This window comes from Flagellimonas pacifica (assembly GCF_900215465.1).
GTDB classification, from domain to species: Bacteria; Bacteroidota; Bacteroidia; order Flavobacteriales; family Flavobacteriaceae; genus Flagellimonas; species Flagellimonas pacifica.
Window position 1 is genome coordinate 1 of sequence record NZ_OBEH01000005.1, and the last position, 57,671, is coordinate 57,671.

48 protein-coding genes, 1 tRNA gene and 1 pseudogene (1 of these 50 running past the window's edge) are annotated in these 57,671 nt (G+C 38.2%); 35 read left to right on the forward strand and 15 right to left on the reverse strand.

Going from position 1 to position 57,671, the window contains the following annotated elements:
• Both CRO15_RS14880 and CRO15_RS14885 read right to left on the reverse strand, forming a co-directional pair.
• On the reverse strand, nt 1-2,126 hold a 2,126-nt coding region (locus CRO15_RS14880; RefSeq protein ID WP_133067255.1), incomplete at its 3' end, for a DUF8202 domain-containing protein.
• A gap of 308 nt (nt 2,127-2,434) precedes the next feature.
• Nucleotides 2,435-4,570, reverse strand: a complete 2,136-nt coding sequence (locus CRO15_RS14885) for a DUF5723 family protein (RefSeq protein ID WP_097046656.1) — start codon at nt 4,568-4,570, stop codon at nt 2,435-2,437.
• A gap of 496 nt (nt 4,571-5,066) precedes the next feature.
• Here CRO15_RS14885 and dinB point away from each other — a divergent pair, with 496 nt between their 5' ends.
• Complete coding sequence (gene dinB / locus CRO15_RS14890; RefSeq protein ID WP_097046657.1) at nt 5,067-6,281, forward strand: DNA polymerase IV; 1,215 nt, start codon at nt 5,067-5,069, stop codon at nt 6,279-6,281.
• A gap of 3 nt (nt 6,282-6,284) precedes the next feature.
• Nucleotides 6,285-9,317, forward strand: a complete 3,033-nt coding sequence (locus CRO15_RS14895; protein ID WP_097046658.1) for a DNA polymerase III subunit alpha — start codon at nt 6,285-6,287, stop codon at nt 9,315-9,317.
• On the opposite strand, the gene CRO15_RS14900 is transcribed toward CRO15_RS14895, so the two are convergent.
• The 4 genes from CRO15_RS14900 to CRO15_RS14915 form a co-directional block, all read right to left on the reverse strand.
• Nucleotides 9,301-10,665 (reverse strand): aldehyde dehydrogenase, encoded by a 1,365-nt coding sequence (locus tag CRO15_RS14900; protein WP_097046659.1) that lies wholly within the window; start codon nt 10,663-10,665, stop codon nt 9,301-9,303. The two genes, CRO15_RS14895 and CRO15_RS14900, sit on opposite strands and share 17 nt — an antisense overlap.
• Before the next feature lie 66 nt (nt 10,666-10,731).
• Nucleotides 10,732-11,910 carry an acyl-CoA dehydrogenase family protein gene (locus CRO15_RS14905; protein ID WP_097046660.1) on the reverse strand — a complete coding sequence of 393 codons (1,179 nt, stop codon included), beginning with the start codon at nt 11,908-11,910 and terminating at the stop codon, nt 10,732-10,734.
• A gap of 145 nt (nt 11,911-12,055) precedes the next feature.
• Complete coding sequence (locus CRO15_RS14910; RefSeq protein ID WP_097046661.1) at nt 12,056-12,769, reverse strand: tRNA1(Val) (adenine(37)-N6)-methyltransferase; 714 nt, start codon at nt 12,767-12,769, stop codon at nt 12,056-12,058.
• Nucleotides 12,753-14,192, reverse strand: coding sequence for a sulfatase family protein (locus CRO15_RS14915; protein WP_097046662.1), 1,440 nt, complete (start codon nt 14,190-14,192; stop codon nt 12,753-12,755). Before CRO15_RS14915 ends, CRO15_RS14910 begins: the two co-directional genes overlap by 17 nt.
• Before the next feature lie 188 nt (nt 14,193-14,380).
• Between CRO15_RS14915 and CRO15_RS14920 the strand changes: the two genes are divergently transcribed.
• Nucleotides 14,381-14,980: a hypothetical protein gene (locus CRO15_RS14920; protein ID WP_097046663.1), complete on the forward strand. Its 600-nt coding sequence runs from the start codon at nt 14,381-14,383 to the stop codon at nt 14,978-14,980.
• Nucleotides 14,981-15,029: 49 nt separating this feature from the next.
• On the opposite strand, the gene rimM is transcribed toward CRO15_RS14920, so the two are convergent.
• Both rimM and CRO15_RS14930 read right to left on the reverse strand, forming a co-directional pair.
• Nucleotides 15,030-15,557, reverse strand: a complete 528-nt coding sequence (gene rimM / locus CRO15_RS14925; protein ID WP_097046664.1) for a ribosome maturation factor RimM — start codon at nt 15,555-15,557, stop codon at nt 15,030-15,032.
• 10 nt (nt 15,558-15,567) lie between these two features.
• Complete coding sequence (locus CRO15_RS14930) at nt 15,568-16,170, reverse strand: 30S ribosomal protein S16 (RefSeq protein WP_097046665.1); 603 nt, start codon at nt 16,168-16,170, stop codon at nt 15,568-15,570.
• 235 nt (nt 16,171-16,405) lie between these two features.
• Between CRO15_RS14930 and dnaE the strand changes: the two genes are divergently transcribed.
• The 11 genes from dnaE (at nt 16,406) to CRO15_RS14985 (ending at nt 27,769) form a co-directional block, all read left to right on the forward strand.
• A complete protein-coding gene (gene dnaE / locus CRO15_RS14935) occupies nt 16,406-20,791 on the forward strand; it encodes a DNA polymerase III subunit alpha (protein WP_097046666.1) in 4,386 nt (1,461 codons plus the stop codon).
• Between the two features lie 106 nt (nt 20,792-20,897).
• The gene (gene trxA / locus CRO15_RS14940) at nt 20,898-21,215 is read left to right on the forward strand and encodes a thioredoxin (RefSeq protein WP_097046667.1); all 318 of its coding nucleotides are present in this window, start codon (nt 20,898-20,900) and stop codon (nt 21,213-21,215) included.
• A gap of 78 nt (nt 21,216-21,293) precedes the next feature.
• A complete protein-coding gene (locus CRO15_RS14945; RefSeq protein WP_097046668.1) occupies nt 21,294-22,223 on the forward strand; it encodes a DUF58 domain-containing protein in 930 nt (309 codons plus the stop codon).
• 127 nt (nt 22,224-22,350) lie between these two features.
• Nucleotides 22,351-22,424 (forward strand) — tRNA-Asp (locus tag CRO15_RS14950).
• 131 nt (nt 22,425-22,555) lie between these two features.
• Nucleotides 22,556-23,227 carry a hypothetical protein gene (locus tag CRO15_RS14955; protein ID WP_097046669.1) on the forward strand — a complete coding sequence of 224 codons (672 nt, stop codon included), beginning with the start codon at nt 22,556-22,558 and terminating at the stop codon, nt 23,225-23,227.
• A 125-nt stretch (nt 23,228-23,352) separates the two neighbouring features.
• Nucleotides 23,353-23,646, forward strand: a complete 294-nt coding sequence (locus tag CRO15_RS14960) for a helix-turn-helix transcriptional regulator (RefSeq protein WP_097046670.1) — start codon at nt 23,353-23,355, stop codon at nt 23,644-23,646.
• Nucleotides 23,647-23,669: 23 nt separating this feature from the next.
• Nucleotides 23,670-24,875 (forward strand): primase-helicase family protein, encoded by a 1,206-nt coding sequence (locus tag CRO15_RS14965; protein ID WP_097046671.1) that lies wholly within the window; start codon nt 23,670-23,672, stop codon nt 24,873-24,875.
• Between the two features lie 121 nt (nt 24,876-24,996).
• Complete coding sequence (locus CRO15_RS14970) at nt 24,997-25,935, forward strand: toprim domain-containing protein (RefSeq protein WP_243396986.1); 939 nt, start codon at nt 24,997-24,999, stop codon at nt 25,933-25,935.
• The gene (mbpA, locus tag CRO15_RS19960; protein ID WP_243396987.1) at nt 25,922-26,458 is read left to right on the forward strand and encodes a mobilization protein MbpA; all 537 of its coding nucleotides are present in this window, start codon (nt 25,922-25,924) and stop codon (nt 26,456-26,458) included. The genes CRO15_RS14970 and mbpA overlap by 14 nt, the downstream gene beginning before the upstream one ends.
• Nucleotides 26,455-27,312 carry a relaxase/mobilization nuclease domain-containing protein gene (locus tag CRO15_RS14980; RefSeq protein WP_097046673.1) on the forward strand — a complete coding sequence of 286 codons (858 nt, stop codon included), beginning with the start codon at nt 26,455-26,457 and terminating at the stop codon, nt 27,310-27,312. Before mbpA ends, CRO15_RS14980 begins: the two co-directional genes overlap by 4 nt.
• A gap of 10 nt (nt 27,313-27,322) precedes the next feature.
• The gene (locus CRO15_RS14985) at nt 27,323-27,769 is read left to right on the forward strand and encodes a DUF6730 family protein (protein WP_097046674.1); all 447 of its coding nucleotides are present in this window, start codon (nt 27,323-27,325) and stop codon (nt 27,767-27,769) included.
• 173 nt (nt 27,770-27,942) lie between these two features.
• On the opposite strand, the gene CRO15_RS14990 is transcribed toward CRO15_RS14985, so the two are convergent.
• The 3 genes from CRO15_RS14990 to xerA all read right to left on the reverse strand — a co-directional run bounded on the left by CRO15_RS14990 (nt 27,943) and on the right by xerA (nt 30,878).
• Nucleotides 27,943-28,782 (reverse strand): hypothetical protein, encoded by an 840-nt coding sequence (locus CRO15_RS14990; RefSeq protein WP_097046675.1) that lies wholly within the window; start codon nt 28,780-28,782, stop codon nt 27,943-27,945.
• Complete coding sequence (locus CRO15_RS14995) at nt 28,757-29,740, reverse strand: type IV toxin-antitoxin system AbiEi family antitoxin (protein ID WP_097046676.1); 984 nt, start codon at nt 29,738-29,740, stop codon at nt 28,757-28,759. Before CRO15_RS14995 ends, CRO15_RS14990 begins: the two co-directional genes overlap by 26 nt.
• 319 nt (nt 29,741-30,059) lie before the next feature.
• Nucleotides 30,060-30,878: a site-specific tyrosine recombinase/integron integrase gene (gene xerA, locus CRO15_RS15005; RefSeq protein ID WP_136567480.1), complete on the reverse strand. Its 819-nt coding sequence runs from the start codon at nt 30,876-30,878 to the stop codon at nt 30,060-30,062.
• Between the two features lie 102 nt (nt 30,879-30,980).
• Here xerA and CRO15_RS15010 point away from each other — a divergent pair, with 102 nt between their 5' ends.
• From CRO15_RS15010 to CRO15_RS15035, 6 genes and pseudogenes are all read left to right on the forward strand, one after another.
• Nucleotides 30,981-31,562, forward strand: coding sequence for a toxin-antitoxin system YwqK family antitoxin (locus CRO15_RS15010; protein ID WP_097046678.1), 582 nt, complete (start codon nt 30,981-30,983; stop codon nt 31,560-31,562).
• Between the two features lie 186 nt (nt 31,563-31,748).
• On the forward strand, nt 31,749-32,486 hold the full coding sequence (locus CRO15_RS15015) for a DUF6090 family protein (RefSeq protein WP_097046679.1): 738 nt from the start codon (nt 31,749-31,751) through the stop codon (nt 32,484-32,486).
• Nucleotides 32,487-32,686: 200 nt separating this feature from the next.
• Nucleotides 32,687-34,075: pseudogene (locus CRO15_RS15020) on the forward strand (IS1182 family transposase); the annotation flags it as partial.
• Between the two features lie 230 nt (nt 34,076-34,305).
• Nucleotides 34,306-34,842 (forward strand): DinB family protein, encoded by a 537-nt coding sequence (locus CRO15_RS15025; protein WP_165769968.1) that lies wholly within the window; start codon nt 34,306-34,308, stop codon nt 34,840-34,842.
• Nucleotides 34,843-34,996: 154 nt separating this feature from the next.
• Nucleotides 34,997-35,578, forward strand: coding sequence for an LOG family protein (locus tag CRO15_RS15030; RefSeq protein ID WP_097046681.1), 582 nt, complete (start codon nt 34,997-34,999; stop codon nt 35,576-35,578).
• Between the two features lie 366 nt (nt 35,579-35,944).
• Nucleotides 35,945-36,994, forward strand: a complete 1,050-nt coding sequence (locus tag CRO15_RS15035) for an IS5 family transposase (RefSeq protein WP_207763917.1) — start codon at nt 35,945-35,947, stop codon at nt 36,992-36,994.
• Nucleotides 36,995-37,141: 147 nt separating this feature from the next.
• Here the strand turns inward: CRO15_RS15035 and CRO15_RS15040 are convergent, their stop codons facing one another.
• Nucleotides 37,142-38,353, reverse strand: coding sequence for a site-specific integrase (locus CRO15_RS15040; protein ID WP_097046683.1), 1,212 nt, complete (start codon nt 38,351-38,353; stop codon nt 37,142-37,144).
• A 434-nt stretch (nt 38,354-38,787) separates the two neighbouring features.
• On the opposite strand from CRO15_RS15040, the gene CRO15_RS15045 reads away from it, so the two are divergent.
• Complete coding sequence (locus CRO15_RS15045) at nt 38,788-40,044, forward strand: site-specific integrase (RefSeq protein WP_097046684.1); 1,257 nt, start codon at nt 38,788-38,790, stop codon at nt 40,042-40,044.
• Between the two features lie 139 nt (nt 40,045-40,183).
• Here CRO15_RS15045 and CRO15_RS15050 read toward each other — a convergent pair whose 3' ends face one another.
• The 3 genes from CRO15_RS15050 to CRO15_RS15060 all read right to left on the reverse strand — a co-directional run bounded on the left by CRO15_RS15050 (nt 40,184) and on the right by CRO15_RS15060 (nt 42,723).
• Entirely contained in the window at nt 40,184-40,846 is a 663-nt protein-coding gene (locus CRO15_RS15050; protein ID WP_097046685.1) for an ATP-binding cassette domain-containing protein, read from the reverse strand.
• Complete coding sequence (locus tag CRO15_RS15055; protein ID WP_097046686.1) at nt 40,846-41,124, reverse strand: hypothetical protein; 279 nt, start codon at nt 41,122-41,124, stop codon at nt 40,846-40,848. Before CRO15_RS15055 ends, CRO15_RS15050 begins: the two co-directional genes overlap by 1 nt.
• Nucleotides 41,125-41,631: 507 nt before the next feature.
• Nucleotides 41,632-42,723, reverse strand: a complete 1,092-nt coding sequence (locus CRO15_RS15060; RefSeq protein WP_097046687.1) for a Fic family protein — start codon at nt 42,721-42,723, stop codon at nt 41,632-41,634.
• A 222-nt stretch (nt 42,724-42,945) separates the two neighbouring features.
• Between CRO15_RS15060 and CRO15_RS15065 the strand changes: the two genes are divergently transcribed.
• The 14 genes from CRO15_RS15065 to CRO15_RS15135 form a co-directional block, all read left to right on the forward strand.
• Complete coding sequence (locus CRO15_RS15065; RefSeq protein ID WP_097046688.1) at nt 42,946-43,632, forward strand: recombinase family protein; 687 nt, start codon at nt 42,946-42,948, stop codon at nt 43,630-43,632.
• A gap of 14 nt (nt 43,633-43,646) precedes the next feature.
• Nucleotides 43,647-45,932 (forward strand): nSTAND3 domain-containing NTPase, encoded by a 2,286-nt coding sequence (locus CRO15_RS15070; RefSeq protein ID WP_097046689.1) that lies wholly within the window; start codon nt 43,647-43,649, stop codon nt 45,930-45,932.
• A 150-nt stretch (nt 45,933-46,082) separates the two neighbouring features.
• A complete protein-coding gene (locus CRO15_RS15075; protein ID WP_097046690.1) occupies nt 46,083-47,081 on the forward strand; it encodes a hypothetical protein in 999 nt (332 codons plus the stop codon).
• A 74-nt stretch (nt 47,082-47,155) separates the two neighbouring features.
• Nucleotides 47,156-47,899, forward strand: a complete 744-nt coding sequence (locus tag CRO15_RS15080; RefSeq protein ID WP_097046691.1) for a Fic family protein — start codon at nt 47,156-47,158, stop codon at nt 47,897-47,899.
• Nucleotides 47,892-48,428: a hypothetical protein gene (locus CRO15_RS15085; protein ID WP_097046692.1), complete on the forward strand. Its 537-nt coding sequence runs from the start codon at nt 47,892-47,894 to the stop codon at nt 48,426-48,428. Before CRO15_RS15080 ends, CRO15_RS15085 begins: the two co-directional genes overlap by 8 nt.
• 258 nt (nt 48,429-48,686) lie before the next feature.
• Nucleotides 48,687-50,027, forward strand: coding sequence for an MFS transporter (locus tag CRO15_RS15090; protein WP_097046693.1), 1,341 nt, complete (start codon nt 48,687-48,689; stop codon nt 50,025-50,027).
• Nucleotides 50,028-50,196: 169 nt separating this feature from the next.
• On the forward strand, nt 50,197-50,694 hold the full coding sequence (locus CRO15_RS15095) for a hypothetical protein (protein WP_097046694.1): 498 nt from the start codon (nt 50,197-50,199) through the stop codon (nt 50,692-50,694).
• A 140-nt stretch (nt 50,695-50,834) separates the two neighbouring features.
• Nucleotides 50,835-51,476: a hypothetical protein gene (locus CRO15_RS15100; RefSeq protein WP_097046695.1), complete on the forward strand. Its 642-nt coding sequence runs from the start codon at nt 50,835-50,837 to the stop codon at nt 51,474-51,476.
• Between the two features lie 43 nt (nt 51,477-51,519).
• Nucleotides 51,520-52,269 (forward strand): hypothetical protein, encoded by a 750-nt coding sequence (locus CRO15_RS15105; RefSeq protein WP_097046696.1) that lies wholly within the window; start codon nt 51,520-51,522, stop codon nt 52,267-52,269.
• A gap of 333 nt (nt 52,270-52,602) precedes the next feature.
• Complete coding sequence (locus tag CRO15_RS15115; RefSeq protein ID WP_097046698.1) at nt 52,603-52,953, forward strand: hypothetical protein; 351 nt, start codon at nt 52,603-52,605, stop codon at nt 52,951-52,953.
• Nucleotides 52,954-53,071: 118 nt separating this feature from the next.
• Nucleotides 53,072-53,281 (forward strand): hypothetical protein, encoded by a 210-nt coding sequence (locus CRO15_RS15120; protein WP_133067256.1) that lies wholly within the window; start codon nt 53,072-53,074, stop codon nt 53,279-53,281.
• A 27-nt stretch (nt 53,282-53,308) separates the two neighbouring features.
• On the forward strand, nt 53,309-53,611 hold the full coding sequence (locus tag CRO15_RS15125) for an antibiotic biosynthesis monooxygenase family protein (RefSeq protein ID WP_097046700.1): 303 nt from the start codon (nt 53,309-53,311) through the stop codon (nt 53,609-53,611).
• A 249-nt stretch (nt 53,612-53,860) separates the two neighbouring features.
• Nucleotides 53,861-55,723 (forward strand): transcriptional regulator, encoded by a 1,863-nt coding sequence (locus tag CRO15_RS15130; protein WP_097046701.1) that lies wholly within the window; start codon nt 53,861-53,863, stop codon nt 55,721-55,723.
• 236 nt (nt 55,724-55,959) lie between these two features.
• Nucleotides 55,960-57,671: the 5' portion of a hypothetical protein gene (locus CRO15_RS15135; protein ID WP_097046702.1), read on the forward strand. Its footprint extends 526 nt past the window's final position; 1,712 of the gene's 2,238 nt are visible here — the first part of the coding sequence; it begins with the start codon at nt 55,960-55,962; its stop codon lies beyond the right edge, outside the window.

A 57,671-nucleotide genomic window follows, 5' to 3' on the forward strand; every position in this document is an offset into this window, starting at 1 on the left:
TCCTGCCCATCCGCCAATGTTGTGGTTGTATATGTGGCTGTTGTTGACTGGGCCTGTACACTTGTCCCGTCCACATAGAACTCATACTCATCTCCTCCCGTTGCCGTAAAGGTGACACTGTCTCCCGCACAAATGGTATCGTTCGCATCGCTACTGCCCAGTGCTGCCGTTGGCAGGGCATTTACCGTTACGATCTCACTGATGGTTAGGGTTCGGTCGCAGATCCCGTCACTGATGTTGGTCAGGTTTATGGTAGTGTTGGATGTTACGGCGTTCACGGTCACATCAACTGTTCCACCGGCGCCTATTGTTGCGGTGGTTGTCGTGGCCCCGTTGATATTGTAGCTGACCTCATTGTCTGCATTACCACTTATGGTGAAGACGGCATTCTCTCCCGAGCAGATTGGGGTATTGAAGCTTACCGTTGGTTCATCTATATTTATAGACCCTATAGTGAACACATCTTGGTGTTCAAAGTCCACACCATCAAAATAAACATTGTTTAGGACATCTATGCTTGTTGCATCTATAATTGTAATAGGACCATCTGAAAAATCCCCGTTTCCATCGGTGTCAATCAATAGTTTTAAACAATTTCCATTATTAAGAATATCAGATCCGGATAGATTAACACGTACACTGACTCCTGTGATTTGGTCAACACCAATAGACCTGATTGCTTGTACCCTCCATTCTCTTTCTAGCCTAGAAGTAATTCCTGTAGGCAATTCTGCCAATATTTCATTTATACTTCCATTATCATTGGCCCAAATCAAATAGTTATGGTCATAGGGTACGCCCGCTGGTTTACTTGTGATTTGTGCATCTATTTCTGGTCTGGTCAAATCTAAATTGTCCTGTACAAAATCTGTATTAGTTGAAATAGTGACAATAGCATCTGAATTGATGCTTTTTGATATTCTTTGATCAATATTGTATCGCAAGCTCGTGGTGCCAAAAACATCTCTATATCTATCTTTGCCTATACCTGCAATATCGAATTGATAGATAGGGTCAAAACTCCATATTATTGTCCCGTCTGCGGCTAGATAATTATATGTTCCATTCCCACCAATACTCCCCAATTGAGCACCATTGCTTAAGGTAATTCCGTATTTAATTGCCAAATAAGATTCTACTCTTTGCCTTTCATTATTGTTCATGGCAAAATCTGCTAGCAAGACTTCTGCTATATCACCAGTAAGGTTTCTATTAGAATCATTACTATTAAAATGTTTGCCTAATCTATTGAAGAAGAATAAGTCATTACCAGCTAAGATGTGATTTCGAATGGTAGATATTTCTGCTATTCCATTAACAAAGGTGGACAGGGTTTCCGAACCTAGCGCGCTTGCTCTGGAAAAAGCTCCAATAGTAGGTTCTCCATTTAGGTCAATACTTCCTTCTTCATAAAAACCACCACCATCGTTATGCCAAGTTCTACCTACTGAAAAATGATTGTCATTGGCAATACCAAGGGATAGGTTAGTTGTCCAATTACTTATATTAAATGATCGATGGTGCACATCTACATCTCCACCAAACAGAAGTCTTTGGGTTTCTGCTGAGTTACCTGCTCCCAAAGCTTTGAAAACTACAAATACAGTTACTTCTCCACGAGAGTTGGACCTAAAATGTAGAGCTTGTCCATCTCCACTTCCGTCAAATTCTATAACTGGATTAAAATTAATATTGCTTGTTGGGTTTCTTCTAAATGTAGGAGTTCCAGGAATAGAGCCTCCAGGTGTTAAAAAAGTTGCAAAACCTCCACTATTTGGAAATGGATAATCGAATCCTGGAGGAACGCCAAAAGGATTTTGTGAATAATCTGCAGGTGCAGGATTAGGGATTGCATTTTGCTCAGAGAAATATACCACATCAAACCAAGTGTTTACTATAGTGCCATCTGCCGGGGGAAGTGGGTTTGGGCTATATAGAGGAATTCCATTGGTTGCCAAATTAATTCCTTTTCCTGCTCTAAACCATGTATCGATTTGTTGTCCGAAAGCTTGAGCACCCATTAGAAAAACAAATAATGGGAGAACGGCAATTTTAACCCAAGCACTGGTTTGGGATATTGATTTGGGAAATGGGTTAAATACGAGTAGGAGTAAAAATCGTACCATAGGCAGTAGGTTTAATTCGCACTTTCTATTGAAAGATTATAGATTTAGGTATTATAAAATAACAAAAGTGTGTTGGGAAATATGACTGGTAATTAACGGATGGGTATTTTCAATTGATGAATAACCTAAACAAATGAATAGGAGGTGTTTGTAAGATTTTTTTAATGTAGATAGTATAATTATTGTATTAAAAGAATAGCCGCCAAGAAAATTCTTGACGGCTTAACTATCCCAATTGGTTTAGAATACACATATTACACCAAACTTTGTATTCTTGAACTGTCAAGGGCAAAGACAGTGGATAGTATTTATTTTATGAGGTTTATTTCAACCCTTCTGTTTTGTTTTCTTCCACTTCTTGTGTTGTTTGATGCAATTGGTTTATCCTCACCGTATCCTACAGAGGTTAATCTATTTTGGGCAATACCTTCATTAACCAGGAATTCCCTGACAGCATTTGCTCTTCTTTCAGATAGGTTTTGATTGGTGGCATTGCTTCCAACACTATCAGTATGCCCTTCAACCATAAATTTGGCGTTTGGATATTCATTCAGAATTTGAATTATGTCTACCATTACGGATAAAGATTCTGGTTTAATGGTTGATTTTCCAGTATCGAACAAAATTGTCTTAGCGTAGTTGTTAAGCTGTTTCTGAACTTCTTCTGTTACCACTGGGCAACCATTATTCTCAACTGGTCCGGCTATTTTAGGGCAAGCGTCATCTATATCAACCAAAGTGTCTCCATCTGTATCAGGACAGCCTTTGTTTTCTTTTGGTCCTGCAATTTTAGGACACCTATCATCCTTATCCAAAATACCATCATTGTCAGTATCTGGGCAACCTTTATTTTCAGGTTTACCAATTTCTTCTGGACATTGGTCGTCTTTGTCAAGTACTCCGTCTCCATCAGAATCCTTCCACGGACATCCATTATTTTCCTTGGGACCAGCTTCATTGGGGCATTGGTCATCTTTGTCATATATGCCATCTTGATCTGTATCATCCCACGGGCAACCACTGTTTTCTACTGGGCCAGGTGTATCTGGGCATCCGTCTTCCTTGTCAGTGATTCCATCTTGATCTTTGTCCCTTAATTTATTTTGATAAACAGGTATTTTTAAGCCTGCATATAAGTCTAGGGATTTAGAGGTTTGTCCCAAAAGGTTTGTCATTACGCTTCCAGAGCCAATATAGATTGGACCAGCTCTAAAACCAAGTCCCCATTGTAAGCCTATGTCTTGAACCAAACTCATAGGGGAATTTATGCTAAACCAAGTTCTTTCATATCTTGGAGAAATTGATAAGGAATTTCTAACACTGTTTGTGTTTAGGTTGTTCCTGTGTACGAGAGAAAAGTCGGTGTTTAGGTTGACGTAAAATTTGGAATTGATGTTCCAATCCATATTGGTGTGCAAAGCAGTGGGCAGTGCCGAGTTTGCGGATTTTGTCAAAGGACTTGTTAATTCAAAATTATCATTTAGGGCATCTTTAAGGTCATCACCTTCAAAATTGTCAATACTTTGGGTAGTATTTAGATTATAGCTTCCTTGCTCTCCATCATTATTTTTTATTTTCCCTATATCGGTTATAGAAACTCCAAATTTTAGTTTGTATTTGTTAACTCCCTTATTTATAATGGTTTTTCCATCTTTATCCAGGGTTTTGTATTCTTCATGGTTTGGCCTCCACTCATATATTAGCCCAATATCTGTACCAATGCCGAAAGCACCATCAAAACTGAAGTCAGCTCTATCGCCAGAAACATCCTGTCCATGGACTAGCGTACCGGTGGTTGTGGCCAATCTACTATCTGCTTCGTAGTTTACTGTTACATCACTTCCTTTTATATAGGCATTATGGAACCCCACTAGAAGCTTGGCGGTTATACCTCCCTTTAAAAAGTGCTGTTCTTGGTCCAATAGGGTTCTTGCGTAGGTCGCGCCAAGTTCTGACCATAAGTTTAGAGCCCCGGAAACATTACTTTCATCTATAAAAAAATCTTCATCTTCATTATATCCACCTTCTCTTTCAAGAGTATTCCCGTTTACATCATTGATGTTAAAAAACATTCTGGCCCTAGTGAATATTGCAATAGAACTTTTGTCATTAAGCCCAAACATTACGGAAGGGCCTAGTACATCTATGTTTGATGATAAGAAATTACTGTCTGAAGGTTCTTTTTTTGCATTGTCGAATGTTTCATCAAAATCCTTGAAAGCATCGGAAAGGTTAATTCCTATGTAGTCATTTCCAAAGAAAAGACTTGTTCCGATCAAATTTATATCCAACTTTAATCTTGAATCGGCAATACTGGCAGGATTGCTCAGTACACCATGTACACCGCTATAGTTATCTGCTAAATATCCAGTGTAGGATTGAGACCTCGTAATTGTTATGGAAAGTAGTAAACCAGTTACGAGCATTAATCTTTTTAAAAACATTTATTTAATCTTTTGAAGGGTTATTATTTCTATGGTTTCAGCACCAAAGAGACTTCAAATAAAATTCTTAGAACCCCATAAATGAGTCAATGACATGTTTCAGTTGATGAATCGATAACATGGATTTATACTTCGCCAAAATGAGATTTTGATATTTGTAGGATTTAACAATGGAAATGAAATCAAAGGCTTAAAAGTGAAGCGGATGTAAAAAATTAGAATAACCCTATAGTGATGTAAAAAAGAAGGTTATTTATGTTTTAAGATTTAGTGGTAACAAAAAAAGCCTTCCATATGGAAAGCCTTTCATTGGTGAACATCATTTTTGATGTTTCAACCTGATTCCAATCGGATAGATTGAAATCCAACACAACGAAACAAAGATATAAAGGATTTTCCGATAAAAACTAGATTCTCATCATTGTATTTCTTTTAATGGATATTTTCCATATTTAAGGAAATATTCCATAAATTAGCTTTCTCTCTCAACTAAACAATGGAAAAGACCATTCTACACCTAGATTTGGACACTTTTTATGTGTCCGTGGAGCGCATTATCAATACTGAGCTTAAGTACAAGCCCTTATTGGTAGGGGGAACCAGTGACCGTGGCGTAGTGGCTGCATGTAGTTATGAGACCCGCGGATTTGGGGTCCACTCGGGAATGCCTATGAAAATGGCGAAAGAGCTTTGTCCTGAAGCGGTTGTTATTCGAGGTAATGCTGGTACGTATAGCAAATATTCGGATGTGGTCACAGATATCATCAAAGAACATGTGCCCCTTTTTGAAAAATCGAGCATTGACGAATTTTACGCAGACCTTTCAGGGATGGATCGGTTTTTCGGATCCTATAAATACGCTTCGGAGATGCGTCAAAAAATCATAAAAGAAACGGGACTTCCTATTTCCTTTGGATTGTCGGTAAATAAAGTCGTTTCCAAAGTGGCCACCAATGAGGCAAAACCCAACAATCAGCTAAAAATAGATTTTGGGCATGAAAAACCTTTTTTGGCTCCACTATCTATCAAAAAAATTCCTATGGTGGGTGACAAAACCTATCAAACCCTTCGGAATTTGGGTATACGAAAAGTGCGGATGGTACAGGAAATGCCCATGGATATTATGCAGCGGGTATTGGGTGCCAATGGAAGGGTAATTTGGAAACGGGCCAACGGCATGGACAATACTCCTGTGATTCCTTTTTGTGACCGAAAATCGATTTCCACCGAGCGCACCTTTGATCGAGACACTATTGATGTAATCAAACTAAAAGGAATTTTACTGGCCATGACCGAAAACTTGGCCTATCAACTACGCAGAGGAGATAAATTAACCGCTTGCATTGCTGTAAAAATCCGGTATTCAGATTTCAATACGTATTCCAAGCAATTACGCATTCCCTATACCAGTGCGGACCACATACTTATTCCAAAAATATTAGAGCTTTTCAAGATTTTGTACAACAAGCGCATGTTGGTTCGATTGATAGGAATTCGATTCAGTCATTTGGTCTCCGGAAACTATCAAATCAACCTTTTTGAAGATACCGAAGAGGCCCTAAATCTGTACCAAGCCATGGATTATGTACGAAACAGGTTTGGTAGCCGGAGTGTGATACGAGCCTCTGCCATGGACGCCAAGACCATTGGCAGTATGCACAATCCCTTTAATGGAGAACCTCCTGTGGTTTTGGCACACAGAAAACAGTAGTCCATGTATCTAAACTGCCACACATATTACAGTCTACGCTTCGGAGCATTTTCCGAATTGGAGCTATTGGAACTTGCCCAGCAAAACCAAGTGACCCAACTGGTGCTCACCGATATTAATAATACTTCTGCTTGTCTCAATTTTGTACGGAAAGCTCCAGAGTATGGTGTTCGACCTATTTTGGGCATCGATTTTAGAAATGGAGTGGAGCCTTGTTTTTTGGGAATTGCGAAGAACAACGAAGGTTATTTGGAACTCAATAACTTTCTGTCCCATCATCTTCATGAAGATTTGGAAATCCCCAAACGAGCGCCGGTTTTCAAAAATGCATTTGTAGTCTATCCTTTTGAACAGGTTTTGTTGAATGACCTACAGGATTTCTCAGATCATGAATTTGTTGGAGTCTCCATACAAGATTTAAGGCGATTGCCTTTTTCCCGATTGGTGAAACTCAAGGATAAATTAGTGGTTCAACAACCGGTCACTTTTCGCAACAAAAATGATTTTAATGCCCATCGATTACTGCGTGCCATTGACAATAATGTTTTGTTGAGCAAACTTCCGAAGGAAGAAGAAGCCAACGAAAATGAAAAAATGTTCCCTATCGAAAATCTGGCAATGGCCTTTTCAGAATTTAGTTTCATTTTGGAGAACACTGAAAAGCTGCTCAATCGCTGTAGCATTCATTTTGATTTTTCAAAAGGTCGAAAACCTCAAAACCTCAATAGTTATTTCGGAAGTGTGGAAGAAGATGAGAAACTCATTGAAAAGTTATGCTATGAAGGCCTTCCGTATCGATACAAAGATATTACCGATTCCATCCAAAATCGATTGGACAAGGAATTGCATCTCATCAAAAAAATGGGATTTGTTTCTTATTTTCTCATCAATTGGGATATTGTTTCCGAAGCGCAACGGAGAGGGTTTTATTATGTGGGACGCGGTAGTGGCGCCAACAGTATTGTGGCCTATTTGCTCCGTATCACCGATGTGGACCCCATGGAACTAGATCTCTATTTTGAGCGTTTCATCAACCTTTACCGTACCAATCCACCCGATTTTGACATCGATTTTTCTTCACGGGACAGGCCTGCTATGACCCAATACATTTTTGAACGCTTTGAAAACGTGGCTCTTTTGGGCACCTATGTCACTTTTAAAGAACGGGGTGTAATCTGTGAATTGGGGAAAGTTTTTGGGCTTCCGGCACAGGAAATTGACTTTTTGACTACGGGAAGATATAATCCATCGCAATTGGATAGTATGTCCAAACTTGTTCTCAAATACGGAAGACTTTTAAAGGACAAACCCAATTACTTAAGTATCCATGCGGGGGGAATATTGATCAGCGAAAAGCCTTTACATTGGTTTTCGGCCACTCACCTCCCACCAAAAGGGTTTCCCACTACCCAATACGATATGGTCATTGCTGAAGATGTAGGTCTTTACAAATTCGACATCTTGGGTCAGCGGGGATTAGGGAAGATCAAAGAAGCTTTGGAGATCGTTGCTTACAATCAACCAGAAAAGCATCTAGAAATCGACATCCATGACATTAAAGGTTTTAAAGCGGACATTACCATAAACAACCTGATCAAAACCGCTCAGTGCATGGGTTGTTTTTATGTGGAATCGCCTGCCATGCGGATGCTACTTAAAAAGTTGGAAGTGGATAATTATTTGGGATTAGTAGCCGCTAGTTCTATTATTCGGCCAGGAGTAGCCAAAAGTGGGATGATGCGAGAGTATATTTTGCGTCATCGCAATCAGGGAAGAGCGGAAGAAAAAGCACATCCGGTGATGTTGGATATTATGCCGGACACCTATGGTGTAATGGTCTATCAAGAAGATGTGATTAAAGTAGCGCACCATTTTGCAGGTTTGGATTTGGGCGAGGCCGATGTGCTTCGTAGGGGAATGAGTGGAAAGTTCCGTTCTCGGGAAGAGTTTCAAAAAGTGAAGGACAAATTCATCTTAAACTGCAGAAAAAAAGGCTATTCTGACACTCTTATTTTTGAAATATGGAACCAAGTGGCCAGCTTTGCAGGTTATGCCTTTGCCAAAGGGCATTCTGCTTCCTATGCCGTGGAAAGCTATCAAAGTCTCTTTTTACGGGCCTACTTCCCATTAGAGTATATGGTGGCCGTTCTCAATAACGGAGGAGGGTTTTATCGTTCCGAATTCTACATTCACGATGCCCGAATGATTGGTGCCACTATTCATCCTCCCTGTGTCAACAACAGTAATATAGACAATCGAATTTGTGGCACACATATTTATTTAGGATTGATGTACCTACGCGATTTGGAAAATAGAGTTATGGAACGCATCATCAAAGAACGAAACCTCAATGGAAGTTTTGCTTCCTTGGAAGATTTTTTGGACCGAACTATCATTTCTGTAGAACAACTCTCTATTCTTATCCGAATCGATGCCTTCCGGTTTACCGAAATCAACAAACACGAATTACTGTGGAAGGCACATTTAATGCTATCCAAAAATGACCGTCTGGAACATCCTAAACTCTTCCCGCCACGGCATCAAAAATTCCAGATTCCAAAACTGCGCACTACTAATTTAGAAACTGCTTTTGATCAGTTGGAGCTTTTGGGATTTTGCCTTTGCAGTCCATTTCAGTTATTGGCTGAGCCGCCGAAAAACTCCAATGGGCAACGAGATTTACATCTTTATTTAAATAAGCATATCGATATTTATGGCTATCTAATCACCGTAAAAAACACCAATACCCATAGTGGCAAACGCATGCACTTTGCTACCCTTGTGGATCAACACGGCGAAGTCTTCGACACTGTCCTTTTTCCTCCTGTGGCCGCCAAATATTATTTTAGAGGAAAAGGCATTTATCGTTTTTATGGAAAAGTGGTAGAGGAATTTGGTTTTTTGAGCATTGAGGTCATAAAAATGCAAAAACAAGATTACATTCCCGATCCTCGCTATGCAGATATGAAAACGAGCAAAAAAGTATTCGATGGCAAAATTTCCAATACGTTAGAAGAACCTAAAACAAATGTTTAATCCATTTGGCAATTCGCTTGGGCCAGGTATACGGAGCATATCGTATGGGTGGGTCTATCCAGCTTCCTCTTTTTACAATCGCTTTTTTGTGCGAAAACAAATCGAAAGAGACTTTACCATGATAGGCACCAATACCACTGTGACCCACTCCCCCGAAAGGCAGGTTTTTATCCGCAATTTGGATAACAGTATCGTTGATTGCACCTCCTCCGAAACCGAACCGAGTAATGAATTCTTTTTGAAATGACTTTCGCCTTGAGAACACATATGCCGCCAAAGGCTTTTCATAACCTTCAATAATCTTGGCGATATCGGATTCATTTGTGTAGGCAAAAATGGGTAAAATAGGACCAAATATTTCTTCCTGCATCAAAGGGCTATCCAAATCCGGTTCATCTACCAGCGTCAAGTCTATAAACCGATCTCTGTCCACCGTTTCACCTCCGAATAGAATCCGTTGATCCTCCAAAAGTGATTTTAAACGATTATGATGCCGATCACTAACAATTCGTGCTAAATCTGTAGACTGGGAGCGAATTTCACCATAGGCTGCAATTATTTTATCCTTTAGCGCTTGTACCAATTTCTCTTTGATCGAATGATGTACCAAAAGATAATCTGGCGCCACACAGGTTTGACCCAAATTCAATGCTTTTCCCCAAACAATGCGCTTTGCCGCAAGTGATATGTTTGCAGTCTCATCCACAATACAGGGGTTTTTTCCGCCCAATTCCAAGGTAACAGGAGTCAAATATTTAGCTGCAGCTTCATAGACAATTTTCCCAATTTGGGTGCCACCCGTAAAAAAGATATAGTCCCATCGCTGGGCCAACAGCTGTTGGGAAACCTCAACTCCGCCTTGCACAACGGCAATATATTCAGGATCAAATAATTTTTCGATGATATTTCCAAGAATCCCTGAAGTATTTGGAGTAAGCTCGGACGGTTTTATGACCACGGTATTTCCAGCTGCAATTGCCCCAATTATTGGAGTCATTGCCAGCATAAAGGGGAAATTCCAGGGTGCAATTACCAATACCTGCCCATAGGGTTCCCGGTAGACATAATTTTTTGAAGGGAAGTTGGCCAAATTTGCAGCAACCCGTTCTGGTCTGGCCCAGAACTCCAAGTTTTTGAGCATTGCATTTAATTCTCCCAGCACAAATTGGGTTTCACCAAGGAAACTTTCATAGCGTGGTTTTTTTAAATCAGCATAAATCGCTTCTGCAATAGCATCTTCTTGTTCGACTATTGCATTGCGCAAACGCTTAAGAGCATCTCTCCTAAAGGAGAGGTTTTTGGTTTTTTGGGTCGAAAAAAAAGCCTGTTGTTGTTTATGTAGTTCCATAGCTAATCATTATTTGGCATTTCTGTCAAATTAGATGTTTTACATTTTCGCCCTAAAGTATACTTCTTATTTAAAAGCTGGGTATCCTGTAATGTCAGCTCCGGTAATCAACAAATGGATGTCATGGGTTCCTTCATAAGTAATCACACTTTCTAAGTTCATCATATGGCGCATAATGCTATACTCACCCGTGATTCCCATGCCACCCAAAACCTGTCTAGCTTCACGAGCAATTTTGATAGCCATATCCACATTATTTCGCTTGGCCATTGAAATTTGTGCCGTTGTTGCACGCCCCTCATTTTTAAGCTGACCTAATCTAAACGCCAATAATTGTGCTTTAGTGATTTCGGTAATCATTTCGGCCAACTTCTTTTGCTGTAATTGGGTAGCTGCAATGGGTTTGCCAAATTGGATTCGTTCTTTTGCATAGCGAAGCGCTGTATCATAACAATCCATGGCAGCTCCAATGGCTCCCCAAGCAATTCCATATCTGGCAGAATCCAGGCATCCCAATGGTGCACCTAAACCAGTTTTGCCTGGCAAAAGATTTTCCTTGGGCACTTTTACATTATCAAAAATCAACTCGCCAGTGGCGGATGCTCGCAAAGACCACTTATTATGAGTTTCCGGGGTTGAAAAACCTTCCATTCCACGCTCGACAATCAATCCGTGGATACGTCCTTCTTCATTTTTGGCCCACACTACGGCGACATCTGCAAATGGTGAATTTGAAATCCAAAGTTTGGCGCCGTTCAACAAAAAATGGTCGCCCATATCTTTGTATTTGGTCTCCATTCCGCTAGGATTGGAACCATGGTTGGGTTCTGTAAGTCCAAAACAACCCATCCATTCTCCTGTAGCTAATTTTGGTAAATATTTTTTGCGCTGTTCTTCTGTTCCATAAGCGAAAATGGGATACATCACCAAAGAAGATTGTACAGACGCGGTTGACCGAACTCCACTATCGCCTCTTTCAATTTCTTGCATGATCAAACCATAACTGATCTGATCTAATCCTGCTCCACCATATTCCTCAGGGATGTACGGGCCAAAGGCACCAATTTCAGCCAAACCTCCAATAATTTCCTTTGGAAACTCGGCTTTCTGCGCATATTCCTCAATGATAGGTGAAATATCACGTTTTACCCATTGGCGGGCGGCGTCACGTACTAATTTATGTTCTTCTGAAAGTAAATCATCTAGATTGTAATAATCCGGGGCTTCAAATAAATCAGGTTTCATCAATACTATGTTTAGCTGTCATTCCTGCGAAGGCAGGAATCCATTTATTTATGATTGATTCCGCATCAAGTGCGGAATGACAATTCATCGGTTAGAATGAATCCTCAAATATAATGACGAAATACAACAATTCAAGAGGTCGCTGTTACATTTTTAGATAGAACTCTTTGGTTAAGTCAACATATTCTTTTGTGTATTGGTGGCGCTCCAATTCAATGATTAATTCGTCCTCAACGATTGTTTCCTTCGTGAAACCAAACTCTAAAAGACTCCTTTTTAACTCCGAGTTTGGATTACCTTTAACTCTGGTTATCCTGCTTGGAAAAAGGCTACCCCCTTCTGCTAAACCGATAAAATCTTTTTCTTCTTTAAACGGGACAATTACCGCAAAGCAGCCCTCGGGAGATAGTAATTTGGATACTCCTTCCAAAAGTTCATCAAACGGAAGAGCATTATTTTGACGTGCATTATCTCGTGCCTTGTCTCCACTGGAAACTTCTTCTGAATAAAAAGGGGGGTTCGATATAATCAAATCGTATGTATCTTCAATCTCATCTACGAATTCATCCAAACCAGCATGGTAACAAAATAATCTGTTGGCCCAAGGTGAAGCTTCAAAATTATCCACACACTGTTCATAGGCATCCTCATTAATCTCGATGGCATCGATAAGTTCTGCATCGCATCGTTGTGCAATTTGCAAAGCAATCAAACCAGTGCCGGAACCAATATCCAAAACGGAATTGGTTTTCTCTTCAATTGAAGTCCAAGCACCCAATAGAACTCCGTCCGTGCCCACTTTCATGGCACAACGGTCTTGGTTAATGGTAAATTGTTTGAATTTAAAGAGCTTGTTCATTCAGTCTCCCAGGTTCCCTAGTTTCTGTTCCCTCAAGTTCAAGTAGTGAATCTCCAAGTCTAGTTCGCATAGTGTTTGCCAGTAGTTTGATTTTTTCAATCACTTCGGGATTTTCAGAGGCTACATTTTTGGTTTCGCTAACATCGTTCTCCACATCATATAATTCAATTTCTTCCATATCAACCATACTATATTCTCCCGGCAGACCATCTAAGCCCGGTTCTTGTCCATCCATGGTGCGATAGCGATGCGGAAAATATAGTTTCCATTTGCCATAGCGCACCCCGAACATTTCATTCACGCGGTAGTAAAAGAAATAAGCTTCTTGAACGGGGTCCTTGCTTTCACCTGTCAATACTTTCCATACACTTTTACCGTCAATGACTTTTTCAGGCAATTTTGAATCGGTAAGCTCGGCGATAGTGGGCAAAATATCAATGGCCATTACAGGAACACTAATTTCTTGGCCTGGTTTAAGTTTGGCCGGATATTTCATAATAAAAGGTTCACGCTGACCTCCTTCCCAGGCGGTACCTTTTCCTTCACGAAGTGGCAATGCACTTCCCGCATGATTTCCATAAGACAGCCATGGGCCATTATCTGAAGTGAAAATCACAATGGTATTTTCTTCCAATCCATTTTCTTTTAAAGCTTGAATGATTTGGCCTACTGACCAGTCAATCTCCATAATTACATCTCCATACAATCCTCTTTCGGATTTTCCTTTGAATTTGTCCGAAACAAATAAAGGAACATGGGGTTGCGGATGTGGAACGTATAAAAAGAAGGGGTTATCCTTATTTCTTTTGATGAAATCTACACTTCTTTCTGTAATTTGAGTAGTCAGTTGTGACTGTTCTGTTAAGGTGTCAATTACCGTTTCATTTTCATAAAGAGGTAAATCAGGGAAATTGAAAATAGGCCCTTGTTGTGGATGAAATGGCCACATATCATTAGAATAGGGGATACCAAACCACTCATCAAATCCATGTCTTGTGGGTAGAAATTTGGCATGGTGTCCCAAATGCCATTTGCCGTAAATGGCTGTTGCATAGCCCTTGTCCTTAAGCATTTCGGCCAGAGTAGTTTCAGAAGAATTGATTCCATGGGTGTTATCTGGCCCCAGAGCGTTGTGAATACCAATACGATTGGGGTAGCATCCCGTCAAGATTCCTGCCCTAGATGCTGAGCAAACTGCCTGAGCAGAATAATAACTAGTCAGTTTCACCCCTTCCGAAGCCATTTGATCCAAATGAGGAGTTTTAATATTTGGAGAGCCAAAAACGCCCACATCTTGATAGCCTTGGTCATCGGTAAAAATCAAAACAACATTAGGAGGAGAGCTGGTTTTTTCTTTTTTGGTGGCTTTTTCTCCACAGGAAAGTATGCAAAATACGAAGGCAATAAAATAATAACGTTTCATGGTTTGGAATAAAATGGTGGATATAAATATAGGTTTAAAAGTTCTATCAGTTCAATTTATGATTTCATAAAGTCAAATGTGCCATTCGTTGATCTTGAACTCTTTTTTGTTACGCACCTATTTAGATTCGCAACTTGTAAGTGAAATACACTCTACATAATCAATTACCAAATTTTAAACATATTATTATGAAAAAAATCTTTCTTGCCATTGTTGTTATGGCTTCAATGACACAATTTTTGAGTGCTCAGGAACAAAACAAATTCAGAGTTGGACTTGATTTAGGATACGCCATTCCGGATGGAGGCGGTGGAATTCTCATTGCCCTTGAGCCTAAATACAATATTGCTGACAACATGAATGTTGGTATACGTATTGAATCTGCTGCAATGGCAAAAAAAGTTGGGCTTGTTGAGGCTAGCTTAGCTGGAAGTACTTCGTACTCAGGTACTTTTGATTATTATTTTAGCTCTGGAAGCTCATCTTTTGCTCCTTTTATTGGTGCAGGTGTGGGCTATAGCTCTTTGGCTAATGTGGGTTTTGATATTGACATTGATTCTGGATTTGGGGATGATAGCCCTTTAACCATTGATGAGGAACTTGAATTGGAAGTAGATGGTAGTTTTGGCGGGCTTGTGCGTGCAGGTTTTGAGGCAGGAAAACTTAGATTGGCAGCAACATATAATTTGATTGGTAAGTCTGATCTTGGCGAAGGTGCTGAAATCAAGAATTCTTATATAGGAATTTCATTAGGTTTTTACGTTGGAGGAGGTAAGTGGAAAAACTAACTCTTTTTCCTATTAGGTATTGGAAAGGGAGCCATTTTGGTTCCCTTTTTTATTTTAAATAGAGGTCTACCAACCCTTCTGGAGTTTTTACGTGAATAGTCTTTGATCCCCTATCCACTTTGTTGATAATGTCATCACTTATTGGAATCAACAGTTCTTTTCCATCTTTTTCAGCTTCAAAAAGTTCTTGAGAAGCACTATCGTTTACAGCCTTAATGGTGCCGATATCGCCATATATTTCATCCATTAGCTTAAAGCCAATAACTTCATGGAAGTAAAACTTATTCCCGGAAAGCGGTGGGAGCAACTCCAATGGAAGATATAGTTCCGAACCAATAATATTGTCCGCGGAGGACTCATCTTTTACCTCCTCAAAATCTATACGAAGCAAGGCCGATTTGTGTAGTCTACATCGGTCAATAAAAAATGGAACCAGATTGTTTCCCAATGAAACAAAAACTGATTCCATGTTTTCGTAGATTTCAGGTTCGTCGGTATCAAGTTTCACCAATACCTCGCCTTTAAAACTGTATTTTGAAACGACTTTGCCCAAGTAGAAGCAATCTTCCTTGTGCATCGTCTTAATTTTACTCTTCTTCCTTACTAGCTTCCTCAGCAGGTGCGGCCTCTTCAGCTTTGGTAGCTTCTTCTTTGGCAGGCTCTTCAACAGCAGAAGTTTCTTCTGCTGCAGCTTCAGTAGCTTCTGCCACCTCCTCAGTGGTTTCCTCTACCGCTTCTTCTTCTGGCAATGCAGCAGCAGCTCTTTTGTCGCTAAATTCTTTTTCAGCTTCCAAAGCTTTTGCTTTTGCATCCGCTTCAGCTTTGGTCAAACCATCTTTCTTGGCCTGTACTGCTTTTTCTTTTTCTTCAACCCAAGCATTGAATTTTTCTTCAGCTTGCTCTTCAGTTAAAGCGCCTTTTCTAACTCCACCTAACAAGTGGTGCTTCAATAAAACTCCTTTATAAGATAGGATTGCTCTCGCGGTATCAGTTGGTTGTGCTCCATTGTTCAACCACTTAACGGATCCATCTACATCCAAGTTAATTGTCGCAGGATTGGTATTTGGGTTATAAGTCCCCAGTTTTTCCAAAAATTTACCATCTCTTTTTGATCTGGAATCTGCAGCCACCACCCAATAGAATGGTTTACCTTTTTTTCCGTGTCTTTGAAGTCTAATCTTTACTGGCATATCACATTAATTTGTAGGGTGCCCGACCCTGATTATTAATTCTATTTTTTCGCTTCCTGTTTTAAGCGGGTGCAAATATAGCTCAAATCAATTAATACCCAATGGATTTGCACTTTTTTTATGGTTGATAAATGATGACAACTCTTTTTTTTGAAATATCACATCTTGCTTATTTTTATTCATTGCTTTTTAATTTAGTTATCGACCAAATTCGAACCTGCAAAATCAGATTTTTATGTACTTGATTTTTGATACCGAAACTACTGGATTGCCTAAACGATGGGATGCACCCATTACGGATATTGATAACTGGCCACGATGTGTGCAAATTGCATGGCAATTGCATGATGAGATGGGAAATCTAGTGGAGCATCAAGATATGTTGATACGGCCGGATGGTTTTAATGTTCCCTACGAAGCAGAGCAGATTCACGGTATTTCTACGGCTTTGGCCGAGGAGAAAGGAGAACCTTTACATCAGGTTTTAGAAGCATTCAATGCTGCTTTGAATAAAGCAAAATTTGTTGTGGGTCAAAATGTGGATTTCGACATCAATATTATGGGATGTGAGTTTCATAGAATGGAAGTTGGGAATTCGCTTACTGAACTTGCAGTTTTGGACACTTGTACCGAGGCGACGGCAGAACTTTGTAAAATTCCTGGAGGGCGAGGGGGAAAATTCAAACTACCTACACTTACAGAATTACATCAATTTCTTTTTGGCGAACCCTTTGCAGAGGCGCATAATGCAACGGCGGATGTTGAAGCCACAACCCGATGCTTTTTGGAGCTTATTCGCAAAAGACATTTTTCTATTGAGCAATTGGATGTTCAAACTGATTATTTTGAGCATTTCTCCGAGGCCAATCCTCAGATGATTCAACTCATTGGGTTAAAGCACATCAACCTTAAAAAAGCGTCCAAAGAAATTGCAGATGCACTTTGGGCCGAGGATATTGGAGAGATTTCAGAGGATGAAATCAATAAAAATGTAGAGAGTTTAGCTGAAGCCACATTTGCACATTTGCACAATCACTCGCAGTTTTCGGTCCTTCAATCTACCATAAACATTAAAAGTCTTGTTGCGTCCGCTGCTCAAAATAATATGCCCGCTGTAGCTTTAACGGATCATGCCAACATGATGGGTGCTTTTCATTTTGTGAAAGAGGTGAAGGCTCATAACAAATCAGCTAAAGAAAAGAACGCAGAGTTGATTGAAAATGGCGAATCTCCTTCAGAGAAGGAAATTACCCCCATCATTGGTTGCGAGTTCTATGTATGTGAGGACCATACCAATAAAAGCGTTAAAGACTATGGTTATCAAATTGTATTGCTGGCCAAAAACAAAAACGGTTATCATAATCTGGCAAAGATGTCTTCCATTGCCTATACCGATGGGTTTTATTATGTGCCCAGAATTGACAAAAAGGTTGTAGAGCAATATAAAGAAGATGTCATTGCCCTCACAGGGAACCTTTATGGTGAGGTTCCCAATAAAATTCTCAATATTGGTGAAAAGCAGGCTGAAGAAGCCCTGTTATGGTGGAAAAATCAATTTGGAGACGATTTGTATGTAGAAATGATGCGCCATGGTCAAGAAGATGAAGATCGCGTAAATCAAGTTTTGGTTCCATTAGCCAAAAAACATCAGGTAAAAATCATAGCCACCAATAACACTTATTATTGTGATAAAAAGGATGCAGAGGCACATGATATTTTACTTTGTGTAAAAGATGGGGAAAAACAGTCTACTCCCATAGGTAGAGGTAGGGGGTACCGTTATGGATTGCCAAATCAGGAGTATTACTTCAAATCATCTGATGAGATGAGGGCGCTTTTCAAGGATGTTCCTGAGGCCATTCTCAACATTCAAGAAGTTGTTGATAAGGTGGAGTCTTTTGAATTGGCTCGAGATGTGTTACTTCCCAAGTTTGATATTCCGAAAGAGTTTAAGGTTGAGGAAGATTTAGTTGACGGTGGAAAACGTGGGGAAAACGCCTATTTAAAACATATCACATATCAAGGCGCTGAAAAACGCTACGGTGAAATCACGGATGAGATTACGGAGCGCCTCGATTTTGAGTTGGCTACTATTGAAAATTCAGGTTATCCAGGTTACTTTTTAATTGTTGAAGATTTTATTCGAGAAGCACGTAACATGGATGTATCCGTTGGTCCGGGGCGAGGGTCGGCCGCAGGCTCTGTGGTTGCCTATTGTTTGGGGATTACCAATATAGATCCTTTAAAATACGATCTTCTTTTTGAGCGTTTTTTAAATCCAGATAGAGTGTCAATGCCCGATATTGATATTGATTTTGATGATGAAGGTAGAGGTCGGGTCATGGATTATGTAATCAATAAATACGGTGCCAATCAGGTAGCGCAGATTATTACGTATGGTACCATGGCGGCGAAATCTTCAATTCGTGACACGGCTCGTGTTTTGGATTTGCCTTTGAACGATGCAGATCGTATAGCGAAACTTATTCCTAACATGTCCAAACTGAACAAGATTTTTGGGATTGAAGAATCCCAGCTCAAGAAAAAGTTCCGTTCGGATGAGTTGGAAAAAGTACATGAATTATTGAACATTTCCGAAGGAGATGATTTGGAAGGTCAAACCGTTAAGATGGCCCGTGTGCTTGAGGGATCTCTCCGGAATACTGGAATCCATGCCTGTGGTGTAATCATCACACCTGATGATATCACCAATTTTGTGCCAGTTGCCACAGCAAAAGATTCTGACTTGTATGTGACTCAATTTGACAACTCGGTAGTAGAAAGTGCAGGGTTGCTCAAGATGGATTTCTTGGGACTTAAAACCTTGACCTTGATCAAGGACACGGTAAAGATTGTCAAAGCACGAACTGGAACAGAACTTATACCTGATGAGTTTCCACTGGACGATGAAAAGACCTATGAGCTTTTCCAGCGTGGAGATACGGTAGGGATATTCCAATACGAATCTCCTGGGATGCAAAAGCACATGAAAAACCTGAAACCTACGGTTTTTGATGACCTTATTGCCATGAATGCGCTGTATAGACCCGGCCCCATGGAATATATTCCCAGTTTTATTGCGAGAAAGCATGGCGAAGAGGAGATTACTTATGACCTCCCGGACATGGAGGAATACCTTAAGGAAACCTATGGTATTACAGTTTATCAAGAGCAGGTGATGTTACTTTCCCAAAAACTGGCCGGATTCTCAAAGGGTGATGCCGATGTGCTCCGGAAAGCAATGGGTAAAAAGATTTTCGCATTACTTCAAAAATTGAAACCCCAATTTTTGGATGGTGGAGAGAAAAATGGGCATCCAAGAGATGTTCTAGAAAAGATTTGGAAAGATTGGGAGGCATTCGCTTCATACGCTTTCAATAAAAGTCACTCTACTTGTTACGCATTTATAGCTTATCAAACTGCATATTTGAAAGCACACTACCCGGCCGAATATATGGCTGCTGTGCTTTCCAATAATATGAATGACATTAAACAGGTTACTTTCTTTATGGAAGAATGTAAGCGCATGGGACTTGAAGTGCTTGGGCCAGATGTTAATGAATCTTATTACAAGTTTGCTGTAAATCAGAACAATGCTGTTCGCTTTGGAATGGGGGCAATTAAAGGAGTAGGGCGTTCCGCTGTAGAAACTATTGTTGAGAACCGAAAAGAGGACGGACCTTATAAATCTGTGTTTGATTTGGCAAAGCGGGTTGAGTTAAGAGCCGCCAATAAAAAATCTTTTGAAAATTTGGCCTTGGCCGGAGGGTTTGATTCTTTTGGGGATACACACAGAGCACAGTATTTTCATGATGAAGGAGATGGAATAACTTTCTTGGAAAAAGTTATAAAGTCGGCAGCGAAATATCAGGAAAACAAAAACTCTTCACAAATGGATATGTTCGGTGGAATGAGCGAAGCTCAAATTGCCGAACCTGTAGTGCCTCCTTGTGAAGATTGGGGAACCATGGAAAAACTCCGCCGGGAAAAGGAAGTTGTGGGTATCTATATTTCGGGTCATCCTTTGGATGATTTTCAAAAGGAAATCAAGGCTTTTTGTAATAGCAATATATCAGCCTTTACCAATTTAGAACATTACGTAAATCGAGAATTGACTGTTGCCGGAGTGATAACTGATGTACAACACAGGATTTCCAAAAATGGTAAAGGATGGGGGCTTTTTACCTTAGAGGATTATACGGACACACATGAGTTCAGGATTTTTGGTGAGGAGTACTTGAAGTTCAGGCATTTTTTAATGATCAATTCTTTTGTGCATATGAAAGCCTTTGTTCGTGAAGGATGGGTGAACAGGGAAACTGGTAAAAAAGGAGATCCCAGATTGCAGTTCAATGACTTTAAACAGCTTCAAGATGTTATGGATGCCTTTGCCCGGAAGTTGACAATTAAATTGGATATAGATCGGTTGCAGGAAAAACGTATACAAACTCTAAAGGACACTCTTATATCTTACAAAGGAGATCATCCACTTAATTTCATAGTTTATGAAATGCAGGAAGAAATCAAACTTAATCTGTCCAGTAGAAAACAAAAAGTAAAAATTAGCAGTGAACTCCTTTCCGAATTGGAGAAAAGTGAAATACATTACAAGCTGAATTAGAATGCTTTATAATAAATACTGATGGCGCAATAACTAAAATGTATGCAATTGCGGTAAGGAAGATGTACCATATTTGACTAAATTTGCGAATATTAAAACAAATAAAATGGCACTAGAAATAACAGATGCAACTTTTGATGAGGTAGTACTTAAAAGCAATAAACCAGTCGTTGTGGACTTTTGGGCTGCTTGGTGTGGTCCATGTAGAATGGTAGGACCAATTATTGATGAGGTAAGTACAGAGTACGAAGGAAAAGCTGTAGTGGGAAAAGTTGATGTGGATGCAAACCAACAATTTGCGGCTAAATATGGAGTGCGAAACATCCCAACCGTTCTTGTTTTTAAAGATGGTGAGATTGTGAATCGTCAAGTTGGCGTATCTCCCAAAAAAGCATACACAGATGCTATAGACGCACTATTATAGATAGGTTTAGAACAATTTTAAAAAAGGTTTGGCTGATGTCAAACCTTTTTTGTTTTATATTGGGCCAGGAAGCATTTTATGGATACTCGATCAGAACTACATAGAGGTCAACTTTTCCAGAATCTTGAACTTTTGGCCAATCAAATTGTTGAAGGTTTTATTAGTGGGATTCATAAGAGCCCTTTTCACGGATTTTCAGCAGAATTTGCTGAGCATAAAATTTACAATCCAGGTGAAAGCACCAAGCATATTGATTGGAAGTTGTTTGCTAAAACAGATCGCCTCTACACTAAAAGATATGAGGATGAAACCAACTTAAGGTGTCATATGATTCTGGACAACTCAGCCTCAATGTACTATCCTAAAGTGGATAACCTTGGATTGGACAACCTCAATAAAATCGGATTTGGCGTATTGGCTATTGCTGCTCTAATGCGGGTGTTGAAAAAACAACGAGATGCAGTTGGGCTAAGCGTTTATTCAGACTCATATAATTATTATACTTCTGAAAAAAGCAGTGAACGGCACTTTCAAATGCTGTACTCTAAATTAAATGAAGTGGTAAGGGTAAAAGACGAATCAAAGATTACAAAAACATATACATACCTGCATCAAATAGCTGAAAAAATTCATAGACGTAGTCTTATTTTTTTGTTTTCGGATATGTTTCAAACTGAAACTGAGGAGACTCAACTCTTTGAAGCTCTTCGTCATTTAAAGTACAATAAACATGCTGTGGTGCTTTTTCATTTGTTGGATCATAAATATGAGCTTGGTTTTGATTTTGAAAATACTCCCAAGCGATTTGTAGATGTTGAAAGTGGCACTCACATAGATTTGTATGCGGATAATATTAAAAACGCGTATCATCAGAAAGTGGAGGGATATATGGAAAGCTTGAAGATGAAATGTGCTCAATACAAAATAAAATATATAGGAGTAGATGTAGGTTCTGACTTCTCTACTGTGCTGAATACTTTTATGGTGGAGCGACAGAAATTTGTTTAGTTATTTATTTTTAAAAAATCTCTTGTCGAATAAGAATTGACAATGTATATTTGCACTCGCTTTGCAAAAAGTAATTGAACAAGATTTGAATCTGACTGTTGTCAGAGTCTGTTAAGATAAAATCATTGGTCTGGTAGTTCAGTTGGTTAGAATACCTGCCTGTCACGCAGGGGGTCGCGGGTTCGAGTCCCGTCCAGACCGCACCAGTAAATACAAGGCTTCCGAGAAATCGGGAGCCTTTTTTCTTTCCCTTGGGTACAACATAGGTACAACACTTTCCAAAGGTAATTTCTTTTGTTTACATTTAGGTTAATCTTTTGATTTTCATTAGAATGAAGGTAGTTATTGAGGCCATAGGAAAGTTCTTTTACAAGTTTCTAAAGAAAAAGGAAAGCTTTTATCATTCCTTGGATAAAAGTGAAGGGAAGAAAATCCTTTTTCTTTTGACCTGTATGACCCCTGTCGCTTTCATCGCAGCCTTCACTTTTTCTGATACCTTCAAGACACAGCTTTTGATTTTCACGGGGTATTTGTGCATGGCCTTTCTGACCATTATTCTTTCCGCTGGCTACCAGTCAGGGCTAAAAAGATTCCATCGGGACAAACATGGATTGGAAATGATCAAGATCAATCTTTACGGAAAGGATTTCCCAAAATTATTGTTGACGGATGAAGATTTGGATAATTTTCATTTGATATTGATGGGATATATTCCCCAAATCAAAATAAACAATCGTAACCTCATAAAAAATGGTAGCTCGGCCAATTATTTCTTTGTGTTTTCTTTAATGCACCGTTTTGTCAGGGATGGAATAATTGACATCGATACAGCTCGTCGGAAAATACTCTTCGAAATAATCAGAGAATCGTTCTCGATGAACGGGAATCCTGTTAATCCCAATACGCTGGAATCAAGTTTCAGTCGATGGAACACTTCAATGAAGGACAAGCAACTGGTGGTTCTTGAGCATGAAAAGATAATTGAAGTGTTCGGAGAACAATAAACTTACCGCAATTCTTTGACAAGCGCCATTTATTGTTCCAGTTAACGTGATTAGCTTTCCTATGTTTGCCTAGCGCATTCACGGTAAAGGCCTTTACTCAATCATTAATTTAAATCGAAAATCTAATGACTGAGGAAAAGAAAGTCGTAGGACTATTAACTGAAATTAAAACCTTGCTTTCCCAAAACAAACGGGTAATGAACGTAGATGATTTGGTGGCCTATACGGGCCTGTCAAAAAGTAAAATCTACAAACTCACTTCACTCCGCTTGATTCCCATGGGCGAAAACGCCCATGTGCGACAAAAATTTTTTGACAAGGAGGCTATTGATGCCTGGCTCTTGGGTAAACCAGATTTATCCGATGAATTTTTGGAACAAAAGTTCAATGAGCAGCTGTTGAAAAGAAAAAGGATTTAGCTCCAGAATAAGAAATCACAATTATGGAAACAATCCCCTACGTAAGGGTGGGCACGACGTATTATAAGTTGGTAAAATCGCCCACTATCTCAGGCCATTTTAACGAACAACTGGTTTCGTGGAGTGAACACACCATTAAGCAAGACCATGGTAAGGATTTTTTGAGCAAGGTTCCAAAATATGATGGTTTCACTTGTATTCCCAACCATATAGATTTCAAAAAAGAACACCATGGCTTCTATAATATTTACTCTCCGTTAAGCTTTGTACCAAAGGAAGGCACCATTGATAAGACGTTACAATTCTTGGAGCACATATTTGGCGGCCAAAAGGAATTGGGATTGGACTACCTACAACTATTATACCTAAGACCCATTCAGATTTTACCCATTTTGTGTCTTGTCTCTTCAGAACGCAGTACAGGAAAAAGTTCTTTCTTAAAGTGGCTGAAGGAAGTCTTTGAAAATAACCTTACCTATCTCACGAATGATAGCTTTGGCAGCCAGTTCAATGCAGATTGGGCCAATAAGCTTTTGATATGCATCGATGAAGTATTGTTCAATAAAGAGGAGCTGACCGAGCGCATAAAATATCTGAGTACCACCAATAGAAATAAACTGGAGGCCAAAGGGAAAGACAAACGTGAAGTGGAGTTCTTTGGTAAGTTTATCCTCTGCAGCAACAATGAGGATAACTTCATAAAAATTGATGGAAATGAGACCCGTTTCTGGGTTCGTAAAATTCCTCCCATCAAAAATGAGGAAACAGACTTTTTGGAAAAACTCATCGCTGAAATCCCAGCATTTCTATCTTATCTGGGCAATCGTAAAGTCAGTACAATCCAATCCACTCGAATGTGGTTTTCGCCAAACCAACTATTTACACCAGCGCTTAAAAAGTTAGTGAACAACAACCGTAACAGAGTAGAAAAAGAATTGGCCAGTCTATTACTTAGTGCCATGGACAAGTTTGAATTGAACGAAATCCAATTATGTCCCATGGATGCCCTGCACATGCTCAACAAGACCAGGGTGAAGACCGACCTTACCCAATTACGTAGACTGCTGAAGAAAGATTGGAAATTGGAAAACCAGAAGAACTCAAACAGCTACCAGCGGGTGACCATTTGGAACAACGGCGAAATCAATTTAGAGGATGCAAAAGGCAGGTACTTTTCCATCTCCAAGCATTTTTTACTAAAAAATTTTGATGAAATGATGATATCCTAAGAACATCCCTCTGTTTATCGGATGTAAATCCGTCATCACTTTGTCATCATTCCGTCATCAAAACAAAGAATGATGACAAAGCCAAAACCAAGAAAAGAAGAAACGATGAAACGATGAAAAAATGATGAAGCCAGTAAGACCAACAGGAATAACCCTTTTGAATGATTCTTCATCAAATCATCAAAATTTAAATGTGTTAAGAGCTATGAAAGAAAAAAGATTTAACTGCGAAAGAGCCCGTACCGTTAGCATCGTTGACACGATGGCAAAGCTAGGGCACTTTCCAGTGAGAGAAACGGAAAAAGAAGCTTGGTTTCTGAGTCCGTTCCGGTCAGAAACCCAAGCCTCTTTTAAGGTCTCCAAAACCCTGAATAGATGGTACGACCATGGTGAAGGCCTTGGAGGAAATATAATCGACCTTATTTGCCGATTGAAAAGCTTTGGTGTCGGCGAAACCTTGACATGGCTCCAAGGCCAAACAGGTTCTTTTTCTTTTCATCAGCCCCCAAAAGTTGTGACAGAGAAGAGAATCAGTATTAATGATATAAGGCCAATTAGTCATGTGGCATTGATTGATTACCTACAAAAGCGTCAAATCCCCTTGACCCTGGCCTATGGATATATCAAACAAGTACACTTTGGAATAGGTAAAAAATCCTTTTTTGCTCTGGGGTTGCAAAACAAAAATGGAGGTTGGGAACTACGCAATTGTTTTCAAAAATATTGTGCATTTCCTAAGGCCATCACCATAATAGAAAATAATAATCCAAGCCTTACCGTAGTTGAGGGAATGTTCGATTTTTTGTCGCTTTTGGTCATTCAACCCAAATGGTTCGCTGAATCGGATGTGCTTGTTCTGAACTCGCTGGCCTTTGCTAAAAAAGTCAATTCCATCCTAGAAAAATATTCCGGCCTCAATCTGGCATTGGACAATGATTGTGCAGGAGATAAAGCAACCCAATATTTAATCGGATTATATCCAATAGCCGAAGACCGAAGAAATTGCTACGCTGGATTCAAGGATGTAAATGAAAAATTGATGCATCATGGGCAGGAGTAATTTGGAAAAAGAATTTGATGCACTTGAAGCTGCAATACATGGATGGGCGAAAAAAAATAACGTGCCAATTACCCAAGAAGAAACTGAACCTACTGTGACATTATCAGAGTTGACTGATGAGGCGCGTAACCTGAAACGTAATTCTGTTAAGAATTCGAGATGTGTGTCTGTGGACACAATCTCGCCTGCTCCCGATGGTCGCAGGGAAAAAAAAGAGTCGTTTAAGGGGAAAACCCAGTTGGTGAAATTCCGTTGTACCACGTATGAAAAAAAGTTGCTATTGGCCAAGGCCAAGCTTTGCGGGCTGTCGTTAAGTGAATTCCTTCGCAGGGCGGCCATGGAACAAGCTACAATTGAACGGTTGTCTGATGAGGAAATCGAAATCTATCAAATGTTGGCCAAATACCACAACAACTTCAAATCAATTGGCAATATGTTCCGGAAGAAAAGTCCAAAGCTGACCGAAATGGTCTACGAAACTGCTAAGCAAATCAAAGAACACCTTAAAAGATTCAGCAAATGATTGGCAAGGGAAAATCCATTTCACATACCCGTGCCTCCATGGGTTATGGTTGGAACCAGGAAAAGAATGCCGAAGTGGTACTCAGACAGCACTTGGTCGGGGAAAACCCCAAAGAGATTACCGAGGAATTTCAGCGCATACAGGATTTGAACCATAACTGTGAACGCAACACGCTATCTTTTGTGCTCAGTCCGACAATCAACGATGGGCAACGTCTAAAAAAACAAGAGCTTGAAAGGGTCGCCAAAGAGTTTATGGATAAAATGAAGCTAGGGGAACGACAAGCCATTGCATTTGTCCATAGGGATAAAGAGCATACCCATATCCATTTATATGTGAACCGTATCGACTTTAAAGGAATCGCCTATAATGACAGCTTTATTGGCAAACGGAGTCAACAGGCCGCAGAAAAAGTTGCAGAAGACTTGCGATTGACTACGGTAAAGCAGGTACAATTTGAGAGAGACTTTCAGACCAAGGAATTGCGTAACGAAATCAAACGAAGACATGAACTGACCCTGAGACATCAAAAGCCCAAAAATTATCAACAGTATCTAGAAGGAATGAGGGCCAATGGGGTTGCAGTCATTCCCAGCATCAATAAACAAGGTAAACTCCAAGGCTTTCGGTTTGAATTTCAAGGACACAGTTTTAAGGGAAGTGAGATACATAGGAATATGGGTATGGCTGGAATTGGGAGACAACTAACGCGCTACAATACACCAAATAGAATCATCTCGCCAAAGAACACTATCAAATTGTTGGACAAAGTGGTCCCGGTTCCTCAGAAGCTAGCAATATCCCTTGCCAAAAAAGCAATCAAGAAATCCATTGACCTAGGAATGGGTATTTAAATTCTATGCCATGAATAAACTTGAAACGATTACACAACTTTTGGTCAACGAGTTGACCGATTTTGAGGCCAATGTAAATAGACTGGAAAATGGTCTCCAGAGGGCCGAGGATTTAAAGGTCAAATTTGACCTGGCTCCCATTGATAACTTAGTATCTGAACTAAAAAGTTTTCAGCAAAAGGAAACCGAAGATCGGGAAGCCTATGTAAATAGATTGAACAGAAAATTAGAAACTGCTAAAATCTATCCGAAATGGGCGGTGATTACCTTTATCATTTCCATGGTTGTTTCTGCAGTAGCAATCTTGTTCGGCTATATCCAATACGAATCCAAACAGGACATAAAAAAAGAAGCATATAATCTGGGAATGGAAGCCTATCAAACGCATCTGAATACGTTTTTTGAAGAGCATCCAAAAACCTATGAGGTTTACAAGGATTGGAATAAAAAGCAATAAGCAATTCCTTACTATCTCAAATGCCTTTAAAAAGATAATCCTTGTGCATGTTTTTATAACGTGCACAAAAAAATCGATTATTTGTGCATTAAATGGTTACCTCCTTTTAAAAGTGAAAATGGTAATTTCGTTTTCTAACCCAATATGTAACGGTTAAGACTTAATCTGACAACTTATTCTAGAATTCCTTGCTTAATTTCACTTATAATTTTTTGTATTTCCTCTAAGGACTTATTCATATGTATTGCCAAAATCGTTTCGGCACTAGATGCTTTAGGTTTTTCCTTAATTGCTGTCTCCAAGACACCCATTATAGTTTTGAATAATTTATCATTTGAAGCCAAAATAGGTTTCATGTTTCTCCCTATGATTCTTGCAGCTGCTATGGTCATTTCAAAATTCTCGACTTCAAATAAATCCAGATGCTTTTCATAAGCTTCTTCTTCATAAAAATCCCATCCTGAATTTAAGAGCAATGAGATGTCTTCTAAATCTTTGGTTCTATGTTTTTTGTCATTCCATGAAACGAGCTTCAATATTATTAGGCCTACAACCGGTGACGTAGGCAAGGAGAAACCTGCTTCAGGGATTTCGATGTTTTCGGCATGCTCACCTACTTCTTTAAATCCTAACACTGATAGTGATATGTCTCTTTCATCAAAATTGACGGTATAGTTCTGTTCAATTTTTCCGTAGGGCATTAAGTCCAAAACTGTATTGGTCTTATCATAGATAAGCCTATAGTTTTCATTGGTTTTTCTAAAACCTCTTTTGCAGAGCTCTTCAAAAATTAAATCATAGACTTGAAAATCTGGAACCATCACTGCAAAATCAATATCGGCGGTACCTCTTGTCGGCTTTATTCCTGCTTTGTAAAGCTGAACATCTCTTGCATTAGCACCTACCAAATAGTAGGTTATATCATTTTTGATAAAGACTTCCTCTAAAGCTTGGTATACTTCCCCGTGATTGGCAAAGGAATAGTCTTTATAAGTTAGGTTTGATGTACTCATCAAAAATGATTTTCGCAGTTTCTATATTTCTTTGGTTACCGCTGTAGATAAGTTCTGCATATATCAGAAGTGGATGAGCCGCAATTTCATGGTCTTCATAATTAGTTTTACAGGAACCCAACTTCCAAAATGGACGATAAACGCTTATTTCCCCGCCCTCCTTGGGCAGTAGTTTGTAACTTTTAATCAAATCTTGTTTGGGTCGGTTTGTGAATAGCGTGTATTTTTCAGGTCTTAAATAATCGGTTAGCATAGCTGCCCCGGATTCCCCTCCCCAACGAGTCTCGAATTCAAGATTTGGCTCTTTAATTTCAAATCTATTTTTGGTAAAAGTGTATTGCCCTAAGTGATTAGCAGGTAGAATTTTTTCATTCAACAAGGCAACCCATTTTTCAAGTAGTTCTTCTCTTTTTATTAATTGGTACCTTTTGTCTTTATCCCATTTAACGGTAAAACCTTCTTTTAGTAATCCCTTTATAGTCTTGCTCACGCTACCGAGTGATACACAACTGATTTCCGCTAATCGCTCATATTTTTCATTAATCAATTCGGGGTTTTGTAATAAATGAAAAAGTATTTGTCCGCCTGCCCTGGTAAATACTTCAGAATAAACATTGTAAACGGGTTTTGCATTATCCTTTTCAACGAACATTTTCAGATGCTCCAGATTTAGATAAGTATTACCATAACTATCTATATAGTTTACCCCATTTGATTTCAGCGTTTCTTTAGATTTAGGGGTAATATAATCGGCAGCAACCAAAAGTGGCTTGTCTCTCCTATTTAAAAATATTGGAACATGATTTGGGCGTACTTCGGTTCGCATATCGGCATAAATGGCCTCCCCATTTAGCTTGAAGGTAATATCCGACTCAGCATTGGGAACTATGAATTTTTCGATTTTTACTTCAAAATCTATGTTGTTGAAAAGGTCTCTTATTTTCTGAAGCTCAATCATTTTTCATTTATTATTTATTTTCATGTTACATGAAAAAACAAATTTAATGAAAAAAGATGAGTCAATAACTTTATTCCTTTAAAAAAGCCTATCATCCCACCTAATAAGGTTCAAGAACATCATCCTTAGTATTTTTTCGAGTTAATTACCAATTTTTGGGTATGAACTCGAATTTTTCCTAATTGATTTATAGAGTTCAAATGGTGCCGTAAAAGGTGAATTTACGGAACTACTAAAAAAGACGGTAAATGGAACTGGTAATGATTTAAATAAGAACCCAATTTCTTTGTGCCTAAAATTGGCCAATTTATGGAGCGGTTCAATCATCAAAAGGACTTGTCACATTCAACAAAGTAGGTTCAGTAACTTGGGTATAAATCATGGTCGTCTTAATGGAATTGTGCCCTAAAAGTTTTTGGATGATTCTAATATCGGTACCATTTTCCAATAGGTGCGTTGCGTAACTGTGCCTCAAGGTATGCGCGGTGATGTTTTTATTTATTCTCGCCCTTTTGGCAGCAGCCTGGAGAAGCTTGTTGAAACTTGACGAAGAATACCTGTCTCCCTTTTGGCCTTCAAATAGGTATCGTTTGGGCGTATATTCTTTATAGTACTCACGAAGCATTGACAAGGTTTTTTCAGATAAGGGTACTATCCTGTCCTTGTTGCCCTTTCCTGATTTAATATGTATCACCATTCTGGATGAATCTATATCCTTGATTTCAAGTGCAATCAACTCGCCTACCCTTAAGCCTGCACTGTAGACCACGGCTATCATGCTCTTATGCTTGATGTTGTTGGCTTTTTCAATGATTTTAAGAACTTCCTTTCTTGCGATGACTACGGGGAGCTTATTTGGCTTTCTACTCGGAAATAGATATTCCAAGTTAATGTTCTGACCGAAAATTTCTCTGTAATACAGCTTCAAGGCCATCGCTACCTGTTTCTGGTAGGAATAGGATACTTTCTTGGTGTGTACCATATGATAGAAGTACCTGTGAAGTTCGGTTTCATCAATCTTGTTCAGTGGCTTTTCAAAAAATTGAGTCGCCATCTTTACGATGGAAGAGTAACTCTCTATAGTGTTCCTGCTATACCGCTTAACCTCCAATATTTTCACAAAATCAGGCAATGACATAATAATATGAAGATATCGATTTATAGTGAAAAAGTACTATTTTTATCCAACATCAATATGGTTATGCGGAACTTTCCGGATATCCAGTAGTTGGCAAACATTATGACCAAAGCTATTAAGAGAAAATTAATGAATAAGAAAATTATAATATTTATTACACTTCTAACCTTATCCTGTGGAACAAAAAAAGAGTTTTACGAAAGTGGTACTTTGAAAGCTAAAGGAAAGGTTGCAAATGATTTAAAAACCGGAATGTGGAAACAATATTATGAATGTGGAGAAATATTCCAAATCGGGAAATATTTGAATGGAAAAGAAACTGGCGAATGGAAAATATTTCACGAAAACGGACAATTGAGACAAATTGGAAAATTCAACAACGGAAAACAAACTGGCGAATGGAATTTTTATCATCCAAACGGAAAGAGAGAGGGAATTGGAACCTTAATTGACGGAAAAAGAAACGGAATTTGGAAATGGTATCATACTAATGGCTCAATTTATACTGAACGTGAATGGGACAATGAAAGATTAGTAAAAATAATTTCTTGCTATGATGGTCAGGGAAATGAACTGGATAAAGGGACATTCAAAAATGGAAATGGAACAATGAAAGTATATGACATTGACGGAAATTTATTGGAAACGTATAATTATAAGAATGGAAAATATGTTAAAGAATAACGTTTGCCAACATTGTATAACCGCAATTACGGCGGATTCGACTACCCTTCGACAAGCTCAGGGCAGGCTCAAGCGAATCCACTCGGAATTGCTAAAGCCAGTGCTAAACCGAAAATTAACGCATATTAACCCGTAACTGACGGTTATACGAGACCGTTGTGCTTCATTATAACCAACCAATAACCAATGATAAAATTCTTTAGAAAAATTAGACAAAAATTACTCTCTGAAAATAAATTCACTAAGTATTTGATTTATGCAGTTGGAGAAATTATTCTTGTTGTTATTGGGATATTAATTGCGTTAGGAATTAATAATTGGAATATTAAAAATGTACAACAAAAGGAGGCTAGAACATATCTGACAAGTATCAAAACAAATCTTATTCAAGATACTTTATCTTTGAATTTGCGTACACAAGATATAAAACAAAATATCCAAACTTTTGATTCAATAGCTAGTTTTATATATACGAATAAATCAATATCATTATTAGATTCAAAAATTACAGAAGCACTTTTTACTACACATCGTTTCATAACAGAAAAAAACTCTTTTGAAGACATAACATCAAACGGAAAGTTTGACCTTATTGAAAACAAAGAAATTAAAGAGGAAATTCTTTCATACTATAACTTCATTGAAAATACATCTTATAACTTTAATAATTCTTTAGATACTTATACAAGAGAAACTTTTGCACCATATTTTATGAAAAATTATCAACTGGTATACCCTATTGATTTTAATTTAAATCTCAAGGAAAATTCGAAGTTTGTAAGTGGAAATAAAAATGTTCTATTTGAATTGAACGCAATTAAATATCGCTATTTTATATTAAATGGATTAATTGAAGTTTATGCTGACATAAATACGAATGCGAATAAAATAATCCATTTGATTAACCAGGAATTAAAAAAATAACGAAAGCACAACAAAGTATATAAAAAATCCGCCCATTTTTGGCTATATTTAGAAACTCCCCAACCTTAATAACACATCATCTCGGCTGAAAAATTACGCCCGTAAACACAGACGTACTTTTCATATACGGGACCGTCAGACTGTCTCAAAACTTAAAGTTAGCTTTACCTTGTAGGGTTTGATATTCTTTATCTTTAAGTATGGAGTATCAACAGAAACAATCCCGGACCCAACTTGCCCTCTACACCACTTGTCTGGACGATATGATCGCCGAGGAAAATTCGGTACGCATCATTGACCGTTTTGTGGACGGTCTGGATTTACAGGCCATAGGTTTTGGGGCCATGGCACCGCAAGGTCGTCCGCCCTATGATCCCGCCGATCTCTTAAAGCTTTACATCTATGGATATTTGAACCGGATACGTTCTTCCAGAAGTCTGGAGCTTGAGTGTGCCCGCAACATCGAACTGATCTGGCTGCTCGGCAACCTAAGGCCCGACCACAATACCATTGCCCGTTTCAGGAAGGACAACCCCAAAGCGATAAAGCGGGTGTTCCGCCATACGGTGTCCATTGCCAAGAACCACGAGTTGATCGGCGCCACCCTTATTGCCGGGGATTCCACCAAACTCAGGGCACAGAACAGCAAAAAGAACAACTTCAACCTAAAGAAGGTCGCACGCCACCTTGAATACATCGATAAAAAACTCGAGGAACACCAACAAGAACTGGCCAAGGCGGACGGGGACGCAAAGGAAGAAATCCGTAAGTTGGCAAAAAACAGGGAACGGCAACGGGAAAGGTATGTACGCATTCAAAAGGAACTGCGGGCCGATACCTCCACGGAAAACCCACAGATCTCCACCAGTGACCCGGACAGCCGACACCAGATCGTGAGGGGCACCATTACGGAAGTCTGTTATACGGCACAGACAACGGTGGATGCCGACCATAAGCTCTTGATCGATTACAAGATCACCAACCAAAATGACAAAAAGGCCATGGGCGGTATGCTCAGAAGGGCAAAGGCCATTTTGGGGACCAACTCCTTTACCGCACTATATGACAAAGGCTACCATACCGGGAGCGAGTTCAAGGTGGCCAACGACATTGGGGTCGATACCCTGGTGGCCGTACCCGGTATCGGCCGTGCCAGCCAAGCACCAGATCCGGCATATAACGCCGAACATTTCAACTACGACCCGCAACAGGACAGCTATCGCTGCCCACAGGGCCATGAGCTTACCAGTAACGGAAACTGGTACAGGGCACGCAACTACCGGTTCAAGCAATACAGGACAAAAGCATGCAAAAATTGCCCGGTGCGCAACGGATGCACATCGGCAAAGCAAAATGGAAAGATATTACAGCGCAGTGAGTTCACCGCATTCATCGAACATAACGCCCGTAGGGTAACGGAGCAACCCGATATTTACAAAAAACGACAGGCCTTGGTCGAACATCCCTTCGGTACCATAAAAAGGCAATGGGGCTTTGACCACATCATCACCAAAAAGGGAATGCCCACAGCCGGTGCCGACTTTGGGTTCATTGCATTGGCGTACAATTTAAAAAGACTTATCAAATTGGGTTGGAAGCCCGAAATCAGGGCAAAACATCGAACGAACATCCTAAAAACGCTCCTTATCACCGTTAAAAGGTCGAAAGATGAGTTCTTGGCCCATATATCCGCATTTATGAAAATCCAACCTTCTTACAGGCAAATATCCCTTATATCCCAAATTGTGTAAATTTATTCAAAATCAAAGGTGGTTTTGAGACAGACTGCCGTTGTACACCATGCCAAAAAATGCTAAAAATGAAACGAAATCTGGTGATTTTAGGAATTTTAATGTTCTTTTTAAGTTGTTCGGAAAAAAAGAATGAATCGGAAAATAAGAATTCATCTGAGTTGAGGACTCTACTAAATGAACAGTTGAAATATTCGCATACCGAGGAAAATTGGTACGTACCTACCAAAATTGCGATAAATGGACTAACCCCAGAACAAGTGAACTGGAAGGACAGTACGGAAAATAACTCAATTGGAGGAATTGTCTCTCATTTGACTTTTTGGAATGATATATATCTAAGAACGTTGAAAGGAGAGGACTTTTCGGATTTTGATATAGATAACGACTCGACTTTTTTGATTTATAACCAGAAAGATTGGCAAAAGGTCACCAATAAATTGGATAGCGTCCAAATGGAATTCCAAAAATGGGCTGAAAATGCAAGTGAAGAGCAATTATCCGAAGAAGCTTTTGACATTTTGACCATGGTGTCTCATAATGCCTACCACACTGGACAAATAATTTATATCCGAAAACAAAATGGGTGGTGGAATAGAAAATAAAAGTACGGTGTACAACACGGGCTATAATTTATAGCTGCAATTCGTTAACTTGAAACTTATAAACCTTTGCCACGGCTGGAAATCTAACGATTTCCAACGCCACCACGAATCATAGCCGGAGCGTTGTGCGTCATATAAAAAAAACGAAAATTAAATGAATAAAATTACAGTCTTTTGCGGTTCAAGTTTCGGAACCGATAGTGAATTTGAATCTCAAGCTAAAGAACTTGGAAAAAAATTAGCTCTTGAAAATATTGAATTAATCTATGGTGGAGCAAATGTTGGACTTATGGGTGCTGTAGCAAATGGAACACTGGAAAACTCAGGAAAAGTAATAGGAGTCTTACCAAGTTTTCTTAAATCAAAAGAAATTGCTCATAATGGATTAACAGAATTAATTGTCGTTGATTCTATGCACAAAAGAAAAACTATGATGAATGACCTTTGCGATGGAGTTATTGCCTTACCTGGAGGTTTTGGTACAATAGAAGAACTTTTTGAAATGCTGACTTGGGGACAATTAGGGCTTCATAAAAAACCAATTGGAATTTTGAATGTTAATGGATTTTACGACAACCTAATCTCCTTTTTAGATGATATGGTTACTAAAGGACTTTTAAAAGAGGTAAACAGAAAAATGGTTTTAATTAGTAATGATATTGATGAGTTAATTAATAAAATGAAAACTTACCAAGCTCCAACAACTGGGAAATGGATTACGAAAGAAACAACTTGAAAACAAAATACGACCGCACAACAATGTGTATAATTAATGCGGGTTTTAGTGTTTAATTCAAAGTTTTGTGTGTTTTTACTAAGTCCGTCAAATCATTTTGATTTGACTTTTGATTAAAACAAGATAAAGGCAAACAAAATGTTTTGCCTCGTGCTAAACTGAAAGTCTATTGACTTTCTATTTCCGCACTAAACATACACGAAACGTTGTAGTGTCATAAAACGAACCTTTTTCGGCCCCATGAAATTTCAGTTCTAGAGACCTTTGCACTAAAAGGAGATTTTTTTTGTTAGATCTTGACACGTTCGCCCTATGATCGTACCTTTATATTGAATGGAACGGTACAAGAACACAAAAAAGGTACAGATGGGATTCTTCGACGGACACGTGGAGCGGCGCACCGCCAAGAACAGGTTTTTCAGGCAGTTGGATGCCCTTATCGACTGGGCCCCTATCGAAAAAGAGCTCAAGAGGGTCTATAAAAAAGGGCAGAAAGAGCGTGGCACCAAGGCCTACGGCCCCCTGCTGCTCTTCAAGATGCAGTTGGTCTCGGTGTGGTACGGGCTATCCGACGTACAGGTGGAGGAGATGGCCAACGAGAACCTATCGGTGATGCGCTTTCTGGGGCTTTCGCTCGAGGACGCCGTTCCCGACCACAGCACGCTCAGCCGTTTCCGCAGCGATCTTGTGGCCAAGAAGGCCTATGACCGGATACTGAAAAAGGTGAACGCCCAGCTCTCGTCCCACAGGCTTATCGTCCGCAACGGTTCGGCCAAGGTGGACGCCTCGCTGACCGAGAGCCCGTTCAGCCCCAAGGGGGCGACCACCTATGAGATGGCGGTCGACAGGCAGGAGGATGAAAGGGGGGACGGTGAACTTGAAAAGGAGGACACCTACCATATGGAAAAGAAAGAAGAGCAGCCAGGTGCCGACAACCAGGCACGCTGGGTGAAGAAGGGCGGTAAGAGCGTATACGGTTACAAGAAGCACATGGCCACCGACGACAACGGCATGGTACTGGGGGTGCACACGGTGCCGGCCAACGAACACGACAGCAAGGGACTGGAACCATTGATAAAGAAAATCCCAAGGACACAACGGAAAGAGGTCATGGCCGACAAGGGCTACAAGAGCAGGGCCAACGACGAAATGCTAAGGGAGAACGGGAGCAGGTCCCGCATCATGCACAAGGGATACCGGAACACCCCGCTGACCAAGTGGCAGACAAGGTACAACAAGGCCATATCGAAGACCCGGTGGGTGGTCGAGCGCACCTTTGGCAGCCTGAAGCGATGGTTCGGCAGCGGTGCGACAAGGCTCCAGGGTCTGGACAAGGTACACGGCATGCACGTCTTGGAGGCCATCGCCCATAATCTGAAACGTTCCCCGGGATTGGTGCGCCAAATGGCGGGATAATCGGAAAAAAGGGAGCCGAAACGCCATTGTAAAAGCGAAAGAACCAAGAAAAAAAGCGGGAGAAGGGCGAAAATCGAAGTCCAAGCCCATAAAAAAAGAACGAAAAAGAGAAAATCAAAAACTCATACAATTTTGCAAAGGTCTCTTCTAGTTAAAAAGCACTTCTACAGCATCATCTACAATTTCATTACCCAATTCTTTAAGGTATACTTGGGTAATCTTTATATCGGCATGCCCAAGCGATTCTCCAATAATGTCAGTAGCCACTCCTTTTTGTTTAAGGCAATTAGCATAACTGTGTCTGGCCACGTAGGAACTTAAGGCTTGATTGATACCACAGAGCTTAGCAATTTCTTTTAAACCCTTGTTATACTGGGCAAGGGTTTTCTTTTTTCGATGGTCCAATTGTAGCGGCGTTAGGTCGTTATAAAGGAGTATCGGAAATATATACTTTGTCCCCAGGGAGCGTTCTCGATAATAATCTAAAATAGCCCTTAAGGGTGGATTGATTTTTACAGAAAATGGACGTTTCGTTTTATTGCGGATATATCTAATTCGCTCTCCATGAATGTCGCTCCATTTCAAATCAATCATATCTGCAAAGTTCATCCCCCTAGAGTAGAAGCTGAACATAAAATAATTCCTGTGATTGACTAGGTGAGGGTATTTGGTCAAATCAAGATTGTGAATCTTATTAATCTGTTTCAAATTTAAGGCTCTCTTAATACCTTTCCCTTTTAGTCTTGATATTTTATAAACATGGAAGGGATGCTTTTCTACCTTGAAGATATTCCGTTCCATGGCTTTGTTATACATGGCTCGTATGGTTCTCATTTTGACACCAATTCCACCATCCGTTCCTCCCCTTGAACGCAGAAAAGCATCGTACTTATTTAAAAAGGTAGCATCAATCTCTGAAAAACGGAGACTTTTAAAACCAATGAACCGTTTGATTGAGTTAGAAGCATCGTGATAAAGCTTAGCGTTACCCATTCTGCCAGCGTCTCGCATTTCCTGTATAATCTCCTCCCAAAACCGGAATACATCTTGAGAAGCTGGATTGGTATCTACTCGAAAGTGTTTATCGAAATCGTCAAGAGTAAAATCTTCTTTTTCAAGCTCTAGATCATAATAGGTTTTTAAGGCTCTATCTTTTATTTTCAGAAGCACTCTATTCTTTTGGATATAATTCGCATTCTTTCCATTGAAAGAACCTGTATCTTCGTTCCATTCATCCAAATTGGTATTCAAAGGAGTGCGATAATATTTGGTTCTACGGTTTTTGGTGACCCTTAAAAAGATAGGAAATGAGCCATTGGATAATGCTTTTTTTCTTAAAACGACTTTGATTGAAGACATACTTTTCTGGTTTTGGGTACAACATAGGTACAACAAATGGGTACTTAAATGTAGTCTCAAGGAAGCTAAAAGAAAAGCGAAAAATCATAAAATACTGATTTTCAAAACAAAAGAAATCAAATGCAACCATTTGAAAACCAATAATTTGTGACTGTCACGCAGGGGGTCGCGGGTTCGAGTCCCGTCCAGACCGCTAGAATTCGTTGAAGAATTCGCAAAAAGCCTGTAAATCAAGTATTTACGGGCTTTTTTATTTTTTTTGATATCAAAAAATACCATATAAAACCATAAAAAAGGTGCGTAATTCGGTGCGTTAAAACACCCCTTTGAAAGACTCACCGCCATCGCTGTAATTGACTGTTAAAGAAATCTTTACGAAGAAATTTTAACATTTGATTTTACTACCTTCCGGTGAGTTTTTAAAATACTCACCAATGTCTGGAAAAATAAGTATCCTTTTTTACCCTAAAAAATCCGATACCGATACTGACGGAAAGGTTACGGTATACGCCAGAATAACTTTCAATGGAAAACGTGCGGAACTCAGTTTAGGGCGTCGTGTCGAGGAACAAAGATGGGATTCCCATGGTGGACGACTAAGAGGCACAAGTATGGAAGTGTCTAAGTTCAATCGATTTTTGGACACTGTCAAAAATCGGTGTTTTGAAATCCATGATGCCCTGTTAAGGCAAGATCAGGATATTTCCGCTTCCATAATCAAGAACATCTATCTGGGAAAGGAAGGCAAGGAATGGATGGTATTGGAAATCTTCCAGAACCACAATGATGAAATGGAAAGCCTGATCGGGAAAGGTTTTACCAAAGGAACATTGCAACGATACAATGCGGCCAAAAAACATGTATCTGATTATATAAAACATGCTTACCATCGGAACGACCTTCCTGTGAAAAAGGTAGACCATAAGTTTATCACAGGATTGGAATTCTTTTTGAAATCCAAAAAGAACTGTGACCACAATACCGCCATCAAGTATATTGTCAACTTTAAGAAAATCATTCGGATTGCCTATGCCAACCAATGGATAAACAGAGACCCTTTCTTTCATTGGAAAGCCACTTGGAAAACCAAAGAGAAACAATATCTGACCCAAGCTGAGCTAGATACATTGAAAAATAAAAAATCCTTTTTACCACGTCTCGATTTGGTACGGGATATTTTTGTTTTCTGTTGCTATACAGGTTTGGCGTATTCCGATGTGAAACTATTGAAACAAGGTGATATTATAATCGGTGTCAACGGAGATAGATGGATAAAAATGGCAAGAAAGAAAACCAAGGCCATAAGCAGCATTCCCCTACTCCCACCTGCGGAAGCAATTATTGAAAAATATAGTGAACATCCTTATGTATTGGATGGTAAAGGGGTTTTACCCGTGCTGACCAATCAAAAATCCAATGCGTACTTAAAAGAGATCGCAGATGTCTGTGGCATCCATAAAAACCTAACAACCCACTTGGCCAGACATACCTTTGCCACAACGGTCACTTTGTCCAACGGTGTATCCATTGCTTCAGTGAGCAAGATGCTTGGGCACAGTTCCTTAAAGACTACTCAGATTTACGCCAAAGTTCTCGATAGTAAAATTGCCAATGAAATGGATTTACTAAAGGAACGGTTAAAAGAACAAGAGAGCCAAAAACCAGAGAACGAAACTCCATCTAAAACGTAGTCAAGTCCCAAAGCCTTACCCTTAACTTTTGCGCATGGATCCTGTCGGGTTTTTGCAGCGTTCGGAAAGATAAGCGTGAAGTAAAAACACGATAGGGCGCAACTTACTTGGTCAACAACATAGAGCGCAGGTAACGAATTTAACTTTTCAAGTACCCTTGGCTCACCAAATCATCCTCATTTTTAATATCAAATGTTTTTGAATCTTTAATCAGTATCTTCTTATCGGCCACGGCCAAAACATCCCTATAGTAGTGGTCCGTAAGGATAATCCCTTTTTCCTTTTTCAAGTCGATAAGAAAATCCCGTATAAGGTCCTTGTAAAGAGGGTCGATCATTGAAAATGGCTCATCCAAAAAAAGAAAGTCGTGATCTAGGAAAGAAACCAATACCAATTCAAAATAACGGAGTTCCCCCAAAGACAAATCCTTGATGCTTTTATTTTGAATTCCATGAATTCCAGGGGCATAAAATACATTATCTTGACATCCACTGTCAGGAAAAAACATGGGGATTACCTTATTGACCTTTATATTTTTTGGAAGAAAGCTTTCCTGTGGAAGGTACCCTATCCTACAACTTGGTATTACCTCCGCAGGGTTTGTTTTGATGCCATCTATTTCCAGATTAATGGAGTCAGCTTTGAGAGTTCCATAAATACATTTGAGCATGGTTGATTTGCCTGTCCCATTACGACCAAAAACGCCCACTATTTCATTTGTTCTGCAACCAATACCAATATCATCAAGGACTTGATTGTCCCCAAAACTTTTTGATAAATTTTCAACTTTCAATTCAGCCATCAACTAAACATAAAATAGAACACAGCACAAACCAGCAGTGAGACAAAGGGATTGATAAGCAATGCCTTGAGCATCAACTTTCTTTTGGTAATACCCAAATTATAGAAAAAGTAGTACTGGTTTTTATGAATGATATTATATATGATTATGCCCAAAGCCAGGCCCAAAGTGGCAAAAACTAACGCTCCCAACAATGGCCCTAGTACAAGGGCTATGGCAGTAGAAAAAGTAAGGTTATAGATTAATACGTACTTGTAATAATTAAAATATACTTCCAAATTTTATAATTTATGGTCTTGCCAGTATTATCAAAAATATGGTATAGGTTTGCTCCTAAGGACGAATTTAACCCAATTTTAGCTACCCCTAATTTTAGGAGCGTAGCGGAAAAATGGGGATAGCAAGAGGGTAGCGCGCTAAAGCGACGCTACGACAACACATTTTTCCTTCAAACTCTTATTTCAAAGGAGTTTAGAAGTGCGATTATAACTATGTAAATCTTAAAAGTTTGGCGCAAAACCCACTGAATCCCTTATAAAAACTGAAAAAGTTTGGCGCAAACCCTTCATTCATCCATAAGTTTCACTTTACCTCGCTCAGTAGTATTAATCCCTGGTAAGACTTGGGGCTTGCAGCGTGAAACTTTGTTTCACTCGCTTTTTCATTTCTGGTTTCTAAGTGACCTCCTAATGTTTAATTTCCTTTTGCGACCTTCGGGAGAAAAAGCAAGATTGTCATGACAATGACACATCTTGAATTAAACGAAATTAAAATTTCATTTAATGTTATAGATCTATTTCATATCGAGTACTTCGACCTCCACCAACAGGCTTAAAAATACGCTTCTGAACTAAATCTTGTAAATCTCTTGTGGCCGTGGCTTTGGATATTTTTGTGAGTGATACATATTTTCGGGCATTCATTCCACCTTCAAAACCTTGATGGCCCTCTTCCAACATTCTACGAACCACTTTTTGTTGACGGTCATTCAGTTCATTTTTATGTTGGTCAAAAAACTTCGTTTTCTTTAAGGTGAATTCAATTTCTTTCTCTGCATCAATTTGGGCATCAAGAACAGTCTGGACAAAATAATTTATCCAATCCGTGATATCATTGGAGCGTTGAGCAGTTTTCAAAGCATCATAATAATTGTTCTTATTGCTTTCTATTGATTTAGAAAGACTGAACAGAACAGGACGACCGATACTTTGTGAAAGTGCTTTTTCTGCTACAGCTCGACCTATTCTTCCATTGCCATCTTCAAACGGGTGAATGCTTTCAAAATAGAGATGAGCAACAGCAGCTCTTAGAATAGGTTTCTTTGTAATTGTTTGGGATTTATTGAACCATTTAACAAACCCATTTATTTCCGATGGCACTTTACTCGATGGTGGAGCTTCAAAATGTACTATCTCTCGCCCAATACCTCCCGATACAATTTGCATAGGTTCTTCATGCGAACGCCATTGTCCTATTTGAATTTGGGTATTGCCCCTCATCAGCATGGTATGCCAATCAAACAGCATTTTACTTGTCAGTGGTTTTAAAAAGTCATTGCGAACCGCCAGCATTAATTCCGCCACACCTTCAGCTCGCTCATCATTTGTTAAAGGGAGATAGGGCTGTATGCCCAAATTTCTTTTGATTGAGGACATTACATCATTCCTGCTCAGGTACTCCCCTTCGATTTCTGAGGTTTTTATAGCTTCGGAAACCATTAGATTTATCATGGCCTCGGTTTGCTCAGTTTCGGAAAGTCCCTCTAAAACACCACTGATTCGTCCGGTTCTTTGGGCAAAATCAAAGAGGTTATCTTCAATATCTGTAGTTTGATATTGAAAATTAGGCCAATCTTTTTGTTGCCAATTGTATCGCATGAGCCGATTATAATTCTTATTCAGCTCAAAAATAACAAAAATATGAGTTGATTGTGGATTTTATTTAACTCAACATAAGATAACAGCTTTCTATAATAGCCATACAAAATTAAAGGACCGTTTTTGTAAACTTTCATTTCCAAATCTGTTCATTAGTCCTAACAAGTTTACTTTAACCGTACACTTTTAAAGTTTACCTTGTATACGTTTTAATAACACAAAATGACGTTTGGTTATGCAAGGGTGAGCACAAAATCCCAAAAACACGATTTACAGGTCGATGCCTTTTTGAAAGAGGGTATCGATGCCAAAAATATTTACGCCGATATTTCATCCGGGGCCAAAAGTGAACGAAAGGGTCTTGATGAGTTGCTTTCCAAACTTCGAGAGGGTGACACCGTTGTGGTTTGGAAGATGGATCGGATTGCAAGAAGTCTTTCTCATTTGGTTAAGTTAATTGAGGATTTTGAAAGTAGGGGTATCCACTTTAAAAGCATCCAAGAGAACTTTATCGATACATGTTCGCCACATGGAAAATTCGTTTTCAATCTTTTTGCCTCCATTGCCCAACTCGAGAGAGATATAATAATAGAAAGAACACGAGCTGGTCTCGAAAGTTCAAGGAGAAGGGGTGTTCGTTTGGGACGTCAACCCGGTCTCAGTAAAAAGGCACAGCATAAGGCCATTCTGGCTGAAAAGTATTATCGTGAGAACAAGTTAAGCGTTGAAGAAATCATGAAATTGATTGAAGTGGGCTCAAAACGAACCCTATATAAATATTTGGCTCTTCAAGGGAGAAGAACTTGTAAAGAATGTGAGGCCTTGTTTTGGGACAAACACCAAGCTATTGATTCTTCATTTTGCACTAAACATAGAAGGGCAAAAAGCATTTTAGAAAATAATTTATAACCAATAAGTACAAGATGGAGTTTGATTTTTCCAAGCTTAATGATCGTGAATTTGAAGTCTTGGGAGCATCAATTATAGGCAAGATTTCAAAGAAAAGAATAGAGACATTTAAAGCAGGTAGAGATGGCGGTGTTGATGGTAGATTCTGGATTGGTAATAACGAGGGGATAATTCAATGTAAACACTATCTAGAAACTCCTTACAGAAAGTTAATTGCAAAATTGAAGTCGGAGGAAGTAGAAAAAGTAAATAAGCTTAAACCTTCAAAATATATATTTATTACCTCCCAAAAGCTCTCACGGTTAAATAAGAAAGAGATATATAAAATATTCTATCCCCATATTATTCGAGAAGATGATATCTACGGAAAAGAAGATTTGATTAATTTCTTATCAAAGAAAGAAAATCAAGAAATAGTTGAGCAGAACATTAAACTGTGGATTACTAGTGCTTCCGTCCTTGATATTATATATAATAATGCCATTAAAGGAAGAAGTGAAAGCACAATTCTTGACATAGAAGAAAACACTTACAAGTATGCTGTTACAGAACATCACAGAAAGGGGTTAAAGATGTTAGAGGAAAATAATGTGGTCATAATGACTGGTGAACCAGGAATTGGAAAAACAACACTTGCCAATAATTTAGCCTTGATCTATACAGCTAAAGGTTATGAATTTTGCGATATAGAAGAGAATATAAGTGAGGCTGAAAGCTTATTTCGAGAAAAAGAAGAACGAAAAATTCTGTTTTATTGTGACGACTTTTTAGGCAGTAACTTGTATGATGCAATTAATAACAAAAGGGATTCTCATATTGTAAAATTCATAAATCGGATAATAAAGGACGACTCAAAAAAGTTCATCCTAACTTCTAGAACTAGTATTCTAAACAAAGCTTACAGCCTTAGTCACAGATTTCAGAATGGGAAAATTCGTGAAAATGAATTTTTACTTAAAGTTGAGAACTTAACTGAAATTGATAAGGCCAAAATTTTATATAATCATATCTATCATTCAAATTTAGACAAGGAGTATATTGACAGAATATATCAACATAAACGGTATAAAGAGATTATCAAGCACAGAAACTTTAATCCTAGAATTATTGAATTTGTTACAGATATAAGAAGAGTTGGTAATATAGCACCTGATAAATATTGGAGTTATATTCAAAAGAATCTAGAAGAACCTGAGGGAATCTGGGCGGATTACTTTCAAAATCAAACAGATGATTGTGTTAGGGCTCTAACGTTTCTTACCGTTTTTAATAAGGGAACAATATCTGAAGATGTGCTAAGGAGTTCTTATAACAAATTCCTCAAAATTCACCCAGTAAATTTGGGAGACCACTCTGATAAGAGTTTCGAAGCGATCAGAAAATTAGCTACCAAATCATTGTTGAATCGTAATCTTGTTGACGAGAATAAATATCAATATACCCTCTTTAATCCTTCAATTACTGATTTTGTATTAAGTGCGTATTCTAGTGAGAACGAGTTAATTTCAAACATTTTGAAATCTTTGAATACTGAAATTTCCATTAGCTACTTTAAAACCCTTACCACATTTCAAAAAGTTAATTACAAATGCTCAAAAACTGTTCAAAAGGAGTTATTTGATTATTTTTTTGACAATAAAATGACAGGAGAAAACTGGGACTTTTTAATCCTACTCACTTACATTGATTTATTCAACGAAAACGTTAATGAAAGAATTAATCAATTTCTAAATGTTCTTGTTAATTCCGTGGAACCCTTTGGAAATAATTTGTCAGAACTTTTAATTATTCTATCTGAATTTGAACCCAGGATAAAAATTGAAAACTATGATTTTTTATACAACTTTATTGAAAATCCATTAGACGAAGAGGTCTTAATAGATTTACTTGAGTTTATAGATTCATTTGAAATCAATGATGAACATATTATGTCCCAAGCCAAGAATCAGATTGAAAACTACTTACAAGATTTTGTCAATAATGATGATTTAAATATTGATTTTTCAAGGTATATCAGCCAATATCATTATCCGGATGGCTACGCCGATTTCGATGTTGATATTTCGGGCTTAGAATCGGAGGTATACGAAAGTCTTGATGCGATTTTGAACAGATTTAATGAATCGGTTCTAGAAAGAATTGAATTCAATTCTTCTAGTATTGTATCAAATATGGATTTGGATGGTATGGCTACAAACTTTTTGGAAAACTATCAACCTGATTTTGATGATGGGATTGGCGGGTTCTATGATAATTCGGAATATCAAGATGATATCGATGCAATTTTTGAACGAGGGTAAACATTTTGTTTTTAGCTATCCTTAAAGTTGATTGCCAATTTGTAGATTTCTCGACATAGTGGAATCGAAACACTGTTATCACAACAAGATAACGAGGTGCTATTGTATCAAGTATTGATATAACAAATAGGAAAATTAATATTAAATGCAATGACTTTAAAGCATTGGAATGAGCCAACAGGAATTTTTATTGTTAATATTCCTGCGGACTGGCAATACAAAAATATGGTATTTGATGACGTAGAGGAAAAGTCTCCATATAGCTTTGAATCATACGAAAATTCCGTAGGTTGCTTTCAATTGAGCTGCTATCCACTATCTGAAAGAGGAGTTAATCCAAACTTTCCAATTCAAAAAAGCAATTCAAAAATTGAGTGGTTTGAATCAAGAATGGACGACCAAGATTTTTATGTTTATTTATGGCATGCTCAGGTAGAGGATCAATTAATCATGGCTAAATGTATTTACTCTTCTAGCCACAAAAAACATCCTAAAGTAAATGAATTGATAAGTAATGTAAGAAGATCTATAGATAGCTTGCGAGTAATTCCGATAGATGATAGAAGTTATGCGGTCTCACTGGACAAGTATGATAACTTTATTGGTTCATTGGCAAGCTCATATGATATAAGTGAGAGAGCATTAGAATCAAAATCATACATAGAAGTTATTTCAATTGTGTCAAATCAAATAGATGCATTTTTAAGAATTTCGATTGTACTCAAAAAACAACTGGAACAGAGAACTCAAGACATAGAAGTAAAATACCTCTTTCAAGCAGACAATCAAAGAGGTATAAGCGAAAGAGTAATCTATAGTGAATCTAAGTTGTTGGGTATAATAACGGAAGAGCTATTTGAGGAATTGAATTTACTTTATAATATGAGAAATAGAGTAATTCATAGATATATAATAAGTTACATCAAAACAAATGATATCGCCGAAACGGCCCTCAAGTATTTATTGTTATCAGAGAAAATAAGGGTAATATTAAAATCTATTGAAGATGACCAAATTAAAGCTGAAATTGGGATTTATGGAACTGGATATCTTAGAAATCCTGAAATTACCATTGAAGAACAAAGAATATTTTTTGCAATGGCAAACGACAAACATTTAATTAATCATTTGCAAAGAAAAATTAAATAACTTCAGCTATCGATGGTACTAATTTAAAGCACCATGAGAGTAGTCCAAAGTTCAAAAAAAAATAATTGAGAGTAATGGAAATTTTAAAAGAAGTCACCAGATTTAGGAATGAGTTTTATCACTCCCAATTCAACACTCCACAATTATTAAAAATTGTGACTAATCTGCGACTTGATTGGGGAATCAATGAAATGTCAGATTCTGAAAAATTCGATATTGGTGTGACAAAGCCATTTATCCTCAAAGGAGTCTCGCATTCAGAGAGCAAATTAAAATCCAATTCAAAACTTTATTCCTATAATGAATCTGCACAAAATCTTGTAAATAGTTTTTTTGTGAAGAAAAAACTGACCATTGAATTAATTCAAGAAATCCATTCCAACATTCTACAAGATGGTGGTCAGTTTAGAAAACAAGAAGTTATTGTAAGTGACCAAACTTCGGTAATTGAGACGAAATTTGTAGATAGCTTACAAATTGAAGAAAGACTCCTTAAACTAATAGACTGGTTTAATAAAGAACTGAATGAAGCCACAATACACCCTGTTGTTTTGGGCACAATGCTGCATTATGAATTTGTGAGAATACATCCATTCATGGATGGAAATGGAAGGCTTGCAAGAATATTGACAAGTTTAGTTCTTGTAAGTAATGGATATCTGCCCCCTACATCCAAATTCAACAATAGACAATATTATATAAGTGCGCTAAGGAGTTCAGATGGGGGTAATATTGAGCCCCTTATTGAGTTCGTTGCGAAAAGAGTAATCATTTCTTATCAAAGAATTACAGAACAAAATCTTCGGAATTATGAGTGAAACCGAAGAAAATATATTTGATAAGTTTAATGAATTGAACGAGAGGCTTGGTTCAGTTGGGACTCAAGAACCAGTGGAGATTTCGGAAGAAAGTGTGGTTGAATTTTGCAGAGGATTTGAGCTATTCGTACTGGGGTCATTTCACTTCATACAAGATAATACTAAGAGTCATCAGAATATTTTTGTGACTGCTAGTGGTGACCAAATTGAAACCTTTAATGAATTGACAAAGGAAAACTTCACCGAATTTGCTAACCAACAAAAACAATGCACCCCACCTTCTTCCATTGATTTTACATTTAATTTAAGCCAATCCATTTATCCGATAAGTGATTTGTCTGAAACAGTGAACGTGTATTTAAAACAGCAAGATTATGAAATTGTATACGTGTACAGTGCTGACAAGGAATTTAGGATTAGTAAGGCCTATATGACTTATATAGAACCTAATGAAATACGAGAGCTTAGAGATCTGATTTCTCAATCCATTATTAAAAAAGTATCTGCTAAAATAGATGAATTGCAATAAAACCGTCGCTAGTCCGATGTATCAAATAACAATCCAGAAAGACTAAATTAGATATTCCAAAAAGCAATTAAAGTTCAAAAAAAGGATTCCAATACCTCACTTGTAACATATTACTTTCATTTTGGACATATAGGTTAAATGAGCATACAAAAAGGATTTCTTAGCACTCAACTCCCACCATCAATCCCAAAACACAGATATGTCCTTGGTATTATAATTGGTCTTTGCTTTGCTTTTTCTCTCTATAGTTTACAATACATGGCTCGCGAAACCCTTCGATTGAATTCTATTTCCGAAGATGATTTATGGTTTCTAAGCGATTCTGAGGTAAACTTTTACAACCTGATATTCGCTTTTATCGCAGTCATTTTTGGACTGAGTTTTTGTTTGGCCTATTGGTTTGACAGGCCTGCCAAAGTCTTTAATCTCAAAACAGGGAGACTTAGGTCTATTGTTCACGACCAAAGGTTTTTAAATTGGTACTTTTTGGCCTGGTTCTCGAAAGTGGCAACGGTTTACGGCTTCCTTTTTGGTATGGCAAGTTTTGGTGGATTTTACATGATCAGCTTGTATCCAAATTTTAGACATTTATTTATCCTTGTCGTAATCGTCTTGTTTCTGCAAGTATGGAACGCAATCCTTCTAACATACAGAAGAAAGGCGTATCGTTGGATGTTCATTTCATTGATGATTGTTTCAGTTCTCTCTTTTGGACTTTCCAAAATTAATTTGGTTAACTATAGAGCTTTGAATGAGAAAGTCATCGATCAGCGCTTGGATGTAAGGTATCACCTGCGGCTTCCAAAGGCAACCGCCCATAAAAAGGCCTCTTTCAGAGATATGAACCGACCTGTTGTTTATATAGTAAACCCTAAAGAAAATTTAACCGGCCCCATCGAACCAATATTGTTCTTGGGCAAAAAAGAATGTAAGTTAGAGGAACTGACCAATGAAATAATAACATTAAAAAACAAACTACCGCAAGAACTTCAGATTTGGATGCCAGTTTTCCTAAAAGTGGATAAGAAAGTACCTATGAGCTTTGTTCACACAGTGACAAAAAATCTGGCGTTAGCTGATATTCAGAACCTAGGTTTCATTGTCATTCCTGCTGACGGTATTCATGATTCACGATATTATATTAATCACGAACGCACACATTTATCAAAGTTCAATCAGTCCCATTTTCAATTTGATTATAAAAATAACTTGCAAAAAATTGAAACGTATTCCAACAAAATAGAGATGCATGTTTTAAAGGGTGATTATAAGGTCAATTCCATAAGTGTACCAAAAGAAGAACTGGTAAATGTTCTTAGATCTTTAATAGAGAACAATCCGGACTATGGAATTGCTGTCAACTTCGATGAAGATTTGACATTTGACACGTACTTTGAGGTAATTTCTGCTATTAACGATGCAGTTTTCTATCTTAGAAATAGGGAATCAGTTGAAAAATATGGGATGCCTTTTAGAGCTTTGGAAGAAAGCTTTCTTAGAGATTCCCAAAAAGCTGTTTTGCAAAAGTATCCTTTAAGATATATTGAAATTTGGCCCGGAGAAGGAAATCAATTTGAAAAGGATATTTATCCGAACTGATACTTACCAAGGGTGGAAGTTGGAATACATTTTAAAAATACGATTGGGTCTTTAATACCTTACGGCGTGCTAGAACACTTATATTTATAAAGTTCAAATTAACGATAGGCCAAGGCCAACGCTTCATATACAAAACCGTTGGAGCACATTTGAGAAACCGAAACATTTAGTGAGAGAAGAAATTAAAAATACAGATTGGCACACATATGGATTATCAATGTCCGACTATGATTATACGAAGCGATTAATCAATGAAATAATTGAGGATAGGAATAAACAAATTGAAATTAAAGGAAAAGAATTAGAAGCTCAAAAAATTGACTCTGAAGCAATTTCGGATTTAAATTACTATGCTTATATCGACAATTTATTTATTTGGCATTTTGGAATTTGGCGTTTACAAGGAATATTTGAAGGAATTATAAAACAGGAATTTTTTCCTAATAAAAATATGCTTGGATTAAAGTCAAAACTAGATTACACTAGAAAAGTTTCAAATAAAATAAATCAAGATGATTATAATGAATTACTTGAATGGGGAAAGTTAAGAAATGCACTTTCTCATTTCCCACCTGAACAGTATAGACCATCTTTGTTACAAGAAAGTGATTTTAATGATTATTTGGAACTATTAAAAAAGATTACGACTGAATTAATAAATGGATGATCATACGGGGAAAGTTCAAATAAACGATTGCCAGTAACTACTTAAAATACCTTCAAATTTATCTTAAATTAGTTCTATGCATGATTTATATGATCAATGAATGATTATACACAATCGCTAACCATAATTAAAATCTCAAAATGGCCGTCTGGCAATATCCATTAATCATTATTCCCAAAAAAGCTGTAGTTGAAAAGTTCAATGAGGTTCCTGAACGTCTATTCATTAACCATAAGGGATGGAAAAAATATTGGGAGAATATCAATTTAAATAAAGGATTTCCCGAACCTGGATTCGAAGACGCCAAAACAATAAAATGGTGGAAAAACATTGACTTGAATATTCAGGAAACTGCAAATCAAATAGACGAATTAGTAAAAAGAGGGGACTGGACTAACGATAAGGATTTCATTGGATGGAAAGGTGACTCGGAAAAAGAAGAAGATAATGATTGCCATATCGCTTATGACAAAAAAACAAATGAAATAAGTGAATTTCAGTTCCGAACGGACTTAAGAAATATGGAAAAAGCTACCAGATTTTTAACAGGAATGTTAGAAATCTGTTCGAATAACAGCTTGCTTTTAATGAATACTGATGGACTATTGTTTGAACCAAAAGCAGAATTGATTTTTAAGGACTTGGAAAAATCCGACTCAATCAAGTTTCTAACCGACCCAGAAGAATTTTTAGAAGAAATCTCCAATGACGAAGAAAACAGAATTCAATTTAATCCTGTAAAACCCAGTATTTGGGACAGAATCAAAAATCTCTTTAGTTAACTTACCTAACAAAGATTTGAGTTAATTTATAGTTCAATAAAGGATGAAGAAATCTATAATATCTATTGCCACTTGTTTTCTGTTTATCAATTGTTATTCCCAAACGGATAATTCAAAAACAGAAATAACATTGCAAGTTCAATCTGACATCGACAATTTTTTAGTTAATGGAGAATCAATTGTTGATGTTATGGACAAAATTGTTCAAAGCCCAAGGCAACAAGAATTGACCATGAAGTTTCAGCAAGGAGTTCAAAACAATTATGAATGGTTCGTTGAATATATGGAAAATGCAACGCCGGGGAAACCAATTAAATATCACCCAAATCTTGGGATTTCAGAAGGTGAATATAACGAGCTTCAAAAGCTCATTAAAAATATTGAGATTGCTTCATCAGGAAGGGAAAATGTTGAAATCATTAAAACAGATACGACGATATCATTCAACAGCCTTGGCAGGCTTCAAATTCTGAACCAGGTTAAAATCAATTCTATTAAGAATGAGATCAATATAGGGGAAATTAAATTGTCATATTCTGGTTCTGCGAATGTTGACAATGATGAAAACGCATTTAAAAGCAGATGGACCGGTCATAACTGGGTCTATGAGTTTCCTAATGGATTAGATAGTGAAATGTTGAAGGATGTTCAGAATTTAGTTGCAAAAAACTATAAGTTCACAATTGGAAAACTAGAGAAAAATGACAGGACATTTATTCAGATCAAAGGACTAGAATTTGATAAAGGTGTAAAGGAAGTACAGTTTGACATTCCTTTATTGTTTTTGAATTAATCGTTGGGATTTGAAAACTAAAGTTTAATTAAAGTTCAAATCAAGGATGAGCACAAAGCTTAAAAAGAGATATAAGATTCACTTTTCAAGCCTGAGGGATTTAATTAATTCCTGGAACTTGATTCCGGATTTTCCTCCCGATGAGTTTGATTCTGTAAATCATATGTGCTTAAGTTTACTTTATAAAGGGGCAGATGAATTTAAACTTAGCGAGTCAATCCATCATGAGCTAACAAAGAATTACGGATTTTCCTTAAACAAAGAAGATTCGAATACTCTAAGTAAGGAGATAATTGAATGGTGGATAAATAATAAATGAAGTTCAAATAAACGATGTTCGGAATCTTTAAAAAAAGGACATATCAGATAGATTTCTCAGAAGACAACAAAGAACAATTTACAACCTTGTTGACAGAGATTCACGAAATTCTTCGTGATTCAGCTTATTCGGCCCAGGCGAATTGGATGATGCAAATTCTATCAACCGTTGACAAAGAAGATCAGGAAGGGTTTAAAAGTAAAGTGATTTCTGCCGAACTTCTTGGTGGAGCAGGTTCTGTGGTGGATGTTTACCTAGATGATGAAGAAAGCCGAAATAGACTAGGATATCTTATGAATACATTTTTAAGGCTTGTTATAAAATCCGGTTTAAATCATAGGGCGGTTAAATCCAGGATTTATTAACCATTGAGTTCAAATAAACGATTATCATAAATAGTAAATGAAAAAGTGCCTAGTCCAGTTAATTTTACTCTTAGGAATATTAAGTTGCTCTCCACATCTTAAGGTGATAAATCTTGATGTGAAAGAAGATCAGCTTTATATACAAGACAGAAAAGTCGATATAGAAGATTTCGCATATGAGGTAAAAAGATTAACCCGCGGTTTGTCAAAGAAAAATTTAAGTGACATTACCTTCTCTTTAACATTGGATGGAAATTCTAAAATTGGAATAGTGACAGATCTGAAAACTAAAATTGAAAATTGGAAAGATTCGGTAAAGAAGGAATAATTTCACTTTCAGAAGTTCAATAAAACGATGATACTAGAAATAGCAGTGTTAGAAGTGAAGCAGGGGTTAGAAGAACGATTTGAGGTCGACTTCAAAATTGCAAGTAGATATATTTCTTCAATTGAAGGGTATCTGAAACACAGCTTGCAAAAATGTGTTGAACAAAAAAACAAGTATGTTTTACTTGTAGAATGGCAAACATTGGAGAACCATACAATTGATTTTAGAGAATCACGGGAATACCTAGAATGGAAAAAGTTATTACATCATTATTATGACCCATTTCCAGTGGTAGAACACTTTGAAAAAGTATATGAAAATAAAAGCTAATACTTCCTAGATAGAATTAAAGTTCATTAAAACGATCCGATACAAATGTAAAAGTTACCGTTAATTCAAAACGCTCCGAATTCAGCCTAAGACGCTCTGTAGATGAACAAAGCTGGGATTCCCATGGTGGGCGGCTAAGAGGCCATATTTTTTGAGGTTAAATCACATTTTGACCGCTTGTTTCCATAATCAATTCTTTTTCAGAGCGTTGGTTGAAATTGCTTATTTTTAAAAGGAAAACCGACCTCAATGAAATCCTCATCGCTCTATATAGTATTCGCACTTCTCATGGCATCCATTGCCAATGCCCAATATACCAAAACACTTGATAGCTTACTCAAAGTATACCAAAGTCAAGCAGAAGACACATCCAAAATCGGCACCATTAAACTTCTTTTTGACAGTTACTTGAACAATAACCTAAATGAAGCAGAGAAGTACGTTATTGAAGAGCTGGAATTATCACAAAAACTCGATTACAAAAAGGGGGTGGGAATGGCCTACTTGCATTTTGGGGTATTAGACGAATATCGCTCCCACTTGGATTCGGCCAAAATAGATTACAGCAAAGCCAGAATCATTTTTCGAGATATTGAACACCATGGATTGGAAGCGGTAGCCATCAGAAATTTTGCAGGTGTAGAATACAATTTGGGCAACTATGATGAAGCGCTTAAGATTTTAGACGAGGGTATAGCTACCTTAAACAAGCATAGCAGTGATAGCACAGCATTAATTCCATTTTACCATAATAAAGGGTTGATACACAAATTTAAAGGGAATTACAGAATTGCCACACAGCAGGTTATCAAAGAACTGCGGATTCTTGAAAAATTGAACAGGCCTATCCAAAAGGCCGATGCTCTAAATTTGCTGGCAAGCACAGAAAGCATTCAAGCCAATTACGAGAAAAGTATTGAGTATAACCTAGAAGCTCTAGAAGTATACCGAGAATTCAATGATAAATTCTTCGAAGTCAATGTATTAAATGACATTGGTCTCGATTACTATTCGCTTGAAATTTATGAACAGGCTATTGCGTATTTGGGAAAAGCCCTTGAGGTAAACAAGATTATTAAAAATCAAAGTCTCAAATCTACTGTTCTAACCAATTTGGGAAATGCGTATGCCAAATCGAATCGACCAAGTGAAGCCATAAACTATATCTCTAAAGGAATTGAAACTGCCGAAAAAATTGGAGCCAAAAACAAAATGGTGGAAGGGTATAATGCCTTGGCGGCGGTACATGCCGGGTTGAACAACAATAATTTGGCAATTTCTTATTATTCTAAGTCCATTGAACATATTAATAAAGGGGGTTCGAAAGCAAATCTGAGTAATGCTTATAAAGGGAGGTCGGAGCTCTACGCCAGGCTGAGTAACCACAAATTGGCCTATGATGATCATTTATACCATAAACAGTTAAGTGATTCTATATATAACAACACCAAATCACAGCAAATAGGGGAACTTAAGACGATATACGAAACGGAAAAAAAAGAGCAGCAAATTGCCATACAAGAAAAGGACATCGCCGTTTTGGAGAAAGAAGCTCAAATAAGTTATCAGCAAAAATTACTCTTAGGAGGTGGATTGGGCCTTGCACTAATTGTACTGGGCCTGGGCTTCTATGGATTTCGTCAAAAGGTTAAAAGAAACAAGCTGGAAAAAGAAAAAGTTGATGCCCAATTGGCTTTTAAAAAGAAAGAATTGACCACCCACGCCCTTCATCTTGCAAAAAAGAACGAAGTGCTGGAAAACTTAAAGCAAAGGGTAACGGAGATACAAGAAAAAGAAACGTCAAGCGATTATCGAGAGCTTATCAGTACCATTACTTTTGACCAACAAGACGATAAACATTGGCAAAGCTTTACCCAATACTTTGAGGCGGTACATAAAGATTTCTCCAAAAACGCTGCACAGACCTATCCCACCATCTCCAAAAGTGAACTGCGACTCATGGCACTCATTAGAATGAATCTTTCTTCCAAAGAAATCGCCAATATTTTGAACATTTCCGGTGAGGGCATTAAAAAAGCCCGCCAACGCCTTCGCAAAAAAATGAATCTAGAACGCCAAGATTCTTTGGAAACCACTATTGCGGCGCTCTAATCACTAGAAGCTACTTCCCATTAACCCAATAAAACAAGGCTTTACGGGCTTGTCCCCTTTTTGTCCCCACAGCATTTTTTTATACTGAAAACCAGCGCTTTAAGTTTGGGATGTCATTGAAAATCAATCTAAGCAATGACAACCGTTTTGTGGTCTTGCTCGGTTAAGGGATCCGGACTGTTACCGAGCGAGTCACACAAAATCCAATCAAGTTTAACCCACAAAACAAAAGGATTATGAAAACCAAAAACGCTCTTTTTCAGAAATTAGGTCTTTTGCTCATACTTGTGTTAACCCTATCATGTGGTAGCGAAGATATTGAAGATGTTGTAATGCCAGACCCCACTGACCCAATTGGGGTAGAACCTTGTGATGACCCTTGTGCCAATCCTGACGAATGTCCCGATAAATGCGAAAACCCGGCTACAGGCCTTAACCAAGAATCATTTATGCCAGAGGGAACTGTCACCGAAACGGATGATGGTTATATGTTAGAGGGTAAATTGACCATTCCATTGGATTCCATCGGCGAAGTTGTATTCGAAAATGCCGATATCGATGTCTCGTTCAATGATGATGGTACATTAAAAGGTTTAACCGGAAATGTTGAAGTACCTCCCTTGGAAAACTTTTTTGAATTCGCACAACCGCTCCAGGCCGATATTGGATTCTACTCAGGGAAATATCTAAATGAAAACCGCAATTATGAAATTGTTCTCAAGGACGATAGATCGTATTTTGTTTTCAACATACAAGCCAATATTGAGCTTAAAATTGGAGTCAATGATGATCCCAACGCTACCAAACCACTTTCAATAAGCCCGGGAAGTGCCGGTATAGCCCTTATAATAGATTATACAGATCCAATGTTCTTTTTCTCTATTGGAGGTGGTATTGCTGGCGGGGATGGAGAAGACAACAACAATAACGGTGGTGATAATAATGGAGGAGATAATGGTAATAGTAGTAATGATGGTAGATTGTTAGGTGTTAGTTTTGGGGGTTCTTTTGGGGGCAATATCGTTTACGAACCCACCAATCCGGTTGATGATGTGGTAAGCTTTGGAGCCAAAACCGTGGTCGGTGGTTCCGCCTCTCTCTTCAAAATAGTTGAGATGAGTGGACTCTTGTACGAGAACAAAGGTTTTAGCATTGATGCTGATTTACAAGATCCCTTGTCCTCTGATATTGGCGTTGGTTATCGCTCTGGTTTCAACGGGAAGATGGACCTAGCACTTGAAATTAATTCGTTCATCTCCTTTGGTTTTCCGATAGCTTCAGGAAGTGCTGCCGTAGTTGCCGAAGCTTCAACCAATAATGGTATTGAGGCTAGAGCATTTATAAACGGTGAAGTAGACCCGGATCTATCATGGTATCCCAATTTTATCCCTATTAAACCCGATGGCAGTTTGAGTGCAGATGGTTATGTAAACCAAGATGGAGTTTTTGATATCGGTGTTGAGGGAACCTTTAGTATTGAAACACCTAACAACCAACAGGGCATTGAGGGGGCCATGCGTTTTTCAAATCCTGCTTTTGAAATCGGGGGTACATACTTTAAAAACGACAAAGAATGGTCCGTACAAGCGGCCATAAAAAAGGACGAGAGCGAAGTAGTGGTCAGCGCACCGACGGATTTTGTTTCTGGCTTGGATGTGGAAATATCCCAAAGAATTGATTCGACTTTAACCGTTGCCCAAGATGCACTTGCCAACTTGGAAAAAGCTGTCTCTGACTATGAATTTGAGTTGAGTCTCCGAGGGTTACGACAAGTTTTACCAGGAGTAATCTCTACAGCTTTACAAACGATAGATGATAAAGTAGCTGAAGGAATAGCAGAAGGACGTAGAAGGGCCGAAGAAGAAGTGTCCAGTAGAGGCGCTGTATATTGCAGTGATAATATTCCAAGTATTGTCAACGGGATTGTTAAGCCCTACAGAGATGCCTT

What these genes read in the sequence shown, in the direction of transcription:
- CRO15_RS14915 (WP_097046662.1), bottom strand. Translation starts at nt 14,192, where the DNA reads ATGAAACGTTATTATTTTATTGCCTTCGTATTTTGCATACTTTCCTGT.
- CRO15_RS14905 (WP_097046660.1), bottom strand. Translation starts at nt 11,910, where the DNA reads ATGAAACCTGATTTATTTGAAGCCCCGGATTATTACAATCTAGATGAT.
- CRO15_RS15010 (WP_097046678.1), top strand. Translation starts at nt 30,981, where the DNA reads ATGACCAAAGCTATTAAGAGAAAATTAATGAATAAGAAAATTATAATA.
- CRO15_RS14965 (WP_097046671.1), top strand. Translation starts at nt 23,670, where the DNA reads ATGGAAACAATCCCCTACGTAAGGGTGGGCACGACGTATTATAAGTTG.
- CRO15_RS14930 (WP_097046665.1), bottom strand. Translation starts at nt 16,170, where the DNA reads ATGCCAGTAAAGATTAGACTTCAAAGACACGGAAAAAAAGGTAAACCA.
- rimM (WP_097046664.1), bottom strand. Translation starts at nt 15,557, where the DNA reads ATGCACAAGGAAGATTGCTTCTACTTGGGCAAAGTCGTTTCAAAATAC.
- CRO15_RS14900 (WP_097046659.1), bottom strand. Translation starts at nt 10,665, where the DNA reads ATGGAACTACATAAACAACAACAGGCTTTTTTTTCGACCCAAAAAACC.
- CRO15_RS15045 (WP_097046684.1), top strand. Translation starts at nt 38,788, where the DNA reads ATGTCTGGAAAAATAAGTATCCTTTTTTACCCTAAAAAATCCGATACC.
- CRO15_RS15085 (WP_097046692.1), top strand. Translation starts at nt 47,892, where the DNA reads ATGAGTGAAACCGAAGAAAATATATTTGATAAGTTTAATGAATTGAAC.
- CRO15_RS14990 (WP_097046675.1), bottom strand. Translation starts at nt 28,782, where the DNA reads ATGAGTACATCAAACCTAACTTATAAAGACTATTCCTTTGCCAATCAC.
- CRO15_RS15080 (WP_097046691.1), top strand. Translation starts at nt 47,156, where the DNA reads ATGGAAATTTTAAAAGAAGTCACCAGATTTAGGAATGAGTTTTATCAC.
- CRO15_RS14920 (WP_097046663.1), top strand. Translation starts at nt 14,381, where the DNA reads ATGAAAAAAATCTTTCTTGCCATTGTTGTTATGGCTTCAATGACACAA.
- CRO15_RS15070 (WP_097046689.1), top strand. Translation starts at nt 43,647, where the DNA reads ATGGAGTTTGATTTTTCCAAGCTTAATGATCGTGAATTTGAAGTCTTG.
- CRO15_RS15015 (WP_097046679.1), top strand. Translation starts at nt 31,749, where the DNA reads ATGATAAAATTCTTTAGAAAAATTAGACAAAAATTACTCTCTGAAAAT.
- CRO15_RS15060 (WP_097046687.1), bottom strand. Translation starts at nt 42,723, where the DNA reads ATGCGATACAATTGGCAACAAAAAGATTGGCCTAATTTTCAATATCAA.
- mbpA (WP_243396987.1), top strand. Translation starts at nt 25,922, where the DNA reads ATGGGCAGGAGTAATTTGGAAAAAGAATTTGATGCACTTGAAGCTGCA.
- CRO15_RS14885 (WP_097046656.1), bottom strand. Translation starts at nt 4,570, where the DNA reads ATGTTTTTAAAAAGATTAATGCTCGTAACTGGTTTACTACTTTCCATA.
- CRO15_RS15125 (WP_097046700.1), top strand. Translation starts at nt 53,309, where the DNA reads ATGATACTAGAAATAGCAGTGTTAGAAGTGAAGCAGGGGTTAGAAGAA.
- CRO15_RS15030 (WP_097046681.1), top strand. Translation starts at nt 34,997, where the DNA reads ATGAATAAAATTACAGTCTTTTGCGGTTCAAGTTTCGGAACCGATAGT.
- CRO15_RS15075 (WP_097046690.1), top strand. Translation starts at nt 46,083, where the DNA reads ATGACTTTAAAGCATTGGAATGAGCCAACAGGAATTTTTATTGTTAAT.
- CRO15_RS14895 (WP_097046658.1), top strand. Translation starts at nt 6,285, where the DNA reads ATGTATCTAAACTGCCACACATATTACAGTCTACGCTTCGGAGCATTT.
- dnaE (WP_097046666.1), top strand. Translation starts at nt 16,406, where the DNA reads ATGTACTTGATTTTTGATACCGAAACTACTGGATTGCCTAAACGATGG.
- CRO15_RS15130 (WP_097046701.1), top strand. Translation starts at nt 53,861, where the DNA reads ATGAAATCCTCATCGCTCTATATAGTATTCGCACTTCTCATGGCATCC.
- CRO15_RS15035 (WP_207763917.1), top strand. Translation starts at nt 35,945, where the DNA reads ATGGGATTCTTCGACGGACACGTGGAGCGGCGCACCGCCAAGAACAGG.
- CRO15_RS14960 (WP_097046670.1), top strand. Translation starts at nt 23,353, where the DNA reads ATGACTGAGGAAAAGAAAGTCGTAGGACTATTAACTGAAATTAAAACC.
- trxA (WP_097046667.1), top strand. Translation starts at nt 20,898, where the DNA reads ATGGCACTAGAAATAACAGATGCAACTTTTGATGAGGTAGTACTTAAA.
- CRO15_RS14985 (WP_097046674.1), top strand. Translation starts at nt 27,323, where the DNA reads ATGAATAAACTTGAAACGATTACACAACTTTTGGTCAACGAGTTGACC.
- CRO15_RS14955 (WP_097046669.1), top strand. Translation starts at nt 22,556, where the DNA reads ATGAAGGTAGTTATTGAGGCCATAGGAAAGTTCTTTTACAAGTTTCTA.
- CRO15_RS14910 (WP_097046661.1), bottom strand. Translation starts at nt 12,769, where the DNA reads ATGAACAAGCTCTTTAAATTCAAACAATTTACCATTAACCAAGACCGT.
- CRO15_RS14945 (WP_097046668.1), top strand. Translation starts at nt 21,294, where the DNA reads ATGGATACTCGATCAGAACTACATAGAGGTCAACTTTTCCAGAATCTT.
- CRO15_RS14995 (WP_097046676.1), bottom strand. Translation starts at nt 29,740, where the DNA reads ATGATTGAGCTTCAGAAAATAAGAGACCTTTTCAACAACATAGATTTT.
- CRO15_RS15090 (WP_097046693.1), top strand. Translation starts at nt 48,687, where the DNA reads ATGGCTCGCGAAACCCTTCGATTGAATTCTATTTCCGAAGATGATTTA.
- CRO15_RS15100 (WP_097046695.1), top strand. Translation starts at nt 50,835, where the DNA reads ATGGCCGTCTGGCAATATCCATTAATCATTATTCCCAAAAAAGCTGTA.
- dinB (WP_097046657.1), top strand. Translation starts at nt 5,067, where the DNA reads ATGGAAAAGACCATTCTACACCTAGATTTGGACACTTTTTATGTGTCC.
- CRO15_RS14980 (WP_097046673.1), top strand. Translation starts at nt 26,455, where the DNA reads ATGATTGGCAAGGGAAAATCCATTTCACATACCCGTGCCTCCATGGGT.
- CRO15_RS15115 (WP_097046698.1), top strand. Translation starts at nt 52,603, where the DNA reads ATGTTCGGAATCTTTAAAAAAAGGACATATCAGATAGATTTCTCAGAA.
- CRO15_RS15040 (WP_097046683.1), bottom strand. Translation starts at nt 38,353, where the DNA reads ATGTCTTCAATCAAAGTCGTTTTAAGAAAAAAAGCATTATCCAATGGC.
- CRO15_RS15050 (WP_097046685.1), bottom strand. Translation starts at nt 40,846, where the DNA reads ATGGCTGAATTGAAAGTTGAAAATTTATCAAAAAGTTTTGGGGACAAT.
- CRO15_RS15065 (WP_097046688.1), top strand. Translation starts at nt 42,946, where the DNA reads ATGACGTTTGGTTATGCAAGGGTGAGCACAAAATCCCAAAAACACGAT.
- CRO15_RS14970 (WP_243396986.1), top strand. Translation starts at nt 24,997, where the DNA reads ATGATGAAGCCAGTAAGACCAACAGGAATAACCCTTTTGAATGATTCT.
- CRO15_RS15105 (WP_097046696.1), top strand. Translation starts at nt 51,520, where the DNA reads ATGAAGAAATCTATAATATCTATTGCCACTTGTTTTCTGTTTATCAAT.
- xerA (WP_136567480.1), bottom strand. Translation starts at nt 30,878, where the DNA reads ATGTCATTGCCTGATTTTGTGAAAATATTGGAGGTTAAGCGGTATAGC.
- CRO15_RS15025 (WP_165769968.1), top strand. Translation starts at nt 34,306, where the DNA reads ATGAAACGAAATCTGGTGATTTTAGGAATTTTAATGTTCTTTTTAAGT.